Here is a 52,379-nt window from a genome sequence, read left to right as displayed (position 1 = left end):
ACCAGGTGGAGGGTGGGAGAAGCATTGGCGCCTGATTGAGCTAAAAAAAGAAATTACATTCTAGTCGCTCAAGGGCAGCCATCGCGAGCAAGCTCGCTCCCACCTTCGATCTGCTGAACGACACAGATTCAGTGTGGGAGCGAGCTTGCTCGCGATGGCCGTTGGCACGCTTGACCGGTCTGTTACAACTGCGCCGCCAACCGCGACCCCTGATTGATCGCCCGCTTGGCATCCAGCTCTGCCGCGACATCCGCGCCGCCGATCAGGTGCACGCTCTGCCCCGCCGCCGCCAGGCCTTCATGCAACTCGCGCAGCGGATCCTGCCCGGCGCAAATCACGATGTTGTCCACTGGCAGCACCTGAGCTTCGCCGGTTTCGCCGATGCGGATGTGCAGGCCTTCATCGTCGATCTTCAGGTATTCAACGCTGTTGAGCATCTGCACCTGTTTGTTCTTAAGGCCCGTGCGATGAATCCAGCCGGTGGTCTTGCCCAGGCCGTCGCCGACCTTGGACGTCTTGCGTTGCAGCAGGAACACCTCGCGGGCCGGCGCATGGGGCGCGGCCTTGATACCGGCGACACCGCCGCGCGCTTCAAGGTGTGTATCGATGCCCCATTCCTTCCAGAACGCGGCGCGATCCTGACTGGTGGCGACGCCTTCATGCACAAGGAACTCGGAAACGTCGAAACCGATACCACCGGCACCAATCACCGCGACGCGCTTGCCGACCGGTTTGCGCTCCAGGATCACGTCCAGGTAGCTCAGCACCTTGGCGTTTTCCACCCCTGGAATGGCCGGCACACGCGGCGCAATGCCGGTGGCCAGAATGATCTCGTCGTAGCCACCCTCGACCAGTCCGGCCACGTCGACGCGGGTGTTCAGGCACACCTCGACGTTGGTGGTCTGCAACTTGCGGTTGAAGTAGCGAATCGTTTCGTAGAACTCTTCCTTGCCCGGAACGCGCTTGGCAATGTTGAACTGCCCGCCGATTTCGCTGGCCGAATCGAACAGCGTCACCTGATGGCCACGCTCGGCGGCCACGGTCGCGGCGGACAGACCGGCAGGGCCGGCACCGACCACGGCGATTTTCTTCAGTTGCTGCACGGGCAGATAGTTGAGCTCGGTTTCGTGGCAGGCACGCGGGTTCACCAGGCAACTGGTCAGCTTGCCGCCGAACGTGTGGTCGAGGCAGGCCTGGTTGCAACCGATGCAGGTGTTGATTTCATCGGCACGACCTTCAGCGGCTTTGTTGACGAAATCCGGGTCGGCGAGAAATGGCCGTGCCATGGACACCATGTCGGCATCGCCCTCGGCCAGGATCTGCTCGGCGACTTCCGGGGTGTTGATACGGTTGGTGGTGATCAGCGGAATATTGACCGAACCCCGCAACTTGGCCGTGACCTTGCTGAACGCCGCGCGCGGCACTTTGGTGGCAATGGTCGGAATCCGCGCTTCGTGCCAGCCGATACCGGTGTTGATGATGGTCGCGCCGGCCTGCTCGATGGCCTTGGCCAGTTGAACGATCTCTTCCCAGGTGCTGCCGCCTTCAACCAGGTCGAGCATCGACAGACGGAAAATGATGATGAAGTTCGGGCCTACCGCTTCACGCACGCGACGAACGATCTCCACCGGCAGGCGCATGCGGTTTTCATAGCTGCCACCCCAGCGGTCGGTACGGTGGTTGGTGTGGGCGGCGAGGAACTGGTTAATGAAATAACCTTCGGAACCCATGATTTCCACGCCGTCGTACTCGGCGGTTTGCGCCAGTACCGAGCAGGTGACGAAATCGCTGATCTGCTTCTCGATGCCTTCCTCGTCCAGCTCCCTGGGCTTGAACGGGTTGATCGGTGCCTGGATCGCACTTGGCGCAACCTGTTTCGGGCTGTAGGCATAACGACCGGCATGGAGGATCTGCATGCAGATCTTGCCGCCCGCGTCATGCACGGCACGGGTGACGATACGGTGCTTGAGCGCCTCTTCTTCGGTTGTCAGCTTGGCCGCGCCGGAATACACGCCACCCTCGTCATTCGGGCCGATACCGCCGGTGACCATCAGGCCGACACCGCCACGGGCACGCTCGGCAAAGTACGCCGCCATGCGCTCGAAGCCACCCGGTTTCTCTTCAAGGCCAGTGTGCATCGACCCCATCAGGGTGCGATTGCGCAGCGTGGTGAACCCCAGGTCCAGCGGAGCCAACAGGTGCGGGTATTGAGCGGCGGTCATCGGTAACTCCACATCGAGCGATCACGGAAAGTGCGGGAGCTCTGCGGCCCCCATCAGTCATGTTCGACAGACTAAGAGTCGTGCCGCCATCCCTCAATGACCGTAAATTACAACTTATTGATCGAAATGAGCAGCGACATTGGGCTAACGGGAATGACTCAAAACAAAAACGACCTGCGGTCATGAGTTTTCACTTCGATTGGAATTATTTGCATTAAGAATGGAATCAGCCAGCCATAGCCAGCCGTGTCGCGGGAACGTTAAAAACCAGCATGGACGCCGTGTGTGAAATGTTTTATGTCGTGATGTCGGGCCATTGCCAGAGGAGTTTTCGCGGTGCGGCGCTGAATGGCGGCACTCTGAAGCACACCTCCAGCTGGGCTACACGCTTGGCCGTGGCCAGACCTGAACCGCAATTCATGTACGACGCACTTGTAGAAGCATTTGTTTTTTGGGTGACGCGAGCACGTAATCCGACAACACAAAACCAAAAAGTAAAAACAACACAACCTTTGACACGATATATTCCAGAAAAAACAATTTAAACTAACTGGAAGACAATATAACCACCCACTTATGGCGAAAAAACAGGAATTGTCTTACTCATACCCAGCAGAGGTATTAAATAGAAGAGCGGAACTCATCCGTTTTTCCCAGCTCAGCGTTGTGGATTTTAACTTTCCATTCACCTGCAACACCCTGCCGAGGTCCTGGGCAATCGACGAAAGGACCACAAGCCCATTTCCTTGTAGATATCGTATTGATGGTCTAGATATAACTACAAAATAAAACCCCCACACAATATCAGAATGACATCAAATAAGAGGGATCTTATGCACCTTGCGCTGCGTGCAGGAAAAAATGGACTTCTTCAAGTGGGGGCGTTGTCGCTTTTAAGTCTGGCAGTACAACAGGCGCAAGCGGCTTGTGTACTCACTCCCGGCCCCGGCGTCGATGCGTATGTCTGCGACAGTGGCAGCAGCCCTGTCGGCCTGACCGACCTGCTGGGCAACAACATCCTGACCCTCCCGATTGACGGCACCGGTACCATCAACGGCTACATTGTTACCGGGGCTGGCACCGACCTCGTCGACATGAACTCCGGACGAATCGTCGGCAGCGTCACTCAGAGTGATGGCGCCGATCGCTTCCGTATCAGTGCCGGTGCGGTCACGGGTGCGGTTTCCCAAGGCAATGGCATCGATGACTTTGTGATGAGTGGCGGGCAGATCCAGTCTCTGGCCCAAGGCGACGGCCGCGACACCTTCCTGATGACCGGCGGCACCATCGTCGGCGCCTTTGAAGATGGCGACGTGGCACAGCAAACCAGCGGCACCATCGGCCGCGTCGACATGAAACTGGACAACAACATCTATGACATGTCCGGCGGCTCGATCCTTGGCAACCTCGTCACCGGATTTGGTACCGACTGGATTATCGTCACCGGGGGTACGATTGGCGGCAATATCAGTGTCAGCGGCGGCGACGACCGCATCACTGTCAGCGGCGGCGTGATAAACGGCGAGATCCGCGCCAGCCTCGGCAACGACACCTTCAACTGGCTCAATGGCGGCCAGATCAAGTCCGCCGTGCTGATGGGTGATGGTAACGATACCGCGCTGCTCAGCGGCCTGACCGAAAGCCTGTTGAGCGCCACCCCATCGATCGACGGCGGCCTGGGCAATGATCAATTGACCTTCGACAACACCACTTCCAATACGGCCTCCCGCTACATCGGTTGGGAAGCCGTCAACCTCAACAACAATTCGCACTTCGACCTGGCTGGCGACTTTTTCCTCGGCGACAGCGCCAGTAATACCGGCACGGCTTCCATCGACAACACCAGCGTGCTGGCGGTGACCCAAGGCAGTATCCGACCCTACACCGCCGGCCAGCGGGCGACCCTCATCAACGCCGGCACCATCGACATGACCACCGGCAGCAACAGCGCCGCGGACTCGCTGACGGTGTACGGCAACTACGTCGGCAACAACGGCCAGCTGTGGCTGCAAACCGTGCTCGGCGACGACACTTCCGCCACTGACAAACTGGTGGTCTCCGACGGCAGCATCAGCGGCAATACCCAATTGGCGGTGACCAATCTCAGTGGCCTGGGCGGCCTGACGCAAAACAACGGGATCGAAGTGGTGCAGGCGCTCAACGGCGCAGTCAGCACTACCGATGCCTTTGCCCTGAAAGGCTCGGTTTCTGCCGGGGCCTATGAGTACTATCTGTTCAAGGGGGGTGTAACGGCAGGCTCGGAAAACAACTGGTACCTGCGCTCGTCAGTGGCAGCGGTACAACCGCCGGTGGTACCACCGCCGACACCGGTGCCGCAGGTAGTGGTGCCGGTACCACCGATTCCACCGACACCGCCGATGGTTGCGCCCGATGAACCGCCCGTGGAGCCGCCAACTTCAAGGCCCGTTGCTCCGGTCGAACCCACTGCACCTCCGCTCAACCAAATCCCGGCCGAAACCTCTCCGGAACCTGCTGTCAGTACCCCGCCATTACCGACAGCGGTGGCGGGTGCCGATCCTATTCCACTGTACCGCCTGGAGGTGCCCGTGTATTCGGTGGTGGTGCCAGCCGCGCAGTTGATGACTTTGCAAGCGTTGGGCACCTTCCACGACCGCCAGGGCGAACAAAGCCTGTTGAGCGAAACCGGTGCCGTCCCGGCCGGTTGGGGTCGTGCCTATGGCCGCGATTTCAACAAGAGCTGGACCGGCACCGTGTCCCCCAGCTTCGACGGTTCTACCAAGGGCTATCAAGTGGGCCATGACCTGTATGCCTCCGAAACCAGCGGCGGGCAGATCCAACGCTTCGGCCTGTTCGTCGGCCAGAGCCGCTTGCAGGGCGATGTCAAAGGTTTCGCCGAGGGCTTCCAGGACCGTCGTTCGGGGCGGGTCGAACTCGACGGCGACAACTTCGGCGCCTATTGGACCCTCACCGATCCAACCGTGGGCTGGTACGTTGACCTCGTGGCCATGGGCACGCGCCTGGATGGCGATAACAAATCCGACCGTGGGGTGAAGATGGACAGCAAGGGCCATGCATTGGCGTTGTCCGCCGAAGCCGGCTATCCGATTGCAATTTCCGAGCACTGGGTGGTGGAGCCACAGGTCCAGGTGATCAACCAGCAGATCGATATGGACAGCCAGAACGACGGTATTTCCAAGGTATCGTTCGACTCCCAGGACTACTGGACCGGTCGCCTCGGTGCACGCCTGAAAGGGCGCTACCTGGTACAGGACACGCCCATCGAGCCCTACGTCCGGGCGAACGCCTGGCGCACCTTTGGCGGCAGTGACACCGTGACCTATGATGACGTGGACCGGATCAAGAGTGATCACAAATCGTCCTCTGCCGATCTCGGAGTGGGTGTGGTGGCGCGGTTATCGTCAACGGTCAGCGTGTACCTGGCGGCGGATTACAACACCAATCTGGACACCAATGCCCTGGAAGGCGTGAGTGGCAATGCGGGGGTGAGGGTGAGTTGGTAAGCGAGGCCGCTCGTATGGTTATCACCCCCATTACGGCCGTTCTGTAATTAAAGAATGGTGCCCTGCAGACTGTATGAAAACCGATCAACAAGGGTGATGCTCAACGAAGATGCTCTGTATCGAAAGATAGGGAGCATCTGCATCCAGGAAGGAGTAGCGCCAGCATCGTCAGGAACCCGAACGCAATCAGCAACGGATAAGCCATCAACAGAATCAATAGCTGTTATACATCCCACAACTCGCGCAATAGCGAGCAGCTCTCATCCAGAGCAAACTCCAATTGCGAATTTCACGGTGATCCAGCCACCCTTTCAGGTAGACAGAAACTCAGGATTAACTGAAACAAACAGGATATCAAGCAAGTCAATCAATCAATCAATCAATCGTCAGCGAGTGGAACTGCACGGAGTCAAAGTACATCGAATGGCGAACATCTTGAAACGGCACATCCGCTAATTGTGGTCATGCTCAAAACCCGAAGTAAACAAATGCCATAGCTGCCGCCATACCCCATGCGACCAACGCCATTACCGTTGAATTGTGCGCTGACCAGGATTCGTCCAATCGCTGTAAGCCGAACTTCGAAAAGCCAGCCTCGTCATAACAGCAATGCATGATCGCCCGGTAGGTATATCGCAGGCCGGCCAACAGAAACAGGGTAATCAGACCAAGGACAAGTCCATGCCTGATAGTTGGTTTAACCCATTCCACAAGGTGATCCTGTTCGCAAGCAACGCTGTCGACTTCCACAAGGGTTATTTGCTGAAAGTCCGTCGAAGACCGCTTTTGGCCAATCTGGATCAGCGCCTGTTGCTCCAGATCCAGCGCCTGATACTTCCAGAGCGTTGATGACCCTTCTCGGCAGAACGTAAACGCAGCAGGACTTGAGATGGCGATAATACAAGCGTCGTTGATGTGCAGTTTTTTCAGCGTTTCCGTGGCTGACCTGGTGAAATCCAGGTCGAACACCGGATTAACCCCGGTAGCAGAAGCAGCGATCGAAACCAATAGACCGCTCAACAGGCAGATGGCTGAAGTGTTCAAGGCCGGGTTTCCTTTTTCATTGTTTCTTTGATTTCGCAGTTCGGTTCCAACCTGCTTTGATGAGTCCCAGTACGCTGCTGGCACCCCGATAGCTGATGGGCAATTGAATGGAAGGAGAAAGGGAGGGCATCCATTGCCCTCCCCTCCGCTGTCCACGCTCCCTGCGACAGTACTGACCAGGACCTCAAGTGGCCAGAATGAAGTCCGTCTGATCAACGGTCGCACTGCTGACACCCACTAGGCGGATGGAGTCCACCCCGATCCCAACCACTGTGTCCGCCCCGTCTGCCGTTATGGTCAGGCTGGGAGCGAACGTCGCGCTGGTGATCCCCAGCCCCGTGAGATTGAGCAAGTCCTGCTCTGCGGCCAAATTGGCTCCGAAGTTCAGGATCGTATCGTTGCCGAAACCCGCGGCAGCAAACACGAAAGTATCGTTGCCGAAGCCGCCACTCATCACGTCGTTACCGCCACCGCCGATGAGCACGTCGTTACCCGCACCACCCACGATATTATTGCCGAGCGCGTTGCCAGTGCCCGCGAAGTTGCCGCTGCCGCCGAAAAACAGATTTTCGACGTTGGCACCCAGGGTGTAGCTCGCGAGCGAGGTCCAGACGGTGTCGTTGCCGCCACCGACGTTCTCGCCTACCACGTCCCCGAGGTCGGTGACTTCGTAGACATCGTTGCCAGCACCGCCGGCCATCGTGTCGGCACCTGCGCCACCGATGAGGACGTCGTTACCCGCACCGCCCGCGAGCGTGTTGGCCAGCTCGTTGCCGGAGCCCGCAAAGTTGCCGCTGCCGCCGAAAAACATATTCTCGACGTTGGCACCCAGGCTGTAGCTCGCGAGCGAGGTCCAGACCGTGTCGCTGCCCGCACCGGCGAGCTCGATCACCACGTCCCCAAGGTCGGTGGCTTCGTAGATATCGCTGCCAGCACCGCCGGCCATCGTGTCGGCACCTGCGCCACCGATGAGGACGTCGTTACCAGCACCGCCCGCGATCGTATTGCCGAGCACGTTACCGGTGCCCGCGAAGTTGCCGCTGCCGCCGAAAAACAGATTCTCGACGTTGGCGCCCAGGGTGTAGCTCGCGAGCGAGGTCCAGACCGTGTCGTTGCCGGCACCGGCGAACTCGATCACCTGGTCCCCAAGGTCGGTGACTTCGTAGATATCGTTGCCGCCACCGCCGACCATCGTGTCGGCACCTCCGGCACCGATGAGGACGTCGTTACCCGCGCCACCCAGGATATTATTGCCGAGCACGTTACCGGTACCCGCGAAGTTGCCGCTGCCGCCGAAAAACAGACTCTCGACGTTGGCAGTCAGGGTGTAGCTCGCGAGCGAGGTCCAGACCTCGTCGCTGCCGCCACCGGCGAGCTCGGTCACCACGTCCCCAAAGTCGGTGACTTCGTAGACATCGTTGCCATCACCGCCGGCCATCGTGTCGGCACCGACGCCGCCGATGAGAACGTCATTGCCCGCGTCACCATTGAGGAGGTCGTTGCCGCCCAAGCCGTTCAGGATGTCGTTGCCAGCACCTCCGCTGGCAATGTCGTCGCCTGACGTGCCGGTCCATATGTCGACACCGGCAGTACCGACAAACACTTCACCGGCGGCCACCGGGGCCGTAGCGTCGGACGCAATGCTTTCGGCCACACCGAAGTCATCCACGTAACTGACCACCACGCGCACCTGATCGCCGACCTGAGCCAGGCCAAGCATGAACGTGCTGGCGGTGGCTCCGACGATGTCGACGAAGGTGACCCCGTTGGTCTCCTGCCACTGGAAGGTGAACTGCGCATTGCTGAGGCCATCGACGTCGATGATGGACGACGTGTCGGCGGTCAACACCTGGTCCGGAAACGCAAACCCGAGGATGGTCGGCCCTGCGGTCGGTGCGTTGTTCGCCGACGAGTCGACGATCTCCAGCGTACTGCTGCCATCCTGATACACCGCCCGAACGCGCAGGTTCAGACCGGCGACATCATCCGCCACCAGGTAGGTGGCGCCGGTTACCCGCGATGCCTCGCCGGCGGCGAGAACGGTGATGTCTTCAAAGATGCCCGAACCGGCAATGGTTTCGGCCTGCCAGTAGTAAGACACGGGACCGGTAACCGCGCCGGTCGGATTGGCCGCACTGACGCTGTTCGCGTCGCGTATCGACTGGCTGCTGACACGCAGCAGCTGGCCGGCGACAGGCGAATCGATACGCGCACCGGTGGTAGCATCGAGGATCGCCAGACGCCCCACAGGAGCGCTGTTCGAGACGGTGCCAACACCGGAGGCCTGCGCCTGGTCAGCGAACTGCAGGCGCTCGATGCCCGTCAGGCGATCGACGCCATCACGCCCTGCAACCAGGTCGGTCACAATGACAGTGTTGCCATCGACAGCGACGGTGTACTCCGACGCATTGCCTGAGTACAGCGCGGTGTCGAAGTTGTCAGTGCCGGTCAGGATCTCCCGCACGATGACCAGTTGGCCCGGGTTGTAAGTACCGTTCAACATCGCCTGGACCATCGGCTCCATGCTGTCGAACGTGGCGATTTCCGCGCCAGTGCCATCAGCGTTTGCCCGTACGCTGATGCGTACGTTCAGCCACTTGTCACCGTCGATGATGTCGTCACCACCGCGACCTTCGATGAGGTCGCTGCCGCTGCCACCGAGGATGATGTTGCCACCGTCGAAGAACGTAGCTCCAGCTGGCAGCAGCCCCGCCAGACCGTTGATCAGGCTGATGTTGGTCAGCACACTGCCAGTTGCACCCGCGGTGGGTAGCGATGTCGCATCTTCGTTATCACCGCGCAGGAAGTCACCATGGGACGAACCCGACAGACCTTCCATGATGTCGAAGCGCACCAGCGCCGAAGCTCCTGAACCCGGCATCGGTGGCACATCGAAGAAGCGGTCGGTGTAATCAACGCTCACACCTTGGGCCAGCCCCTTGAAGGTCGCCCAGTCATAGCCCGAGCCGCCGATATAGCGGTCACCGAAGCCGAGACTGCCGACCATGATGTCGTCACCGCCTTCGCCGTTGAACTTATCGTTCTCGTTACCGCCGACGAATACATCGTGGCCAATGACCGGGTCGTTGCCGAGCGGATCGAAGTTGTCGCCAGGCGCACCGTCCGAAGTGCCCTTCTCGATCCAGTCGTCGCCTTCGTTACCCATGTCCTGTTCGTTGGCCTTGCTGCCCAGGATGAAGTCGTTGCCCTGGCCACCAATGGCCTCGGAGGCGTCCTCACCGGTAATGATGAAGTCACTGCCGAACCCGCCAATGATCAGGTTGACGCCGTTGCCTCCGTGCAGCACGTCGTTGCCGTCGCCACCCTGGAGGTTATCGTCGCCGCCGGTGTCGGTGATGATGTCGTCGCCGTCGCCACCGCGCAGCTGGTCGTTGCCGTCACCGCCGTCGATACGATCGTTGCCATCATCACCCCAGACCGTGTCATCGCCTTCACTGGAGATGAGGATGTCTGCGTTGTCGGTGCCGCCCAGCACGATGTGCTCGTCACCCGTGTACCTGATGTAGTCGCTGTCCAGTCCTACGGTCAGCGGGTTGTCGCGGAACACCACCTGCTCGCCGTTCGGGCCGAGCGGATCGGCGGACAGCAGGCCTTCGTTGAATTGCCTGCCCTGGTCCACTTCCAGATAGAACCCCGGATCCGTGAACACCACGCCCGGCAAGTGCGTGATCGACGTGTTGGCCATGATCAGCTTGGCGAACGAGTTGCTTTCAAGTTCCGCATTCATCGACAGGCCAGCGGTACGCTCCAGGTAGTAGAAGCGGTCGCCGTCCTGCAGTTTTTCCAGCTGGTTTTCGAACACGAAGTTGAAGGTCGAGCCGAGCATGCCGCCGAACGGAGTTTTCTGTTCGGCCAGGCCGCCGATCCAGAGGTCGATGGCATCGACGCCCGTGACTGTCACACCCGTTACGTTGGCCCAGGTACCGGTGCTATTGAGGAAGTCCAGGCGGTCAGCCGGCGAACTCGCACCCTCATCGAATACCAGGGCCATGGCTGCAGCCCGTTTGCCTGCCAGCGTGCTCGCCTCCGTGATCGTGTCATGCGTGCCATAGGCTGCGATGAAGTTGATCAACGACTCCGGATGCTTGAGGTGCTGCACCAGATCGACCCAGCTGGTGTACGGCTTGAGTTGGGTATCACCGGTTTGGCTGTAGATGTCGCGGCGGATCGCATTGAGTGAGGGAATCCCCACATCGCGGCCACGGGCGATGTTGATCGCCGGCAGGTCGAGCGGCAGGCCGAGCAGGTTATTGCGCAGCGCCTCGGTGACGAACTCGTCGATTTCGTTACCGGCTTGCCGAGTCACCCCACGGATGATCGCACTGGTCGCATCCTCTGGCGACACGCCACTGGCGACGTACGCCAACGGGTTGAGGAACGCTGCGATCAAGCCCAGTTGCTGATCGGGATTAGCGTTGGCCGGATCGCCCACCACGTTGTAATTGATGTCGAAGCGATCGACGGTCTCGGTCAGCATCGAGTGGCCAAACCGGTACACGGTGTGAGCGAACTCGGCGACGATCGAGGCATCGAGGTCGACGTCATAGACCTGGGTCGGTGCGAAGAACAGGTCGATGTTGGGCTGGATGGTCCGGGCAAACTCCTCGAACACCAGATGCTGATACTGCATCTCGGTGCCGAACTTGGCCGCCTGGAACAAGCGCTCGCCATTCCACTGCAGCGCATCGAACTCGGCCTGGTTGGTTGGCAATGCGGTCACCGGCGTGAGCAGCCACTCGTTTAGGAAAGCCACGTCACCCGAATCGAGCACGGTGTCCTTGGTTTGCTGGACCAGGCGATTGTGCTCGGAGTGGAAGATCGCATGCACCGCGGTCAGGCCGATGTTTTCGTTGACCCGGCCGTCGCCGGCGATGTAGTGAGCGTCCAACAGTTCGTTGTCGTAGAAGCCCGCCGCAGGTGTATCACCAACGATATCGCCATCATCGGGCTGGAGTGCTGCGCCGGTCTGGCCGTCCACCGGAACGGCGTTGTGCGCGATGTCGTTGAGGAAGGCATGGCCGGTGCGCACCGCATTCGCGAGGCTTATCGGACTGGCCGGATTGCCTTCGACAAGGGTAGTGACGTCGTCGGCGTTGCCGGCAATGCCGTCCGGCCCGTTGTTGACTCGAATGACAACCTGCGGGAAGCCGCTCGGCCCCTTGATGAAATTGCCGTAGGCGTCGGTCGCCAGCAATGGCACGTTGTCGAAATCGGCGTCAGTGAGATCGATACCGAGAATGTCGCGTGCCTGCGCCTTGACCACCTTCCAGGTGGCCATGCCGCCGATCTCGAGGTCGTCGGTCGTGCCGAACACGCCATCGACGCCCAGATCACGATTGGTGATCAACTTGCCGGTGGCCACCGGATCGCCAGCTGCATTGAGCTCATAGGCACGCAGGAACACCTGGTGCGACGGGTGCGAGCTATAGGTCTGGTTCTGGTCCACGAACGGCGAGGTGGTGTTGGTGTGCTCATGGATGTCGTCGCCCGTGCCGAGAATGCCATCCGCCCCTGGCAGGTTGGTCGCGCGGCTCAGCACCATGAAATTGGCACTGCCGCCTGGCACAAACAACGGATCATCCTCTTTCAGCGGGATGAAGATGGTGCCCGAACCGCCTTTGGTGACCAGGTCCAGGCCATGATCGAAGAACTGCCCGAAGAAGGTCATCCAGGCGTTGAACGGCGCGGACAACCCCGCGTCCGCCGTGGTGTTCTCGAAAAAGTACACATCGTGATCATCACCAGTACCGAACTGACCATCCAGCCCGGGGCTGGCGACTATCCGTACGCCATCCTTCAGCACGTCGTCATTATCCGGCAAGCCGAAGTTGAGTACACCGTCCACGCCTGGGTCGAAAGCCGTGGCATAGGCCGCCGGGTTGTTCGACGTCTGGTCGACGATCAGGTTACTGATGGTGCGCGGCTGCGAGTCAAACACATTGCCGCTGTTCTGCGCATACGACGATCCAGGGATAGCCGGCGAGCCGGGGCCGAAGAAGTCGGCAGGAACACCTTCGGCCGGATTGAAGACCGGATCGGTCAAGCGCGGAAAGACGTTATCGGCGGCACCAAACTCGGTGTTGTTAATGCCGTTGAGGTTCATCAGGTTGTTATTTGACCCGTCGACCGTACGCAGGCCCAGCGGCGCGCGGATATTCGGGATCAGCGAGAGGATGTCCTGACCGTCCGCATCAGCCTCGGCAATCTTGATCTGGTCAAGAATGAAGTTGAGGTCGGAGCGGACCATGTGAAGGCCGGCACCACCCGCGGTGGCATCGACTACAGGTACCTGCGGTGTTGGCGTGACCGGTGCACCGGCAACGATGGCAGCCGTCGGCGTGGAGAACAAGATCTCCGTGGTGCCGTGACCGTCCTGATAGATCGCCTTGACCCGCAACGACAACCCGGCGAGGTCAGGTGATACCTTGAACGCGGTACCATCGGCGCTTTGGAACGCCAGGTCGCCAGCCGGCAACAGAATGATGTCCTCAAATACGCCAGTGCCTGGATCGGCCTCGAACTGCCAGATGTAGGACACCGAGGAGTTGGTGATCAACCCCTGCGGATTACCCGCCGCGATGTTGTCGTCATCTCTCACCCCGGCCACGCTGACAGTCAGTAAATCGCCCACGGTGATCGCGCCGCCGTTGCCATCCGCGATAGTCGGACTGCCATCCGGTTGGGCATTCTCCCCCTCCACCAGCACTAGCTGGTTATCGGCGAATTGCAGGCGTTCGATATGCAGCAGGGTATCGGTGCCGTCGCGACCCGCGACGCTATCTATCACTGTATAAACATCGTCCGCCAAATCCTCCGTGCCGCGGTCGTCAACAATAACCGTATACTCGTCCTGAATCCCGGAGTAGATGGCGGTGTCGAAGGCCGCCCCGCCCGTCGAGGTGCCGGGCATGACTTCCCGCACAGCTTTGAGCTGACCCGGGTTATAGGTGCGATCCAGCATGAACGGGATCATATCGACCATGCTGTCGAAGGAGGCGATTTCGGGGCCGGTATGGTTGACATCACCAGGGGCATACACGGCAATCCGGACGTTGATCCATTTGTCGCCATCGATCAGGTCATCGCCACCGCGCCCCTCGATCAGGTCGCTGCCATCACCGCCGAGGATGATGTTGCCAGTAGCAAAGCCGGTGGTTGGCAAACCGGCGTCGGCCAGGAACTGGTCCAGTCCGCGGATCAACGCGACATTGGTCAGCGCACTGCCCGTGGTACCACCGTGGTTGATGATAGTGTCGGCATCGACATTATCACCCCTGAGCACATCGCCGAAACTCGAACCGGACAAGCCCTCGACTTCGGCAAAACGGTCGAGAATCGAGGCTGGCGAGGCTCCGACCGGATTGAATATGCCGGCGTTCTGGTTTGGCGTGTTGCCGTGTGGCTGCGCCAGCGCGGCCATGCTCAGGTCAGCGGTCACGCCGACCCTGTCATTTTTGTAGGTCACCCAGTCGAAACCGGACATGCCCTCCATCTTGTCCTGGGCATCGCTGCCGACAAAGATGTCATCGCCACCCTCGCCGATCATTTCGTCGAAACCGCCACCACCAATAAAGATGTCGTTGCCAATCACATCGTCATTGAGCAGTGGTGAGAAGTTATCGCCAGGTGCACCGTCCTGGGTGCCCTTCTCGATCCAGTCGTCACCTTCGTTGCCGGTAGGTGGCAGGTTGGTCTTGGCACCCAGGATGAAGTCGTCACCCTGACCGCCGAAGGTGATACTGATGTCTTCGGTGGTAATGATGAAGTCCTGGCCATCGCCACCCAGGATCAGGTTGCCGCCAACCAGCATGCTGCCGGCCACGATCACATCGTTACCGGCATTACCTTCCAGACGGTTGTCACCGAACGAGTCGCTGATGATGTCATCGCCATCGCCACCCAGTACCGCATCGTTCCCGGCACCGCCTTCGAGGCGGTCGTTGCCGGCGTCGCCGTAAAGGGTGTCATCGCCTTCACCGGAAATGATGATGTCATTGCCGGCGGTGCCGCCCATGACGATATGGTCTTCACCGGTGTACTGCAGATAATTGGTGTCCGGACCCACGGTGTCCGGGTTGTCGCGAATCACCAGCGGCACGACTTCCACGCCGTTGATCATGATGCCGCCGGTCGGATCGGCGCGGCCACCCACGCCAAGGCCGGTGAACTGAGTGGTCGGATCCACCTCGAGGGTGAACGTCGGCGTCAGGAACACGGTGTTCGACAGGTGGGTGACATCGCTGTTGAGCATGATCAGCTTGGCAAAGGAGTTGTTCTCCAACTCGGCGCCGAAGTCCAGGCCCGCGGTACGCGCCAGGTAGTAGAAGCGGTCGCCGTTCTGCAACGCCTCCATCTGGGTTTCAAACACGAAGTTGAACGTCGATCCAAGCATGCCGCCGAACGGCATCTTCTGTTCGGCCAGGCCCCCGACCCAGAAGTCGATGTCGTCGACGCCGGTAGTGGTGACGCCATTGACCATGGCGTAGATGCCCGAACTGTTAAGGAATGCCACGCGATCCGCTAAATTGGCAGTAAAGGTACGCTCATTGGCCGTGCCGGCATTGATCACCGCGCTGCCGCCAAACACCAGGGCAGCAGCGACCGCACGCATCTCGAGCATCGTATCCACATCGGCTGCCGTCAATGCCCCGTGGGTACCGAAGGCCGCGATGAAGTTGACCAACGACTCGGGGTGCTTGAGGTGTTCCGCCAGGTCAGCCCAACTGATGTACGGCCTGAGTTGGCTGTCGCCGGTTGAGGCGTAGAACTCACGGCGCGCCTCATTCAAGGTGGGGATGCCCGTGTCGCGACCACGTGCCAGGTTCAGGGCCGGTAAATCGAGCGGCAGGCCGAGCAGGTTGTTGCGCAACGCTTCGGTGACGAACTCATCGATCTCGTTGCCGACCTGGCGGGTCACACCGCGAATGATCGCCCCTGCCGCTTCGTCCGCAGTCGCCCCGCTGCCGGCGAACGCCAGCGGGTTGAGGAAGGCCGCGATCAGACCCAGTTGCGAGCCCGGGTCGGCCGGATTGAGGAGCGGATTGAACTCGGGGTCGAAGCGATCGACGGTCTCGGTCAACATCGAGTGACCGAAGCGGTACACCACGTGGGCGAACTCGGCGAGGATTGCCGGGTTGATCGAGGTGTCATACCCGCTGGGCGCAAGGAATTCGTCGACCTGCGGCTGAATGGTCCGCGCGAACTCCTCGAACACCAGGTGCTGGTACTGCATCTCGGTGCCGAACTTGGCGGCCTGGAACAGGCGTTCGCCGTCCCACACCAGCGCCGCGATCCCGGCGGGTGTAGTCGGTATCGCAGTCACGTCGTCCACCAGCCACTCATTGAGGAAGGCCAGATCGCCAGCGGCAATGATGGTGTCCTTCGATTGCTGAACCAGACGGTTGTGCTCGGAGTGGAACACATGGTGCACGGTGGTCAGGCCGATGTTTTCGTTTACCCGGCCATCGCCGGCGATGTAATGCGCATCCAGCAACTCGTTGTCGTAGGTGCCGGCCAATTGCGGGCCGCCAATGTCGGAGTCCGTGTCAGCCGTCAGCCCAGCGGTCGGATTGGCATTGTGGGCGATGTCGTCAAGGAAGCCATGCCCGGTGCTCATGGCGTTGGCCAGACTGATCGGAGCAGCCCGGTTACCTTCGACCAGTTGAGTGACGTCATCAGTTGTCCCGGCGATGCCGTCAGCACCGTTACCGATGCGAATCAACACCTGCGGCATGCCGCTCGGCCCGCGGATGAAGTTGCCATAGTCATCGGTTAGCAGCAGCGGCACGCTGTGCACATCGGCGTCAGTCAGGTCAATGCCGAGCATGTCACGGGCCTGCGCCTTGACCACTGCCCAGGTCGCCATACCGCCACCTTCGCCGCCAGTAATCAAGCGTCCCGTTGCAACAGGATCACCTGCCGCGTTGAGAACGTACTCGCGCAGGAACACCTGATGCGACGGGTGCGAACTGTAGGTCTGGCTCTGGTCGACGAACGGCGAGGTGGTGTTGGTCTGGCCATCATCGGTCGTGCCCACTACTCCGTCCGCGCCGGCGGTACGCACCGCACGTGGCAGCACCATGAAGTTGGTCGGGCTGCCCGGTACGAACAACGGATCGTCCGGCTGCAGCCGAATAATTACGAAGTCGGTAGCGCTCTTGGTGACCAGGTCAAGACCGTGGTCGAAGAACTGGCCGAAGAAGGTCATCCACGAGTTGAAGCTGGCGGTCAGGCCGACGTCCGGCGACACGTTGGGCATGAAGAACACTGGCTTGTCATCGGTCGTGCCGAATACGCCATCCAGCCCGGGGCTGATCACCGGGGCGGCACCGCCATTCGCCGCCACCGCTGCCGGGTTGTTGGCGGTCTGGTCGACGATCAGGTTACTGATAATCCGTGGTTGCGGGTCGATCACCGTCCCTGTTCCGGCGTACTCCGCCGATAGAAAGGAAGGATCGACCAGTCGCGGGAAGGCATTGTCCGCGGCGCCAAACTCACTCTGGCCGGTGACCAGGTTATTAAAACTGCCATCGACGGTACGCAGGCCGAATGGCACCTGAGTGTTGGGAAGCAAATCAATGAGGCTGGCGCCGTCGGCGTTCGCTTCCGCGATAAAGATTTGCTTGAGGATGAACTCCAGGTCCGACTTGCTGAAATTGGCCATTTTGGATTGCCCTCGATCTATTAGGGTAAAGGCACGGGACGAGAAAACCCTCCCGCGCCAAGTCAAGTGCTGGCTTGCGCAGTTTGTTGGTCATGTTTTTTTGCGAGCGCTGGCGTTACCCGGGACCCGGGATACGCGCCTGGAATTCGCGATATGAATTGCTCGCCGGGCGATCAGGCAGAGCGGATTCGAGCCCTGGGCGGGTCATGGAATCTGGAAGTGAAGGCGAACGTCCTGGACAGCCCCTTCACTCTGCAAAACAACGAAATGATCGACATGGTTCTGCTCCTCTCCGGGAAATCACCGCGCCTTGCGTTGCCAAAGCGATGGCAAGCTTCAGGCGGGCGGGCCCCCCGATAACTAAGACTAAAGTTCCATAACAAATTTTTGTCAATATTACGTCGCTAAAACAGACGACTGGTGTTTGGGCCTCACAACTAGCTGTTTTTAAAAGACATATAGTCTGTTTAGTACAAGTATAGAGCGAAATGTTATTTCGATTTGCTTCTCCGCCACCTACGCTGCTGCATAAGGGAGCAACGCAGCGATTTCGGAAGACCCGCCATCCATAGAGCGACCAGCCTGCGTGTCCATAAGCTGTTGACGGGACTACATTTACTGTTAGCTGTTGCGCCCCAAGGGCAATCGGCTTTTCGCAGTGGGAGGATCAAAATGCCCAAGCAGTCGAGCATCCATTCCGAACTGACCGACGCGCTCTTTCGTCTGCGCCGCAGTTTTTACTTGCTGGCAGGGTTCAGCGGCGTCATAAACGTCATGATGTTGACGCCAGCTATTTATATGCTGCAGGTCTATGATCGAGCCTTGGTCAGTCGCAACGTCACGACGCTGACAATGCTGACTGTTCGCTTTCTTCGATGTACCCTGGACGCCTATCTACCTGCTGGTCGCCTATTTGATTCACCCAATACTCGGACTGATCACGCTGATCGGCTCGCTGATTCTGGTGACCCTGGCCTGGCTCACTGAAAAAGCGACGCAGAAGCCGCTGGCCGAAGCCAACCAGGCCGCCCTCTCCTCCGGCCAGTACGCCAACAACAACCTGCGCAACGCCGAGGTCATCGAGGCCATGGGCATGCTGCCGTCGATCAGCAAGCGCTGGTACCAAAGCCATTTGCGCATTCTGGAAATGCAAACCCTGGCCTCCGATCGTGCTGCCTTGATCAGCAGCACCGGGCGCTTCGTGCGGATCACTTTGCTCGTTATGCCTTCAATCGGGCGGCGGAGGTGGTCAAGAGCTTTGACGATCTCAGTGAAATCCATCAAGAGCTGGAGACAGCACGCGCGCAGCAGAAATCGCTCAAGCCAATCGCGGAATGCTGGGAGGCCGGCGCGGAAAGTCTTGCAGCATCTCGTTGAGCCGGCCCCAGGCCGAGCGGCAGCCGAGCAATTGCTTCCACGACGCGATGACCTGTTCCACCGGACCCAGTGCGCGGCCGGTGAGGATCGAGCAGGCAATCATCCCCGGGGTGATCTTGCCTTCAAGCACCAGTAGCGCTCCGGCGCCGAGGATCAGCGACTAATTCCCACACCGAAAGCATTCATGAGGCAATTGAGTGGAAGGAGAAAGGGAGGGCATCCATTGCCCTCCCCTCCGCTGTCCACGCTCCCTGCGACAGTACTGACCAGGACCTCAAGTGGCCAGGATGAAGTCCGTCTGATCAACGGCCGCGCTGTTGACACCCACAAGGCGGATGGAGTCCGCTCCGATCCCAACCACCGTGTCTGCCCCGTCAGCCGTTATGGTCAGGCTGGGAGCGAACGTCGCGCTGCTGATCCCCATCGGCGTGAGATCGATCAAGTCCTGCCCTGCGGCCGGAGTGGCTCCGAAGTTCAGGATCGTATCGTTGCCGAAACCCGCGGCACCAAACACGAACGTATCGTTTCCGGCCACACCGCCACTCATCACATCGTTACCGCCAGCGCCGACGATGAAGTCGTTACCTGCACCACCCACGATCGTGTTGGCCAGCCCGTTGCCAGTGCCCACAAAGTTGCCACTGCCGCCGAAAAACAGATTCTCGACGCTGGCATCCAGGGTGTAGCTCGCGAGCGAGGTCCAGACCGTGTCGTTGCCGGCACCGACGTTCTCGCCTACCACGTCCCCGAGGTCGGTGACTTCGTAGATATCGCTGCCGGCACCGCCGACCATCGTGTCGGCACCGCCATTACCGATGAGGATGTCGTTACCCGCACCGCCCACGAGCGTGTTGGCCAGATCGTTGCCGGTACCCGCAAAGTTGCCGCTGCCGGCGAAAAACAGATTCTCGACGTTGGCACTCAGGGTGTAGCTCGCGAGCGAGGTCCAGACCGTGTCGCTGCCGGCACCGGCGAGCTCGACCGCCTGGTCCCCAAGGTCGGTGACTTCATAGATATCGCTGCCGCCACCGCCGGCCATCGTGTCGACACCTGCGCCACCGATGAGGACGTCGTTACCCGCACCGCCCGCCATCTCGTTGTTGAGCACGTTGCCGGTGCCCGCGAAGTTGCCGCTGCCGCCGAAAAACAGATTCTCGACGTTGGTACCCAGGCTGTAGCTCGCGAGCGAGGTCCAGACCGTGTCGTTGCCGTCACCGAGGTTCTCGCCTACCACGTCCCCAAGGTCGGTGACTTCGTAGATATCGTTGCCACCACCGCCGGCCATCGTGTCGGCACCTCCGGCACCGATGAGGATGTCGTTACCCGCACCGCCCACGATCGTGTTGTCGAGCACGTTGCCGCTGCCCGCGAAGTTGCCGCTGCCGCCGAAAAACAGATTGTCGACGTTGGCACTCAGGGTGTAGCTCGCGAGCGAAGTCCAGACCTCGTCGATGCCGCCACCGGCGAGCTCGGTCACCACGTCCCCAGCGTCGGTGACTTCGTAGATATCGTTGCCAATACCGCCGGCCATCGTGTCGGCACCGACGCCGCCGATGAGAACGTCATTGCCCGCGTCACCATTGAGGATGTCGTTGCCGCCCAAGCCGTTCAGGATGTCGTTGCCATCACCTCCGCTGGCCACGTCGTCGCCTGCCGTGCCGATGAAAATGTCGACACCGGCGGTACCGACAAACACATCACCGACCACTGTCGTTGGCGCGGAGAAGACCCGCTCCAGCGTGCCGAGGCCATCGGTGAAACTCGCGACAACGCGAAGGCTCAATCCGACCTGCGCCGGGGTCGGCGTGAAGGTCGAGCCCGTCGCGCCTGCAATGTCCGTGAAGGACACGCCGATACCCCCTACTTGCCACTGATGCGTGACCACCCCAACTCCGTTGGCGTCGGTGAACGCATCCGTAGCGGTCAAGGCCGAGCCTTCCGTCGGGGTCGTATCGCTGATCAGCACCGTGCCAACCGGCAGGACGTTGACGGGGCTGCCGCCGAGCGGTGCAGTTGGCGCGGTCTGCGCCGAGAATATGCTTTCCAGCACGCCGTGGCCGTCCTGATAGATGGCCCTGACGCGCAGCGCCAGCCCCAGCTCAGCCGCGGTCACCGTGAAGGTCGAGCCGGTGGCGGTTCCTAGCCCCCCTCCGAGCGCAATACCAATGTCGTCGAAGATACCGGTGCCTGGGTTCGTTTCAACCTGCCATACGAAGGCGATGGGACCGGGGATCGCACCGCCTACAGTGACATTGTCCGCATCGCTGACGGTGTCGGCCAACACCGTCAACACTTGGCCAACGGCCGGCGTGCCATCGCTGATCCTCAGCAAGCCCACCGGCTCGGCATTCAAGCCCGCCACCAGGACCCGCGACTGATCGGCGAACTGCAGCCGCTCGATACTGCTGAGCCTGTCAGTGCCGTCCCGACCGACGACGCTGTCGGCCACGGTGATCGTGCCGTCGGCGTTCTCGATGACGGTGTAGTCGGCCAGAAGGCCGGTGTACAGGGCCGTGTCGAAGGCGGGGGCATCCGTCAGGATCTCACGGACGGCGACGAGTTGGCCGGGGTTGTAGGTGCCGCTGAGCATGAGCGGCTCCAACTGGACCATGCTGTCGAACGTTGCGATCTCCGGACCTGTGCCATCAATGTTCTGCCGCACACTGATACGTACGTTGAGCCACTTGTCACCGTCGACCAGGTCATCGCCACCACCACCTTCGATGATGTCGCTGCCGCCGCCGCCGAGGACGATGTTGCCGGCGCCGAACTGATCGTCTGCCGTGCCCACAATGCCATCCGGGCCGGCTGCTGCGGTGCCGACGAACGAGCGCAGGCCGCTGACCAGGTCGAAGTTGGTGAGCACGCTGCCCTGAGCACCGGCAGCCGCGATCACGGTGGCATCGGCATCATCGCCACGCAGGATGTCGCTGAAGTGCGATCCCGTCAGACCTTCCACCAGTTGGAACCGAGCCACGGTTGCGGCCAACTCCGGCAGTGGCGGCGCGATAGCGATCTCGGCGAGGCTCAGGTCGACGGACACGCCGAACGGGTCGTCCTTGAAGCCGGCCCAGTCGTAACCGGAGCCACCCAGGTAGCGGTCCCCCGCGCCGCCGTTGCCGAACATGATATCGTCGCCACCTTCAGCCATGAATCTGTCGGGCGCGCCGGTGCCTATGAAGATGTCGTTACCGCGTATCAAGTCGAGCCCGTTCGGGTCGAAATTGTCGCCGGGAGCACCATCGGCGGTTCCCCTCTCGATCCAGTCGTCACCTTCGTTACCCATCAGTTGTTCGTCGGCGAGACTGCCCATGATGAAGTCGTCGCCCGCGCCGCCGAAGACCTCCGAGGAGTCCTCGCCGGTGACGATGAAGTCCTTGCCGAAGCCGCCAAGGTTCAGATTCACGCCGCTGCCACTGTGGATGACGTCGTTGCCGTCGCCGCCATGAATGGTGTCGTCGCCGCCCATGTCGGTGATGATGTCATCGCCGTCGCCCCCGACCATGAAGTCGTTGCCGTAGCCACCTTCGAGGCGGTCATTGGCACCGTCGCCATAGAGCGTGTCGTCGCCGTCGCCGGAAACGAGAATGTCATTGACGGCCGAGCCACCGAGCACCACATGGTCTTCGCCGGTGTACTGCAGGTAGTTGGTATCAGGGCCGACCGTCGCAGGGTTGTCCCGAATGACCAGCGGCGTGAGGAGGATGCCGCCGACAGGATCGGTATTACCGGGCAGGTCGTCGATGGTGCCCACGATGCCGTCCGGACCGGCAATCACACTCTCGTTGAACTGCCTGGCCGGGTCGACCTCCAGGGTAAAGGCCGGAGTCAAGAACATGACAGCTGGGAGGTGGGTCGCATCGGTGTTGGCCATCACCAGTCTCGCGAACGAGTTGTTCTCCAACTCGGTGACGAAGTTCAGCCCCGCATTGCGTTCCAGGTAGTAGAAGCGGTCGGCGTTCTGCAGCTTCTCCATCTGGGTCTCGAACACGAAGTTGAAGGTCGAGCCGAGCATGCCGCCAAACGGCATTTTTTCCTCGGCGAGGCCGCCGATCCAGAGGTCGATGTTGTCCAGACCGGTAATGGTGACGCCGGTCGGGCCACTCGCCCAGGCGCCGGTGCTATTGAGGAAGTCCAGCCGGTCCGCCGGCTCGCCGGCGCCGCCCAACACCAGGAGCGAGGCCGCGGCGCGCTTCCCGTCGAGCGTGGTGGCGCTGGTAATGGAAGCGTGCGTGCCATAGGCGGCGATGAAGTTGATCAGCGATTCCGGGTGCTTCAGGTGTTGCACCAAATCGGCCCAGCTGATGTAGGGCTTCAGGTTGCTGTCGCCGGTCGCGGTGTAGAACTCACGACGCGCCTCGTTCAGGGTCGGAATCCCGGTATCACGGCCGCGCGCGATGTTGATGGCGGGCAGGTCGAGCGGCAGGCCCAGCAAGTTGTTGCGCACCGCTTCAGTGACGAACTCATCGATCTCGTTGCCGACCTGGCGCGTCAAGCCGCGGACGATGGCACCGGCCGCCTGCTCCGGGGTCGGGCCGCTGGCCGCAAACGCCAGCGGATTGAGGAAGGCCTGAATCAGGCCGATCTCGCTCGAGGCGAAGTTGGGGTCCAGCCGGTCAATGGTCTCGGTCAGCATCGAGTGGCCGAGGCGGTAGACCGCGTGCGCGAACTCGGCGACGATCGCCGGGTCGATCTCGGTTTGATAATTCTGGTGTTCGCCAAGGAAGGGATCGATGTTCGGCTGAATGGTACGCGCGAACTCTTCGAACACCAGGTGCTGGTACTGCATCTCGGTACCGAATCTCGCCGCCTGGAACAGGCGCTCTCCGTTCCAGTGCAAGGCAGCGATCTCAGCCGCGGTTGTTGGCAACACCAACAATTGGGCATCAGGCATCAGCCACTGGTTCAGGAAGTTGACATCGTTGGAGGCGATGGCCACATCCTTGGTGTGCTGGACCAGACGGTTGTGCTCCGAGTGGAAAATCGCGTGGACGGTGGTCAGGCCGATGTTCTCGTTGACCCGGCCGTCACCGGCGATGTAGTGCGCGTCGAGCAGTTCGTTGTCGTAGAAGCCTGCGGCTACCGGTCCGCCGGCAACGAGGTCGGCATCGGCCGTCAGTGGCGCACCGGTCTGGCTGTCCACCGGAACGGCGCTGTGGGCGATATCGATGAGGAACTGGTGGCCGGTGCGCACGGCATTGACCAGGCTGATCGGCGCAGCAGGATTACCCTCGACGAGAACATCATCGGCGGTATCAGCAATACCATCCGGGCCCCTCATCATGACCATCGGGAAGCCGTTCGGGCCCTTGATGAAATTGCCGTAGGCGTCGGTGGCGAGCAGCGGCACGTTGTCGAAGTCGGCATCGGTAAGATTAATGCCAAGCAGATCGCGCGCCTGCGCCTTCACCACTTTCCAGGTGGCCATCCCACCGATTTCGACGTCGTCCGCAGTGCCGAACAGGCCATCGGCGCCCAGGTCACGATTGGTGATCAGCCTGCCGGTCGCCACCGGATCGCCGGCGGCATTGAACTCGTAGGCGCGCAGGAACACCTGGTGCGAAGGGTGCGAGGTATAGGTCTGGTTCTGGTCGACGAACGGCGTGGTGGTGTTTGAAGCCTCGTGGATGTCGTCGGCGGTGCCGAGGATGCCATCAGGCCCTGGCAGGTTGGTGGCCCGCGTCAGCACCATGAAGTTGGTCGGGCTGCCCGGAACGAACAGCGGATCGTCCGGCTGCAACGGGATGAACACCGTGCCGCTGCCGCCCTTGGTCACCAGGTCGAGGCCGTGGTCGAAGAACTGACCGAAGAAGGTCATCCACGGGTTGAACGGCGCGGACAGACCCACGTCCGGCGACTGGTTAGGCATGAAAAAGGTCTGGAAGGTCGTGCCGTCGGTACGGGTTCCAGTAATGACCTGCGCACCGTCCTTCAAGACATCGTCAACCGTGCCGAGGATGCCATCCAGACCGGGATCGAACGCGGCCGCGACCGCTGCCGGGTTGTTGGCGGTGTTGTCGGCGATCAGATTGCTGATGGTCCGTGGCTGCGAGTCAGTCACCAGGCCGCTGGTCTGAGCGTAAGAGGTTCCCGCTTCCGCCGTATCGAACTGCGCCGGAACCAGTCGCGGGAAGAGCGTGTCGGCTGCACCGAACTCGGTCTGACCCGCCACCAGGTTGTTGAGCGACCCGTCGACCGTGCGCAGGCCCAAAGGCAACCGTGCATTCGGCAGCAAGCCGAGGAGATCCTCACCGGCTGCATTCCTTTCCGAGATCAGAATCTGGTCGAGAATGAACTGCAGATCGGCCCGGATATAGTGCACACCCGTGCTGGCGACCGGAGTCTCGGCCGGCAGCGGGGCTGCCGCTGGCGGAGCAACGCCGGCTACGACCGCTGCGGTTGGAGCAGAGAACGCAGTCTCAAGCACACCATTTTGATCCTTGTAGACGGCCCTGACGCGCAATTCCAGCCCGGCGAGATCCGGGGTCACCCTGAAGGTCGGCCCGGTTACGTGCGCCAATGCTGCGCCCCCGTCCGCAAGACGGGTGATGTCCTGAAAGACGCCCGTACCCGGGACTGCTTCGAACTGCCAGTAGAAGGCGATCGGTCCGGTGATGGCACCGCCGGCGTTGTCGGCATCGGTCACGTCGGCAGCCGATACCCTCAGCAGTTGACCCGTGGTCGGCGTAGCGTCCGGGGTGTTGCTGGCAGCGTCAAGGATGGTCAGCAAGCCCAGCGGGTCGTTGTTGAGCCCGACCCCGCCAGGCAGGGTGAGCGACTGATCGTTGAACTGCAGCCGCTCGATATTGGTCAGGCGGTCGGTGCCGTCGCGACCGACGACGCTGTCGACCACGGTGGTCACGCCGCCCACAGTGGTGACGGTATAGTCGAGCTGGTTGCCAGTGAACAAGGCCGTATCGAAGGCGGGGGCATCCGTCAGGATCTCGCGGACGATGACCAACTGACCGGGGTTGTAGGTGCCATTGAGCATGAACGGGATCATGGACTCCATGCTGTCGAAGGTGGCAATCTCCGGCCCGGTTCCGTCAAGGTTCTGGCGCACGCTGATGCGCACATTCAGCCACATGTCGCCGTCGATCAGGTCGTCACCGCCGCGGCCTTCGATGATGTCGCTGCCACCGCCGCCGAGGAGGATGTTGCCCGCGCCGAACTGATCGTCTGCCGTGCCCACGATACCGTCCGGGCCGGCTGCAGCCGCGCCAAGAAACGCCCGCAGACCGTTGACGAGGTCAATATTGGTGAGCACGCTGCCTGGGACACCGGCAGCGGCGATCGCGAGCGCGTCGGCATCATCGCCGGTCAGCATGTCGCTGAACGCCGACCCCGACAGTCCTTCCACCTCGGGGAACTTGGTATGCACGCCTGCAACCGAAGGCGACAGGGCCGATTGTTCGAAGGCGATGCGGGTCATGTCCACAGTCACGCCGAAACGATCATCCTTGTAGGTGGCCCAGTCGAAACCGGACATGCCCAACATCTTGTCCGGGCCCTCACTGCCGATGAAGATGTCATCGCCGCCTTCACCGATCATTTCATCGAAGCCGCCGTCACCGCTGAAGACGTCGTTGCCGCCGGTCAACTCTTCCAGCAAAGCCAGTGGCAGGTTACCGGCGAAATTGTCGCCGGGGGAGCCGTCCTGGGTCCCGACCTCGATCCAGTCGTCGCCATCGCCGCCCATCATTTGTCCGTTCAGCCGGCTGCCGAGCATGAAGTCATCGCCGGCGCCGCCGAAGACCTCCGAAAAGTCCTCGCCGGTGACGATGAAATCGTTGCCGGCGCCGCCGAGGATGATATTGATGCCGTTGCCGCCGTGGATGACGTCGTTGCCGGCCCCGCCGTGGATGACGTCGTCGCCGCCCATGTCGGTGATGATGTCATCGCCATCGCCACCCTCAATCTCGTCATTGCCGTAGCCGCCTTCGAGGCGATCATTACCGGCGTCGCCCCAGAGCGTGTCGTCGCCGGCGCCAGAGACAAGAATGTCATTGCCGGCGGTACCGCCGAGCACGACATGGTCTTCGCCGGTGTACTGCAGGTAGTTGGTATCGGGACCGACCGTCGCGGGGTTGTCGCGAATGACAAGCGGTGTGATCTCGACCCCGTTGATCATCATGCCGCCAGTGGGATCGGCACGGCCATCGACGCCGAGCCCCGTGTGCTGCAGGGTCGGATCGACCTCGAGCGTCCAGGTCGGGGTCGAGAAGATTAGGCCCGGGAGATGGGTCGCGTCGGTGTTGAGCATCACCATCTTGGCGAACGAGTTGTTCTCGAGCTCGCTCAGGAAGTTGAGTCCCTGGGTGCGGTGCAGGTAGTAGAGCCGGTCGCCGTTTTGCAGCTTCTCGAGCTGGTCCTCGAAGACGAAGTTGAAAGTCGAGCCGAGCATGCCGCCGAACGGCATTTTTTCCTCGGCCAGGCCGCCGATCCAGAAGTCGATGTCATCAACGCCGGAGATGGTGAAGTCGTCTGCGGTGTTCGGAATACCGTCCGCCCCGGCGTTGTTCGCCCAGACACCGGTGCTGTGGAGGAAGTCCAGGCGATCCACCGGCTCACCGACGCCGCCCAACACCAGGAGCGTGGCCGCTGCGCGTTTCGCGTCGAGCGTGGTGGCGCTGGTAATGGAGGCGTGCGTGCCGTAGGCGGCGATGAAGTTGATCAGCGATTCCGGGTGCTTCAGGTGTTGCACCAAATCGACCCAGCTGGTGTAGGGCTTCAGCTGGCTGTCGCCGGTGCCGGCGTAGAATTCACGGCGCGCCGCGTTCAAGGACGGGATGCCGGTATCGCGGCCGCGCGCGATGTTGAGGGCGGGCAGGTCGAGCGGCAGGCCCAGCAAGTTATTGCGCACCGCTTCGGTGACGAACTCATCGATCTCATTGCCGACCTGGCGCGTCAAGCCGCGGACGATGGCGCCGGCCGCCTGCTCCGGGGTCGGGCCGCTGGTCGCAAACGCCAGCGGGTTGAGGAAGGCCTGAATCAGGCCGATCTCGCTGGAGACGAAGTTGGGGTCCAGCCGGTCAATGGTCTCGGTCAGCATCGAGTGGCCGAAGCGAAAGACCGTGTGCGCGAACTCGGCGACGATCGACGGATTGATTGTGTCATCGAAGTCAAGGAAGGCATCGACCTGCGGTTGAATGGTGCGCGCGAACTCTTCGAACACCAGGTGCTGATACTGCATCTCGGTGCCGAATTTCGCCGCCTGGAACAGGCGCTCACCGTTCCAGTTCAAGGTCGACAGATCAGCAGGAACAGCCGTGACGGGCGTCAGCAGCCACTGGTTCAGGAACGTCAGGTCGCCGGCGGCCGCTGAGGCGAGGACCGTGTCCTTGGTCTGCTGGACCAGCCGGTTGTGCTCCGAGTGGAAGATGGAGTGGACGGTGGTCAGGCCGATGTTCTCGTTGACCCGGCCGTCGCCGGCGATGTAGTGCGCGTCGAGCAGCTCGTTGTCGTAGAAGCCTGCGGCCACCGGGCCGCCGGCAACGAGGTCGGCATCGGCCGACAGTGGCGCACCGGTCTGGCTGTCCACCGGGCTGGCATTGTGCGCGATGTCGATGAGGAACTGGTGACCGGTGCGGATCGCCAGCGATGCATCGATCGGCGCCAGCGGATTGCCCTCGAGCAAGCCGGTCGCGGTCACGATCTGCGCAAAGCCGTTCGCCCCCCGAATGAAGTTGCCGTACGCGTCGGTCGCCAACAGCGGCAGGTCGAGGACGTCGAGATCGTCGAGATCGATGCCAAGCATGTCGCGCGCCTGCGCCTTCACCACTTTCCAGGTGGCCATGCCGCCGATTTCGACGTCGTCGGCAGTGCCGAACAGGCCATCGGCGCCCAGGTCACGATTGGTGATCAGCTTGCCGGTCGCCACCGGCTTGCCGGCGGCATCGAGTTCATAGGCACGCAGGAACACCTGATGCGAGGGATGCGAGCTGTAGGTCTGGTTCTGATCGACGAATGGCGTGGTGGTGTTTGAAGCCTCGTGGATGTCGTCGGCGGTGCCCAGGATGCCATCGGGCCCGGGCAGGTTGGTGGCCCGCGTCAACACCATGAAGTTGGTCGGGCTGCCCGGGACGAACAGCGGATCGTCCGGCTGCAGCGGGATGAACACCGTGCCGCTGCCGCCCTTGGTCACCAGATCGAGGCCATGATCGAAGAACTGACCGAAGAACGTCATCCAGGGATTGAACGGTGCAGACAGACCCACGTCCGGCGACTGGTTAGGAATGAAAAAGGTCTGGAAGATCGTGCCGTCGGTACGGGTTCCAGTAACGACCTGCGCACCGTCCTTCAAGACATCGTCAACCGTGCCGAGGATGCCATCCAGACCGGGATCGAACGTGGCCGCGACCGCCGCCGGGTTGTTGGCGGTATTGTCGACGATCAGGTTGCTGATGGTGCGTGGCTGCGAGTCGATCACCAGGCCGCTGGTCTGGGTGTAAGAGGTGCCCGCCTCAGCCGGGCGGAAGACTGGAGTGGTCATGCGCGGGAAAATGTTGTCGGCTGCGCCGAACTCGCTCTGACCGAATCTCAGGTTGTTAAACGTCCCGTCGACCGTGCGCAGACCGAAAGCAAATTCCGGGTTCGGTATCAGGCTGGCGAGCGACTGGCCAGCAGTATCCGCTTCCGCGATGAAAATCTGCTGGAGAATGAACTCCAGGTCCGACTTGTTGAAATTGGCCATTTTGGATTGCCCTCGATCTGTCTGGGTAAAGGCACGGGACGAGAAAATCCTCCCGCGCCCAGTCAAGTGCTGGCTTGCGCAGCTTGTTAGTCATGTTTTTTTGCGAGAGCTCTGGCGTTAGCCCGGACCCGGGATACGCGCCTGGAATTCGCGTAGTGAATTGCTCGCCGGTCGATCAGGCAGAGCGGATACGAGCCATGGGCGGGCCATGGAATCTGGAAGTGAAGGCGAACGTCCTGGACAGCCCCATCCCTCTGAAAAAGCACGAAATGAGCGACATGATTCTGCTCCTCTCGGGAGAACCACCGCGCCTTGCGTTGCCAAAGCGATGGCAAGCTTCAGGCGGGCGCCCCCCCCGATAACTAAAACTAAAGTTCCATAGCAGATCTTTGTCAATATTACGTCGCTAAAACAGACGACTGGTGTTTTTTCCTCACAACTAGCTGTTTTTAAAAGACATATAGGCGGTTGAGTGCAGGTATAGAGCGAAATGTTATTTCGATTTGTTTCTCCGCCACCTACGCTGCTGCATAAGGGAGCAACGCAGCGATTTCGGAAGACTCGCCATCCATAGAGCGACCAGCCTGCGTGTCCACTAGCTGTTTACGGAACTACATTTACCGTTAGCTGTTGCGCCACAAGGGCAACCGGCTTTTCGAAGTGGGAGGACCAACATGCCCAAGCAGTCGAGCATCCGTTCAGAACTGGCCGACGCGCTCTTTCGCCTGCGCCGCAGTTTTTATTCGCTGGCTGCGTTCAGCGGTGTCATAAACGTCATGATGTTGACGCCAGCTATTTATATGCTGCAGGTTTACGATCGAGCCCTGGTCAGTCGCAACGTCACGACGCTGACGATGCTGACTGTCCTGGTAGTAGGTCTGTTCTTGCTGATGTCCACGCTGGAAATGGTCCGCACCCGCGTACTGATCCGGGTCGGCAACTGCCTCGACATGGACCTCAACCGACGCATTTTCACTGCTGCATTCGAGCGCAACCTGAACCGCGCCGGAGGTAACCCGGCCCAGGCCCTGCAAGACCTCGCGCAGGTTCGTCAATTCGTCACCGGCAACTCCCTGTTCGCTTTCTTCGATGCACCCTGGACGCCTATCTACCTGCTGGTCGCCTATTTGATTCACCCGATACTCGGACTGATCACGCTGATCGGCTCGCTGATTCTGGTAGCCCTGGCCTGGCTCACTGAAAAGGCGACGCAGAAGCCGCTGGCCGAAGCCAATCAGGCCGCCCTCTCCTCCGGCCAGTACGCCAACAACAACCTGCGCAACGCCGAGGTCATCGAGGCCATGGGCATGCTGCCGTCGATCAGCAAGCGCTGGTACCAAAGCCATTTGCGCATTCTGGAAATGCAAACCCTGGCCTCCGATCGTGCCGCCTTGATCAGCAGCACCGGGCGCTTCGTGCGGATCACTTTGCAGTCGCTGATCCTCGGCGCCGGCGCGCTGCTGGCGATCGAAGGCAAGATCACCCCGGGGATGATGATTGCCTGCTCGATCCTCACCGGCCGCGCACTGGGTCCGGTGGAACAGGTCATCGCGTCGTGGAAGCAATTGCTCGGCTGCCGTTCGGCCTGGGGCCGGCTCAACGAGATGCTGCAAGACTTTCCGCGCCGGCCACCGAGCATGTCGCTGCAGCGGCCAATGGGCATGCTGGCGGTGGAGAATGTGTATGCCGGTGCCCCGGGGACCACCAACACGATTCTGCGCGGTGTGAGCTTCAGCCTTGTCCCCGGCGAAAGCCTTGGCATTATCGGTCCGTCCGCCTCGGGCAAATCCACCCTCGCCCGCCTGCTGGTTGGCGTCTGGCCGACGCAGGCCGGCAAGGTGCGCCTGGACGGCGCGGACATCTTCAACTGGAACAAGGGCGAACTTGGCCCCTGGCTCGGCTACCTGCCACAGGACGTGGAGCTGTTCGAGGGCACCATCGCCGACAACATTGCGCGCTTTGGCGAAGTGGACAGCGAAGCGGTCATCCGCGCCGCCAAGATCACTGGCGTGCACGAGATGATCCTGCGTTTTCCGCAGGGTTATGACACCCGCCTGGGCACCGATGGCAGCCCGCTATCCGGCGGCCAGAAGCAGCGCATCGCCTTGGCCCGCGCGCTGTATGGCGAGCCCAATCTGATCGTGCTGGACGAACCGAACGCCAACCTCGACGACGTCGGCGAAAAGGCCTTGGTCGATGCTCTGGCCGAACTCAAGGGCCGTGGCGCCACCGTCATTCTGATTTCTCACCGTCCCAACGTACTCTGTGCCGTCGATAAGGTGCTGATGCTGCGCGACGGCGGCGTGCAGATGCTAGGTACGCGCGATGAGGTATTCGCAGCGCTGCGCAAGGCCAGTGTGATCCCTGCAGGCGCATCAACTCCGCTGGCCTCCGTCAAAGCACGGGAGTGACCGATCATGCAAATGAGCCAACATACCGAGATGATTACTGCCGATCCCAGGAGCGTGGTAGACCTGGACGTCGGCAAACCCGCGCGGTGGGGCGTGTGGCTGGTGCTTGCCGGCTTCGGCGGCTTCCTCCTGTGGTCCTGGCTGGCGCCACTGGATGCCGGCGTGGTAGCGACAGGCACGGTCAAGGTCACCAGCAATCGCAAAGCCGTGCAGCATCTGAGCGGCGGTACCGTGGAGGCCATTCTCGTTCGCGAAGGCGATCTGGTGACAAAAGGCCAGGAGGTGGTCCGCCTCGATTCACTGCGTGCCGCTGCCGAACAGGGGGCGGTCAGCGCCCAGTACATCGTCAGCAAGACGGTGGAAAACCGTCTGGAAGCGGAACGTGACGACCGCGATGTGGTGAACTTCGATCCTGAACTGCTCAAGCGATTCAAGGATGACCACCGCCTCGAAGCCGCCATGGACCTGCAACAGCGCCTGCTCGACACCCGGCGCGCCGGTCTCGCTGGCGAAATCAGCATCCTGCAGGAGAACCTGGCGGCGTCGGCAGTGCAGCTCAAGGGCCTGCAGCAGGTCTATAGCGCCCGCGCCTCTCAGATCAGTTTCCTCAACCAGGAACTGCAAGGCACCCGCGTGCTGACGGCCGAAGGCTATGTGCCGCGCAACCGCCTGCTTGAGCTGGAGCGCAGCAACGCCGACCTCGCCGCCGGCCAGGCCGAGAACCTCAACAACATCGCCCGGGTGCGTAGCCAGACCACCGAAATCAAGCTGCGCATCCTGCAGCGCCAGCACGATTACCTGAAGGAAGTCGAGTCGCAGCTGACGGAAACCGCCAAGGAAAACACTACCCTGGCCGACCGCTTGCGCGCCCTCGACTACGAAGTGACCCACACGGTGATTCGTTCGCCGATCGACGGCATGGTCCAGGCCCTGAGCATCGCAACCGTCGGCGGGATCATTCAGCCCGGCTTCAAGATCATGGAAATCGTTCCGGTCAACGAACCGTTGCAGGTCGACGCGATGATTCCCGTGCAGGCCATCGACAAGATGTTCCCCGGCCTGCCCGTGGACATTTCCTTCCCGGCTTTCAACCATGCCCAGACGCCAAACATCCCCGGCCGCGTGATGACCATCTCCGCCGACCGTCTGATGGACGAGGAAAGCAAGCAGCCGTTCTATCTGGCCCAAGTGGAAGTCACCCCCGATGGCATGAGCCTGCTTGGCACCAATCACATTCGCCCCGGTATGCCCGCCAGCGTCACCATTAAGACCGGCGAACGCAATATGTTGAGCTATCTTCTTAAACCAATGCTCGAACGTGTGGACAGCTCATTCAAGGAACAATGAAATGGACCGTCATTGCCTGCTCTTCTGCCTGCTGGGGTTGGCCTTGCCGGCCGACGCCATGGACCTCAAGCAAGCCTGGGATCTGTTGCAGTTCCAGGGCCCTATCTACCAGGCCGCCGTGCATGAAAAAAAGGCCGGCGGGGAAAACCGCGCTATCGGCAAGGCCGGCCTGCTACCGCAGATCAATGCCTCGGCCTACGACAACAAGGTCAACGGCACACAACGCCAGAGCGGTATCGAAAGAGATCTCGACTACGACTCCAAGGGCGCTAACGTGCGCCTGCGCCAACCACTGTTCAACAAACAGAAAATGGCCGAATACCGCCAGGGTCAGCAGCGTGCCGACTACAGCAACGCAGTATTCGATGCCAAGAGCCAGGACGCCGCGGTGCGCTTGGCCGAAAGCTATTTCGATGTGCTCCTGGCCAGCGAAACCATCACCCTGGCCAAGTCCAAGCTGAACGCCTTCGACGAACAACTCGCCTCGGCGAAACGGCGCCTGGAACTGGGGGCCGGCACCGTCACCGACGTCGACGAGTCGACCGCTCGCCGCGACCTCGCCGAAGCCGAACTGATCGAAGCGCAAGACAACCTGATCAACGCGCGCCGCAAGCTCGAGGAATACATCGGTGAAACCCCCGAATCGCTGACCACCTTGCGTCCGAATTTCGATACACCACCGCTGCAGCCGAGCAACCTGCAGGAGTGGTTGGTCAAAGCCCAGACCGACAGCCCCCTGCTCCATGCGCGCCGCTATAGCCGCAACCTCGCCGAGGAAGAAGTGAAGCGCGCCAGGGCCGGCCACTGGCCAACCCTGGATTTCGTTGCCGGCTACACCGCGGGTGAGAGCCAATCACTCTCCGAGCTGAATCAACGCAACCGCTACAGTTCGGTCGGACTGGAAGTCAATTTCCCGCTGTTCAGCGGTGGCGGCGTCAGCGCGCTGACACGCCAGGCCAGTGCCAATAGCGACAAGGCCTCGGATGAACTGGACGCCGCACGACAGGAAGTCATCACTGGAACCACCCGTGAGTATCAAGGCATCCTGAGCGGCGCCAAACGCATTCGCGCGCTGGAGAAGGCCGTAGCGTCCAACGAACGCTCACTGGCATCGTCACGCAAGGGTTTCAAGGAGGGCGGCACCAGCACCAACTCGGACGTTCTCAATGCCGAAGAACTGCTCTTCGTCGCACGCCACGATCTGTTCGAGGCCAAGTTGCGCTATTTGATGTCGCGCCTGCGCCTGGCCTCTTCGGTGGGCAGCCTGGGCGACGACGATATCGACCAGATCAACAACTACCTCGGCCCGGAACTGCTGGTCACCAACTGACGCTCACCTGCCGGTCGGTCAAGCCGAATGATGGCAGACCGGCGCCCCTCCTCCCAAGATCCCCATCCAGCCATTCATGGCCGCGTCGCGGCGCAGAAAGGCAGCCGCCAGCGAAAAAAACAGCCAACGCTTGAAATTTGCCCACTAAGGCCTTGATTCCCTTTATGCTCGAACCGGTTCCAGGCTGTAAACTGTTTCCCCATGCGCAAACTTTTGTACCTGACATTTTCCATGGCGTTGCTCGCCGCCCTCACGACCTACGCGATGTGGGCCGCAGACCGGCCGGTGGGTCATTACCTTTCGGATCTGCGGATCAACCTGGCTGTCGACCAGGGCACGCCTGCGGACCGTGGCAATCTGTTGGGCATTCAGCCCGAACTGTTTCCCACCGATTATCAAAGCCCCGAGCGTTTGCACCGCAAGCTCGCGGCCTATCTGCAAGCAGCCCGGGACCAGGGTCTGTTGAACGGCAAGACCGTCGTCGTGTTGCCGGAGCACGTCGGTACCTGGCTGATGGTCAGCGGCGAGAAGGATGAGCTGTATCAGGCCAGCACCCTCAAGGAGGCCATGAACTGGCTGGCGGTGAGCAATCCCCTGAAGTTCGCCAAGGCGTTGATCAGCGCCGAGGGTGGCAACCGTCTGGACGATGCCCACCTGCGCATGAAAGCCAAGGCGATGGCCAGAGACTACCAGGCATTGTTCGGAGGGCTGGCCAGGGAATTCCACGTGACGCTGGTGGCGGGTTCCATCGTACTGCCCGAACCGAGCATCATCGACGGCACCTTGAGAATCGGCCGCGGCGCGCTGTACAACAGCAGCGTGGTGTTCAACAGCGAGGGCCTGCCGATCGGCCAGCCCCAGCGCCAGATACACCCGTTCTTCGCAGAACAGAACGGGATCAAGGCGAACGGCGAGCACTCGCTCAATGTCGTTGATACCCCCGCCGGAAGGCTGGGCGTATTGATCGGTCACGACAGCTGGTACCCGGAAAACTACCTCAAGCTCAACGACCAAAGCGTACAACTGGTCGCGGTACCGGCCTTTGTTGCCGGCCGTGGCACCTGGGATCAACCGTGGCGTGGCTACAGGGGCTCGTCAGCGCCGACATCGGTCATCTTGAAGCCTGGAGAAGTCAGTGAAGGCCAGGCCTGGCAGCGCCTGAATCTCACGACCCGGACACCTGCCAGTCAAGCCGTCGCTGGCATGAGTGTGTTCCTGCGGGGTCAGTTCTGGGATCAGGGCAGCGCCGGACACAGTTTCCTCAGCAGCAACGGCCAGCATTTTGCCGACGGCAATGCCCATGGTGCGCGTTTGCTGAACCTCTGGTTGTAGCCATGAAGCCGCAGCCGATGCGCCTGGGCGATCTGTCGGTGGGCTTTGTTCATAGCCTGGCCGATGCCGTGCGCAGTCATGGCGTCGATCCTCAACCACTGCTCGATCAATACGGCCTAGATGCCGGACGCCTGAGCGAAGCCGGTGCCCGACTGTCGATACCGCGCTACATGCGCCTGGGCCACAGCGCCATTCAACTGACCGGCAACCCGGCCCTTGGTTTGCGCATGGGCCAGCTCAGTCGCCTGAGTCAGGCTGGCCTTGCTGGCGTCACTGCGGCCCAGGCGCCGACGGTACGTGAAGCCGCCCGCTGCCTGATTCGATTCGAAGCCTTGTATGGCTCCAATTATCGGGGTCAATCAAGCTTTCACGAAGACGCCCAGGGCGCCTGGCTGCGCTTCTATTCGATCAGCCCCTATAACGCCTACAACCGCTTTGTGGTGGATTCGATCATCGCCGGCTGGTTGCAGCAATTGTCCAGTGTCAGCCCTGCCCCGCTGCGCGCCGAACGCATCGAGATCGAATTCGAGGAGCCCGGTTACCGCACGGCCTATGACGTGTTGGGTGACTGTCCGATTCAGTTTGGCGGCGAGCGCAATCAACTGCGCTTGAGCCTGGAAAGTCTCGCCCAGCGCAACCCCGAGCATTGCCCGAGTACTTGGCGGCATTTGCTGCAACTGTGTGAGCGAGAACTGGAACAACTGACACGCACCCGCAGCCTGCGCGAACGCATCATCGCGCTACTGGGACCCTTGCTCAATGGTGGCCGGGAACCCGACCTGCAAGAGGTGGCGGCACGCCTGAAGCTGCCCACCTGGACCCTGCGCCGCAAGCTCGCCGAAGAAGGCACGCAGTTTCGTGCAATTCTCAACGACACCCGTCGCGACCTGGCCATGACCTACATACGCGACACCGAACTGGCGTTCGGAGAGATCGCCTACCTGCTGGGTTTTGCCTCAGCCGAAGCGTTTCAACGCGCATACAAACGCTGGAACGGACAGACCCCCGGCGAATTTCGCCGCAGTCATCGCCAATCCGCCTGATGCCTACAACTCGGTAGCGTCTTCCGCCGGCTCCAGTGGGTCCAGTTCGAAAGCCTGGTACTCGAGTAGCTCTTCTTGATAATCGTCCATTTTTGAATCCCCCAACCCATACTGAAAAACGTCTGAATAAATGACCAATTCCCAGAGCATAAAGTGCCCGCGTGAAAGAAAAATGACGCGGACACGACACTCTGTCGCTACTGAATAAAACGTAGCAGCTGGTCAGGAATTTATCATCGGATTTTTTCGCGGGAGGCCACAGAACAGTGGTCTTGGTTGACGAGGGTCAATCTTTTGGCTGGCCACGGGATCGGGTCATCCGACCCGATCCCGTGACGTCTCGATCACTGACCTGAGGCAGGCATCGCCGGGATGGGTTCGCTCGGCGCAGGCAAGTCACTCGGGTTCGACGGTGGCGTGACGATTTCCTGGAACGATGCAGGCTCTACACGCTCGATCGGCGTGATCGGCGCCGCTTCAGGAGGCGGGGCAACCGGCTCGGAAGCCGCTGGAGCCGCCTCAATGGATGCAGGTGCAGGTGCAGGCGCCGGTGCAGCAGGCTCTACAGCGGGAGCTGCTGCCGGGGCAGGTGCCAGTGGTGCCGGCGCTGCCTGGGCTTCAGGCATGCCCAGGTCCGTTTTCGGCTTTTCGGGGATGTGCGCAGCCTTTTTCGCTTCCGGCGGCAGGAACAGTTCGACCAGTGCGAAGAAACGCTCGTAGAACTTGGCAGACGATACGGTTTCGCTGGCGACCTTGACCATCGAGTCATCGGAGGAGCCGATCGGCATCGACACCGAGCCCAACACACCCACACCGAGACTGGCGGAGTTGTTGGTCTTCTTCAGCGCATAACGATCCTGCAGGGCGTTGGCGAATACGGTCGCGTGGTGCCCTTCGCTGCCGTCATCGGTACAGACCACGCTGAAGCTGATCTCCATGTGGTTCTCGCCGGTCTGCTGGAAGCTCTTGTGACCGCTGACCAGCTTCGAATCGTTACTGGTGATGATGTAACCCTGGCTGAGCAAGGCACGACGAGCGGCTTCACAGCTCTGGGTATCGGTGACCGGATAGTTTCGGGAAAAGGTACCGGAGTCGTCGAAATTCTCATGCTCATAGATGGCGGTCTTGTTCGATGAACAACCGGCCGCAGTAGCAAGCACGGCTGCCAGCCCGACAACCCGCATGGGAAGTGATTTAAACATTGAACATCCTGAGGAAAACGGTTCGGGGCATATTGTGCAACAGATCGATGCTTAGCGGAGCATCGATCGTGTCTTAAAACGGTTACAGGCTGATTGACCCCGGTTTTGCGCAAAAGTCACCGCGGCAAGTGACGTACGGCCAAACAAAAAGACCCCGGCCTTCCGGCCGGGGTCTTTTGTGCAGCGCTAAACCTGATCAGGCATCAGTAACGCTTGATTTCCGCCTGGCTTTCCAGCTGCTTGCGGTAAGCCGCGAAGTCTTGCTGGCCAATGCGCGAAGCGAGGTAGCGACGATACTGTGCTTTCTCTTCTTCGGTCGGCGCCGCTGCTTCGTTCACGCCATTGAGGCGCACGATCATCAGGTTGCCATCACCCAGCGTCACGCTGGTGAAGGTCGGCTTGTCCTTGGACGCAGGCTTCGCCATGCGGAACAGCGCTTGCAGCACCGCAGGGTCGACCCCTTCCTGAGCACGAGTCGCCGCTTCCGTGACTTTCCAGGCCTGGCCGTCGACCGCCTGATCCAGCGGGGTCTTGCCATCGCGCAGGCTGGCAATCAGGGCGTCAGCCTTGGTCTTGGCATCGGCGCTGGCGTGTTCCTTGGCCAATTGCACACGGATCGCAGCAGAGACGCTTTCCAGCGGCAATTGCGAAGGCTTCAGGTGCTCCTTGGCACGCAACACGACCACGGTTTCCGGATCGAGCTCGATGGCAGTGCTGTTCGCACCCTCATCCAGGACCTCCGGGCTGAACGCGGCAGTGATCACGGCACGGTTGGCTGCAATACCCTCACCACCTTCACGGCCGAACGGCTTGGACGTGTGGACGTTCAGTTTCAGGTCTTGTGCCGGTTGCGCCAGGTCCGACGCTTCGAATGAAGCGTCTTCCAGTTGCTTGGTCGCCTCGACAAAACGCTGTTCGACCTGCTGGGCCTTCAATTCGCGGGTCAGCTTGTCTTTCAGGCTGGCGAATGTCGGAACTTCAGGCGCTTCCACGCCCAACAGCTTGATCAGGTGGAACCCAAAATCGGTGCGAACCGGCGCGGAAACCTGGTCCTTGGCCAACGAATACAGGGCTTTCTCGAACGCCGGGTCGTAGACGCCAGGACCGGCATAACCCAGGTCACCGCCGTTGTTCGCCGAACCCGGATCCTGGGAGAATTCCTTGGCCAGCGCCTCGAATTTCTCGCCCTTGGCCAGACGAGCCTGGATCTCTTCGATCTTCGCCTTGGCTTGCGCCTCGGTGGTCTTGTCATTCACTTCAATCAGAATGTGCGCCGCCTGGCGTTGCTCGGACAGGTTCGCGATTTCTTTCTGATAGGCCGCCTGCAGGTCTTCGTCATTGACGCTGACCTGATCGAAGAAGGAAGCCTTCTTCAGCTCGAGGTAATCGATGACCACCTGATCCGGCGTCATGAATTCCTTGGCGTGCTCGTCGTAGTAGGCCTTGACCTCATCGTCGGTCAGCTTCACCGCTGCCGGGTCGGCCTTGATGTTCAGCGAGGCGAAATCGCGGGTCTGTTTTTCCAGACGGGCAAACGCCAGTACCTGTGCATCGGTCACGAAACCGCTACCGGCGAGACCGGCACGCAGCTGACCAATCAGCATTTCCTGAGCCAGCATCTGGCGGAATTGCATGCGGGTATAGCCGAGTTGGCGAATCACCTGGTCGAAACGCTCGGAGCTGAACTTGCCATCCACCTGAAACTCAGGCGTTTGCAGGATGACCTGATCCAGAGCCGCTTCGGAAAAGGCGAATTTCGAGTTTTCTGCGCCTTGCAGCAGCAGTTTGCGATCGATCAGGCCCTTGAGAGCCGACTCGCGCAGCATTTTTTCATCGAGCAAGGAAGCATCGAAATCCTTGCCCAGCTGTTGCATGAGCTGACGGCGTTGCATATCGACCGCCTGGCTCAGTTCGTTCTGGCTGATTTCTTCGCCATTGACCTTCGCCGCTTCATTCGTGTTCGTCGTGGCCTGAAAAATGGCGTCGAAACCGGTCAAAGCCATCAGTGCAACGATGACCCCGATAATAGTCTTGGCAATCCAGCCTTGTGAATTGTCCCTGATATTCTGCAGCATGCGTCCCCCAGAAACGGTTGAACTTCAAAAATTAGGCAACCGTGGAGCGTGGGTAGAATCCGGATAGAAGAAAGGCGCATCCGAGGATGCGCCTTCTCGTAACTGGCGGAGCGGATCGAGGGGCTCGAACTGGCGACCCTCGGTGTCTTGAACCGGCGACCTGCAGTCAGGACTGCCGCTCCGCTGCCAAGTCAGGCATGACCCCGACCCGGATGGGTAAAAACCTGAATCGAACTTAGTTGACAGCTTCTTTCAGTGCTTTACCGGCTTTGAAACCTGGTTTTTTGGCTGCTGCGATTTCCAGCGTCTTACCGGTCTGTGGGTTACGACCAATGCGAGCCGGACGATCAGTTACGGAGAAGGTACCGAAACCAACCAGAACAACAGAGTCGCCAGCCTTGAGAGCGCCAGTGACGGATTCGATTACAGCGTCCAGCGCACGGCCAGCAGCAGCTTTCGGGATATCAGCGGATGCAGCGATAGCATCAATCAGTTCCGACTTGTTCACTCTAAGTCCCCTTATATCTATTTGAGTATGATTCTAAGTTTTTTTGGTGAAAGCAAAAACGAGTGCTGAATGGCCTACAGACACTTAAGAGCCGCTTTATAACAAGGGCTCTAAAAAGCTGTCAAGAAAGCCCCCCAGGCAAATACGTACTAATGCGTGCTAATTCTTTCCTTAGAATCTGCGTCGCGTTTCTCATCCTTCGCGACTATCTCCGGAGCCACGTCCGGCAAGGGCTCCGGCGCGTATTGCAACGCAATTTGCAGGACCTCGTCAATCCATTTAACCGGTTTAATCTGTAGATCCTGCTTGATATTGTCCGGAATCTCTTTGAGATCGCGCACATTCTCTTCAGGAATGATCACAGTCTTGATTCCGCCACGGTGGGCAGCCAACAGTTTTTCTTTCAAGCCGCCAATGGCCAAGACCTGGCCACGCAACGTGATCTCGCCGGTCATGGCGACATCCGCGCGTACCGGAATGCCGGTCAATGCCGATACCAGGGCCGTGCACATGCCTACACCGGCGCTAGGGCCATCCTTTGGAGTCGCCCCTTCCGGCATATGGATGTGTGTGTCGCGCTTCTCATGGAAGTCCAGAGGGATCCCCAGGCTCTTCGCCCTGCTGCGGACAACGGTCAAGGCCGCGGTGATCGATTCGACCATCACGTCACCCAGGGAACCGGTCTTGATCAACTGGCCCTTGCCCGGTACGACGGCCGCTTCGATGGTCAGCAGTTCGCCGCCCACCTGAGTCCACGCCAACCCGGTCACCTGGCCAATCTGATCCTGCTGCTCGGCCAGGCCGTAGCGGAATTTACGCACGCCCAGGAAGTGCTCCAGCATGTCTGCGGTGACTTTCACCGAGAAGCGTTTCTCCAGCGCATGTTCCTTGACGGCCTTGCGGCAGACCTTGGCAATCTGGCGCTCCAGCCCACGCACACCGGCTTCACGGGTGTAGTAGCGGATGATGTCGCGGATCGCTTCTGCGTCGAACTCCAGCTCGCCTTTCTTCAGGCCGTTGGCCGTAATCTGCTTTGGCGAAAGGTATTTGACGGCGATGTTGATCTTCTCGTCTTCGGTGTAGCCCGGCAGACGGATCACTTCCATCCGGTCCAGCAACGCCGGCGGGATGTTCATCGAGTTCGAAGTGCACAGGAACATCACATCGGACAGGTCGTAATCGACTTCCAGATAGTGATCGTTGAAGTTGTGGTTCTGCTCGGGATCGAGCACCTCCAGCAACGCCGATGCCGGATCGCCACGCATGTCGCTGCCCATCTTGTCGATTTCATCGAGCAGGAACAGCGGGTTGCGGACACCCACTTTTGTCATCTTTTGAATCAATCTTCCTGGCATCGAACCGATGTAAGTACGGCGATGGCCACGAATTTCCGCCTCGTCACGCACGCCACCGAGGGCCATGCGCACGAATTTGCGGTTGGTGGCGTGAGCAATCGACTCCGCCAGGGACGTTTTACCCACCCCGGGAGGACCGACCAGGCACAGCACCGGACCACGAATTTTCTTCACGCGCTTTTGCACGGCGAGGTATTCGAGGATGCGTTCCTTGACCTCTTCGAGGCCATAGTGGTCGGCATCCAGAATGTCTTCTGCACGCGCCAGGTCCAGGCGCACCTTGCTCTGGGCCTTCCACGGCACTTGAACCAGCCAGTCGATGTACGAACGCACCACGGTCGCTTCCGCGGACATCGGCGACATCTGCTTGAGCTTGTTCAGCTCGGCCGTCGCCTTGGCCAGCGCGTCTTTCGGCAGACCGGCGGCATCGATACGCTTTTTCAGCTCTTCGACTTCGTTGTGGCCTTCGTCACTGTCGCCGAGCTCTTTCTGAATGGCCTTCATCTGCTCATTCAGGTAGTACTCGCGCTGACTGCGCTCCATTTGTTTCTTGACGCGACCGCGAATGCGTTTTTCGACCTGCAGCAGATCGATCTCGGCATCCAGCAACGCCAGAACGTGCTCGACCCGGGCCGACAAATCGATGATTTCGAGGATTTCCTGCTTCTGTTCGATCTTCAGCGCCATGTGCGCGGCCATGGTGTCCACCAGGCGGCCTGGCTCATCGATGCTGTTGAGCGACGACAGGACTTCAGCCGGGACTTTCTTGCCCAACTGCACGTATTGCTCGAACTGGGACAGCAAGCTGCGGACGAACACTTCCGACTCGCGCTCTGGCGCTTCAACTTCGTCGATCAGGGAGACTTCGGCACGGCAGTGACCGTCCACTTCGCTGAAGCGCTCGACAGCGCCCCGCTGCTCGCCTTCGACCAGAACCTTGACCGTTCCGTCAGGCAGCTTGAGCAGCTGCAGAACGGTGGCAATCGTACCAACGCGATACAGGGCATCTTCACCGGGATCGTCGTCAGCCGGGTTTCTCTGGGCCAGCAGAAGGATCTGCTTGTCACCCGTCATCGCAGCCTCGAGGGCTTCGATGGATTTCTCGCGCCCCACGAACAGCGGGATAACCATGTGCGGATAAACCACGACATCACGCAATGGCAGGAGAGGCAATTCGATGGTTGTCTTCATGATTTCGCCTCTACGGCGGCCATAAGGCCGTAAACAGATGGAAGTAAGCTTGAAACCAAGATGGGGGCTGCCCAGGAAAAAAACAAGCGGATAAAAGAACCACTTGAAAGATTGCAGCATACGGAAGCTGCCGCGACGGGCCGAATACGCCTTCAAAGACCGCCTTCGCTGGCAAGCCGGCTCCTGCAGGCCAGATCCCGAAATAGCAAAGGGGCCCGAAGGCCCCTTCTTTATTCAAGCTGCGTGACGCTTATGCGTCTGGCGCAGCCTTGGCGGTCGGCTCACTGTTTTCATAGATATACAGTGGCTTGGACTTGCCTTCTATCACGCTTTCATCGATCACTACTTTGCTCACCTCCGATTGCGAGGGGATTTCATACATAGTGTCGAGCAATACACCTTCGAGAATCGAACGCAGGCCACGGGCACCGGTTTTACGCTCCAGGGCACGCTTGGCGACCGATTTCAGAGCGTCGGTCCGGAATTCCAGATCCACGCCCTCCATCTCGAACAGCTTGGCATACTGCTTGGTCAGAGCATTTTTCGGCTCGGTGAGGATCTGCATCAATGCAGCCTCGTCGAGCTCGTCCAGCGTGGCAAGTACCGGCAGACGACCGACGAATTCCGGGATCAGACCGAACTTGACCAGATCGTCAGGCTCGACTTCACGCAGGGACTCACCGACTTTCTTGCCTTCTTCCTTGCTGCGCACTTCTGCGTTGAAACCGATGCCACCCTTGGTGGAACGGTTTTGAATGACCTTCTCAAGACCAGAGAACGCGCCACCGCAGATGAACAGGATGTTACGGGTGTCGACCTGCAGGAATTCCTGCTGCGGATGCTTGCGACCACCCTGAGGCGGAACGGAAGCGACCGTGCCTTCGATCAACTTGAGCAGGGCCTGCTGCACGCCTTCACCGGAAACGTCCCGGGTGATCGACGGGTTGTCAGACTTGCGCGAAATCTTGTCGATTTCATCGATGTAGACAATGCCCATCTGGGCCTTTTCCACGTCGTAATCGCATTTCTGCAGCAGCTTCTGAATGATGTTCTCGACATCTTCACCCACGTAACCCGCCTCGGTGAGGGTAGTTGCGTCGGCGATGGTGAACGGAACGTTCAGCAAGCGGGCCAGTGTTTCGGCAAGCAGGGTCTTACCCGAGCCTGTCGGGCCGATCAGCAGGATGTTGCTCTTGCCGAGTTCGACGTCGTCATTCTTTTTGTCACGCTGATTCAGGCGCTTGTAGTGGTTGTACACCGCTACGGCCAGAACCTTTTTCGCACGCTCCTGACCAATCACATACTGATCAAGGATGCCGCTGATTTCTTTAGGCGAAGGCAATTTATGCGCGCTGCTTTCGGCCTGTGCTTCCTGCACCTCCTCGCGGATGATGTCGTTGCACAGGTCGACGCACTCGTCGCAGATAAAGACCGAGGGGCCGGCAATCAATTTGCGTACTTCATGCTGGCTTTTGCCACAGAAGGAGCAATAGAGCAGCTTGCCGTTGTCCTCGCCGTTGCGGGTGTCAGTCATTCGTTCGATCCAAATCCGATAGGCTTGCAACACAAGATGAAGGCTATTGCGGGCTTTTTCAAGCCCGCCGGTGATCGGACCCGCCGACCAACCTTATTTTGAGCTGCTTATTTTAAGCGGGGCGCTGGGTGATCACTTCATCGATCAAGCCGTACTCACGCGCGGCGTCTGCACTCATGAAGTTGTCGCGATTGGTATCGCGCTCGATTTCTTCGAGAGTGCGCCCGCTGTGCTTGGCCATCAGCGTGTTGAGACGCTCACGAATGAAGAGGATTTCCTTGGCATGGATTTCGATATCCGACGCCTGACCCTGGAAACCGCCCAGTGGCTGGTGAATCATCACACGCGAGTTCGGCAGGCAATAACGCTTGCCAGGTGCACCGGCCGTCAGCAGGAACGCGCCCATGCTGCACGCCTGACCGATACAGGTGGTCGACACGTTGGGTTTGATGAACTGCATGGTGTCGTAGATCGACATGCCCGCCGTCACCGAACCGCCCGGGGAGTTGATATAGAGATGGATGTCCTTGTCCGGGTTTTCCGCTTCAAGGAACAGCAGTTGCGCACAGATCAGGTTGGCCATGTAGTCCTCTACGGGGCCCACCAGAAAGATCACCCGCTCCTTGAGGAGACGCGAGTAGATGTCGTAGGCGCGCTCGCCACGAGCGGACTGCTCGACAACCATCGGGACCAGGCCGCCGGCGGCCTGGATATCAGAGTTCTGCTGAATATACGAATTACGGAACATGCTCTGCAGTCACTCCCAAATAGTTATGTCTTGAATACGCATAAGCCAGCTCGAAGGCTGGCTTATGGTGTTTGCTTCTTACCGCAAAAGTGATCAGTCGGCTTGTGGTGCTTCTACCGGCTTGACTGCTTCTTCGTAAGAGACCGATTTGTCGGTCACGCTAGCTTTCTGCAGAACAGTATCCACAACTTGCTCTTCCAGCACAACCGAGCGAACTTCGTTCAGCTGCTGGTCGTTCTTGTAGTACCAGGACACAACTTGCTCAGGCTCCTGGTAGGCCGAAGCCATTTCCTGAATCATCTCGCGAACGCGGGTTTCGTCAGGCTTGAGGTCGAATTGCTTGACCACTTCAGCCACGATCAGACCCAGTACTACGCGGCGCTTGGCTTGCTCTTCGAACAGCTCGGCCGGCAGTTGGTCAGGCTTGATGTTGCCGCCGAACTGCTGAACAGCCTGCACGCGCAGACGGTCAACTTCGTTGGACAGCAGAGCCTTTGGCACTTCGATCGGGTTGGTGGCCAGCAGACCGTCCATTACCTGATTCTTGACCTTGGATTTGATCGCCTGACGCAGTTCACGCTCCATGTTCTTGCGAACTTCGGCGCGGAAGCCTTCCAGACCGGTTTCCTTGATGCCGAATTGAGCGAAGAATTCTTCGGTCAGTTCTGGCAGCTTTGGCTCGGAAACGGTGTTGACGGTCACGGTGAACTCGGCGGTTTTGCCAGCCAGGTCCAGGTTCTGATAGTCCTCTGGGAAAGTCAGGTTCAGAACGCGTTCTTCACCGGCTTTTGCGCCAACCAGGCCATCTTCGAAACCAGGGATCATGCGGCCGGAACCCAGAACCAGCTGGGTACCCTTGGCGGAACCGCCAGCGAACACTTCACCGTCGACCTTGCCGACGAAATCGATGTTCAGCTGGTCTTCGTTTTGAGCAGCGCGATCGGCCACTTCGAAACGGGTGTTCTGCTTGCGCAGGATGTCCAGCATCTTGTCCAGATCGGCATCAGACACGTCAGCGCTCAGGCGCTCTACGGTGATACCTTCGAAACCGGCAACGGTGAACTCAGGGAACACTTCGAATACGGCTACGTATTCCAGGTCCTTGCCCGCTTCCAGGGATTTTGGCTCGATCGAAGGCTGACCAGCCGGGTTCAGCTTCTGCTCAACCACAGCTTCGTAGAAGGAAGACTGGATCACGTCGCCTACAGCTTCCTGGCGAGCGTCAGCACCGAAACGGCGCTTGATTTCGCTCATTGGCACTTTGCCTGGACGGAAGCCAGCAATTTTGGCCTTTTGGGCGGTCTGCTGCAGACGCTTGTTGACCTGGCTCTCGATGCGCTCAGCCGGCACGGTGACGCTCATGCGGCGCTCAAGAGCAGTAGTATTTTCAACAGAAACTTGCATGGATATTCCTCGTTGCACAGACGTTAGCCGGCCGTTTCCGACCCCAGAATCAAGGGCATGCATTCTAGTGGGTCAAACTCAAGAAGTCACCCTACTGAAAACGGGTAAAAACGCAGCAGGCAATTTATAGGTGCGAATGCACGAATGCACCTCGCCCCGATGGCAAATACAACCAATCACGCCAGGGCTCTGCGCCAACCTTTCCCTATATAGAGAAGGTCGCCAATCATCTCCCTGACAGCCGATCTCGCAAGCAAGGCCGGCGGGCAGGACAGCATCATCGAGAAACATAAATACGACGAAACGCCCGCCCCTGCGACCCGGAACCTGCGGCCGCCGAAACAAAAAAGGCGCCAGACTTTTCAATCTGGCGCCTTTCGAAATATGGGGTGGACGATGGGGATCGAACCCACGACAACGGGAGTCACAATCCCGTGCTCTACCAACTGAGCTACGCCCACCATATTGCCTGTTAAAGAAGCCAAACAACTTCTTTATCAAGCTCCAGCCAGGCCAATTGCCTGAATGAAGCTTTATTTGGTGCGGATGAAGAGACTCGAACTCTTACGCCTCGCGGCGCTGGAACCTAAATCCAGTGTGTCTACCAATTCCACCACATCCGCGGATGAAGCCTTTAAAGCAAAGGCGCCAGACTGTTAATCTGGCGCCTTTCGAAATATGGGGTGGACGATGGGGATCGAACCCACGACAACGGGAGTCACAATCCCGTGCTCTACCAACTGAGCTACGCCCACCATATCGCGCTACTTGTGCCAAAGCTGCCTAATGGCGCACCCGGCAGGACTCGAACCTGCGACCATCCGCTTAGAAGGCGGATGCTCTATCCAGCTGAGCTACGGGCGCCTTGTTAGCTGTAACCTTGGAGGACTACAAACTAAGTGCTTTCCAGTCTTGCAGAATCGTAATCCTGCTCAACCTTCCTAACCAGTGCTAGGCTGTGCCCGACAAGTGCGACGAATAGTATAGAGCCCCCCGAAGGTCGTCAAATCCTTTTTAAAAAAAATTCATTTAATTAAAGGAGTTAGGGGAATTTGCAGACCAAGCGCCTTTGCCCTCACCGCATGACATGCGAGAATGCGTTCTCTTTTTTTCCCCTCTCGATGGTTAATCACGCGCAATGACTGCACAACTTATCGACGGCAAATCGATCGCCGCCAGCCTGCGCCAGCAGATCGCCCAACGTGTCACCGAGCGTCGCCAGCAAGGCCTGCGCACGCCCGGCCTTGCGGTGATCCTGGTCGGCAGCGATCCTGCCTCTCAGGTTTATGTCTCGCACAAGCGTAAAGACTGTGAAGAGGTCGGCTTTCTATCTCAAGCCTATGACCTGCCTTCCGAAACCACTCAAGAAGCGCTGACCGAGCTGATCGATCGCCTGAACGACGACCCTGCAATCGACGGCGTCCTGCTTCAACTTCCGCTTCCCGAACACCTGGACGCCTCCAGGCTGCTGGAGCGCATTCGTCCGGATAAAGACGTCGACGGTTTCCATCCTTATAACGTCGGTCGCCTGGCCCAGCGCATTCCACTGCTGCGCCCATGCACCCCCAAAGGCATCATGACCCTGCTGGAAAGCACCGGTGTCGACCTTTACGGGATGGATGCCGTGGTTGTCGGCGCGTCCAATATCGTTGGCCGCCCGATGGCGATGGAATTGCTGTTGGCCGGCTGCACCGTGACGGTCACCCACCGCTTTACCAAGGACCTGGCCGGCCATGTCGGCCGTGCGGATCTGGTCGTCGTCGCCGCCGGCAAGCCGGGCCTGGTCAAGGGCGAATGGATCAAGGAAGGCGCGATCGTGATCGATGTCGGCATCAACCGCCAGGACGACGGCAAGCTCGTCGGTGACGTGATCTACGAAACCGCCCTGCCCCGCGCCGGCTGGATCACCCCGGTACCGGGCGGCGTAGGCCCGATGACCCGTGCCTGCCTGCTGGAAAACACCCTGTACGCCGCCGAAACCCTGCACAGCTGAGTTTCAACGCGCACGCTGTCAGCGTGACAAGGAACCCCGCCCTGGCGGGGTTTTTTTTGCCTGCGAGTAACACCGACCGCCCGCCGGAAAATGACTTTTTTTTCATGTTTCTCAGGACTTTCACCTGTTACTTGAACAACCATCGACAGTTATTCAGCCATACTCCAGAATGACGCGCTTTTCAGGAAACAGTCCGTTACAGAACGGCTTATCAACACTTTATGAGTCTGCCAGCGTGAATATCCGTCTTTCCATCCTGAGCCTATTTTTTGCAGTTGCAGGGACTTTCATCACGCCCTTCGCCAGCGCTGGCGAAACCACCGCAGCACCGCGAGATACGAAGACACTCAAGCTCGCTTCCGGCAGCTCCTTGCTGCTGGACATGCAGACCAACAAAGTCATCTACGCCAGCAATCCTGACGTGGTAGTGCCGATCGCTTCCGTCAGCAAGTTGATGACTGGCCTGGTCGTGGTCGAGTCTCGGCAGAACATGGACGAATACATCAACATCAACATTAGCGACACACCGGAAATGAAAGGTGTGTACTCCCGGGTCAAGCTCAAGAGCGAACTGCCGCGCCGGGAAATGCTGCTGATTGCCCTGATGTCATCTGAAAACCGAGCCGCCGCAAGCCTGGCCCACCACTATCCGGGTGGCTATGCCGCGTTCATTGCTGCAATGAACGCCAAGGCCCGGGCCTTGGGCATGACCAATACCCATTTCGTCGAGCCGACCGGTCTCTCCCCGCGCAACGTTTCGACCGCTCGCGATTTAAGCAAACTGTTGATCGCCGCGCACAAGTACCCGCTGCTGACCGAGCTGAGTACAACCAAGGAAAAGACCGTTTCGTTTCGCAAACCGAACTACAGCCTGGGTTTCCGCAACACCGACCATTTGGTCCGCAAGCCGGATTGGGACATCCAGCTGACAAAAACCGGCTTCACCAACGAAGCCGGTCACTGCCTGGTGCTGGTGACCCGGATGGCTAACCGCCCGGTGGCCTTGGTGATCCTTGACGCCTATGGCAAGTACACCCACTTTGCCGATGCCACGCGCATGCGTAATTGGGTAGAGAGCGGAAAGAGCGCGGACGTGCCTTCCGTAGCCTTGCAGTACAAGGCAGACAAGAACCTCAAGCAGCGGCAGAGCGGCGTGGTAGAAGCGTCGAAGTAACCTTGCTGCAAACGCATGAAAAAGCCCCGGACATCCGGGGCTTTTTTTCGTCGCAAAGTTAGTCGTTAGGCAGCGGCATCTGGTCGTCATCCGGGATACCGTCGCCGGTACTTGGATCTCTCCAACCCTTCGGCTTTTCAGTGGGCGCCACCGTTGGCCGTGCCAGGGGATCCCTCAACGGGCTGTCGGGATCCATCACCGGATCGGTGCTTTGCTCGGGGGTTGTGGGGACAGTTTCCGGACGTTTGTCGTCGAAACTGGAATCGGTAGACATACACACCTCCATTGGACCTAAGGCTTCAGATCACCCAGTGGATCGTAGGGCTTGGCCGGAGCCTTGGGGTTGTCACCCGGTTTCACGTCCCTCGGTGCCTTGGCGGGCCCGATCGGGTCGACCTGAGGATCGGCAAGGTCCGGGGAGTCGGGATCGAAACCCAGCTCATTGCCAGACGAATGCTCGGATGAGTGTGGACCGACCGGCGTAGTTGAATGAGCCATGGGCGCCTCCTGTATCAAGGCCCGGAAAGATCCGGGCCTTTGCAGGTTAGAGGCTGGCATCGGGCGCTGGTGCCCGGAGGGTGACGAACGGACTTACTGTGCGGCCAAGGCTTTTTTAGCTTTTGCTGCCGCCGGCTCCTGGCCCGCCTGAGCCAGATCATTGGCTGCCTTGAGCCAGCGTTGCTGATCGACCTGGGCGGGAATCTGTGTCGGACTCTGGATCAACACTGCCCAACCGCCGGCATCCTTGAACGCCGATTCAAAAGAACCGAAGCTCATCAACGTCCGCTGACTCATGCCTGCGCGCAGCAGCACGGTCTGCTTCTGACGGTTGTACCCGGTGAGAATCGCATAACGCGGTTCGGCCCACATCGCCGAGCCTTCGGTGAAGCGCACCATCACCGGATAACCGGCCGCGACCTGGGTCAACAAGGCTGGCAAGGTCGCGTCAAGGGGATAGACCACCATCCCGTATTCACGCGCGAGGTTCACCATGTTCTGTTGCAACTGGGCTTCGGCGCCCGGTAAATGCAGCGGTTTGTCGAGCAAACCCGGCGTAATCACGATGTTCTGCTGGGACAGCATGCTGGCCAGCACCTGCGGTCCGCTTTGATTGGCCACACCCTTGTAGAAGCGGCCACTGAGTTCGACCCGCTCCGGCAGACGCTTGATCTCAGGTGCAACACTCCCGGCGCAACCCGCCAGCGCCACCACACATCCCGCCATCAGCGCCGCCGACAGCATTCGAGAAAATACCCGCACCATCATCACTCTCTTGTTCAGGCGCCAGGCAACAATATTCCCGGCAAGGCCGTTGATCATAGGACGCCGCGCGACAGCGGTATAGCCTTAACCGGCAGTTGTTTGCATTCGATAGAGCGAACTGGTTGGTGACTGCCGACTTTCGGTCAATAGCCTGAAATACAGCAACGGCTAGACTGTTCCTTGAAGAGACGACAGCGAAGCGTGAGTGCCCATTGAAGGGCAAAGAGGAGGCACCGATGAGCCTGACCATGATCATTGTAATGTTGGTTTGCGGCTGGCTGGCGGTAGCCGCCGCCATGCTGTGGGGCGTGCTGCGCATTACTCGCCGCCACCATCACCCTGTCCAGCCGGCGCCTGCGCAAGAAGCGGACAAGGCACCGAGCCAGCACGCCAACGCTCACTGACACCACCTTTATCCGAGACCAACAAAAACGGCCGCCTGCACTCCTTCGAGTTCAGGCGGCCGTTTCTTTTAGCGGCGGTCAGACTTCAGTGGCAACCCGCTTCTGCCTGGAGCGACGGGACATCATGTTCAACACCTCGATCGCAGCCGAGAATGCCATGGCCGCATAGACGTAGCCTTTCGGTACATGGGCGCCAAAGCCTTCGGCAATCAGCGTCATGCCGATCATGATCAGGAAGCCCAGGGCCAGCATCACCACTGTCGGGTTGTCGTTGATGAACTTGGCCAGCGGATCAGCCGCCAGCAACATCACCAGTACCGACACCACCACCGCGATGACCATGATCGGCAAATGCTCGGTCATGCCGACAGCGGTAATGATGCTGTCGATGGAGAACACCATATCCAGCATCAGGATCTGACCGATCGCGGCAGCGAAGCCCAGGGTCACGGTCGAGGTCGCCGACTTCGGATCTTCCGGTGCCGGGTCCATGCTGTGATGGATCTCGGTGGTCGCCTTCCACAACAGGAACAGGCCACCGG

At 60.0% G+C, this 52,379-nt stretch carries 25 protein-coding genes, 4 tRNA genes and 2 pseudogenes; 11 read left to right on the top strand and 20 right to left on the bottom strand.

The features are described from left to right. Positions 1-182: 182 nt before the first annotated feature. Complete coding sequence (locus tag KGA98_RS23585) at positions 183-2,222, bottom strand: FAD-dependent oxidoreductase (protein ID WP_090456692.1); 2,040 nt, start codon at positions 2,220-2,222, stop codon at positions 183-185. A gap of 272 nt (positions 2,223-2,494) precedes the next feature. Between KGA98_RS23585 and KGA98_RS23580 the strand changes: the two genes are divergently transcribed. Both KGA98_RS23580 and KGA98_RS23575 read left to right on the top strand, forming a co-directional pair. Continuing rightward, positions 2,495-2,767, top strand: a complete 273-nt coding sequence (locus KGA98_RS23580) for a hypothetical protein (protein WP_223504077.1) — start codon at positions 2,495-2,497, stop codon at positions 2,765-2,767. Positions 2,768-3,055: 288 nt separating this feature from the next. After that, positions 3,056-5,725: an autotransporter outer membrane beta-barrel domain-containing protein gene (locus KGA98_RS23575; protein ID WP_223504075.1), complete on the top strand. Its 2,670-nt coding sequence runs from the start codon at positions 3,056-3,058 to the stop codon at positions 5,723-5,725. Between the two features lie 468 nt (positions 5,726-6,193). Here KGA98_RS23575 and KGA98_RS23570 read toward each other — a convergent pair whose 3' ends face one another. Both KGA98_RS23570 and KGA98_RS23565 read right to left on the bottom strand, forming a co-directional pair. Beyond that, positions 6,194-6,769, bottom strand: a complete 576-nt coding sequence (locus tag KGA98_RS23570; RefSeq protein WP_223504073.1) for a hypothetical protein — start codon at positions 6,767-6,769, stop codon at positions 6,194-6,196. 184 nt (positions 6,770-6,953) lie between these two features. Then, positions 6,954-17,453, bottom strand: coding sequence for a peroxidase family protein (locus KGA98_RS23565; RefSeq protein ID WP_223504071.1), 10,500 nt, complete (start codon positions 17,451-17,453; stop codon positions 6,954-6,956). A 672-nt stretch (positions 17,454-18,125) separates the two neighbouring features. Here KGA98_RS23565 and KGA98_RS23560 point away from each other — a divergent pair. Beyond that, positions 18,126-18,669, top strand: a pseudogene (locus KGA98_RS23560) (hypothetical protein); the annotation flags it as partial. Positions 18,670-18,786: 117 nt separating this feature from the next. Here KGA98_RS23560 and KGA98_RS23555 read toward each other — a convergent pair. After that, positions 18,787-18,990: pseudogene (locus tag KGA98_RS23555) on the bottom strand (type I secretion system permease/ATPase); the annotation flags it as partial. A 114-nt stretch (positions 18,991-19,104) separates the two neighbouring features. After that, the gene (locus KGA98_RS23550; RefSeq protein ID WP_223504069.1) at positions 19,105-29,523 is read right to left on the bottom strand and encodes a peroxidase family protein; all 10,419 of its coding nucleotides are present in this window, start codon (positions 29,521-29,523) and stop codon (positions 19,105-19,107) included. 674 nt (positions 29,524-30,197) lie between these two features. Here KGA98_RS23550 and KGA98_RS23545 point away from each other — a divergent pair. The 5 genes from KGA98_RS23545 (at position 30,198) to KGA98_RS23525 (ending at position 36,986) form a co-directional block, all read left to right on the top strand. Next, positions 30,198-31,934, top strand: a complete 1,737-nt coding sequence (locus tag KGA98_RS23545) for a type I secretion system permease/ATPase (RefSeq protein ID WP_150812576.1) — start codon at positions 30,198-30,200, stop codon at positions 31,932-31,934. A 6-nt stretch (positions 31,935-31,940) separates the two neighbouring features. Next, positions 31,941-33,281, top strand: coding sequence for an HlyD family type I secretion periplasmic adaptor subunit (locus KGA98_RS23540; RefSeq protein WP_223504067.1), 1,341 nt, complete (start codon positions 31,941-31,943; stop codon positions 33,279-33,281). A gap of 1 nt (position 33,282) precedes the next feature. Further along, on the top strand, positions 33,283-34,611 hold the full coding sequence (locus KGA98_RS23535; RefSeq protein ID WP_223504065.1) for a TolC family outer membrane protein: 1,329 nt from the start codon (positions 33,283-33,285) through the stop codon (positions 34,609-34,611). Between the two features lie 201 nt (positions 34,612-34,812). Next, positions 34,813-35,943, top strand: coding sequence for a carbon-nitrogen hydrolase family protein (locus tag KGA98_RS23530; RefSeq protein ID WP_223504063.1), 1,131 nt, complete (start codon positions 34,813-34,815; stop codon positions 35,941-35,943). Positions 35,944-35,945: 2 nt separating this feature from the next. Next, complete coding sequence (locus KGA98_RS23525; RefSeq protein WP_223504061.1) at positions 35,946-36,986, top strand: AraC family transcriptional regulator; 1,041 nt, start codon at positions 35,946-35,948, stop codon at positions 36,984-36,986. 344 nt (positions 36,987-37,330) lie between these two features. On the opposite strand, the gene KGA98_RS23520 is transcribed toward KGA98_RS23525, so the two are convergent. From KGA98_RS23520 to KGA98_RS23470, 11 genes are all read right to left on the bottom strand, one after another. After that, positions 37,331-38,188: a DUF2242 domain-containing protein gene (locus KGA98_RS23520; RefSeq protein WP_223504059.1), complete on the bottom strand. Its 858-nt coding sequence runs from the start codon at positions 38,186-38,188 to the stop codon at positions 37,331-37,333. A gap of 203 nt (positions 38,189-38,391) precedes the next feature. After that, on the bottom strand, positions 38,392-40,263 hold the full coding sequence (locus tag KGA98_RS23515; protein WP_223504057.1) for a SurA N-terminal domain-containing protein: 1,872 nt from the start codon (positions 40,261-40,263) through the stop codon (positions 38,392-38,394). Positions 40,264-40,498: 235 nt separating this feature from the next. Continuing rightward, entirely contained in the window at positions 40,499-40,771 is a 273-nt protein-coding gene (locus tag KGA98_RS23510) for an HU family DNA-binding protein (protein ID WP_002552737.1), read from the bottom strand. A 149-nt stretch (positions 40,772-40,920) separates the two neighbouring features. Beyond that, positions 40,921-43,317 (bottom strand): endopeptidase La, encoded by a 2,397-nt coding sequence (gene lon, locus KGA98_RS23505; protein WP_056722330.1) that lies wholly within the window; start codon positions 43,315-43,317, stop codon positions 40,921-40,923. A 250-nt stretch (positions 43,318-43,567) separates the two neighbouring features. Next, the gene (gene clpX, locus KGA98_RS23500; protein WP_008048848.1) at positions 43,568-44,851 is read right to left on the bottom strand and encodes an ATP-dependent Clp protease ATP-binding subunit ClpX; all 1,284 of its coding nucleotides are present in this window, start codon (positions 44,849-44,851) and stop codon (positions 43,568-43,570) included. A gap of 112 nt (positions 44,852-44,963) precedes the next feature. Further along, positions 44,964-45,599 (bottom strand): ATP-dependent Clp endopeptidase proteolytic subunit ClpP, encoded by a 636-nt coding sequence (gene clpP, locus KGA98_RS23495; protein WP_090456702.1) that lies wholly within the window; start codon positions 45,597-45,599, stop codon positions 44,964-44,966. A gap of 93 nt (positions 45,600-45,692) precedes the next feature. Further along, on the bottom strand, positions 45,693-47,003 hold the full coding sequence (gene tig / locus KGA98_RS23490; protein WP_057714092.1) for a trigger factor: 1,311 nt from the start codon (positions 47,001-47,003) through the stop codon (positions 45,693-45,695). A gap of 385 nt (positions 47,004-47,388) precedes the next feature. After that, a tRNA-His gene (locus tag KGA98_RS23485) sits at positions 47,389-47,464 on the bottom strand. A gap of 77 nt (positions 47,465-47,541) precedes the next feature. Beyond that, a tRNA-Leu gene (locus KGA98_RS23480) sits at positions 47,542-47,626 on the bottom strand. A gap of 56 nt (positions 47,627-47,682) precedes the next feature. After that, positions 47,683-47,758 (bottom strand) — tRNA-His (locus KGA98_RS23475). 32 nt (positions 47,759-47,790) lie between these two features. After that, positions 47,791-47,867: transfer RNA gene (locus KGA98_RS23470), tRNA-Arg, on the bottom strand. A 274-nt stretch (positions 47,868-48,141) separates the two neighbouring features. On the opposite strand from KGA98_RS23470, the gene folD reads away from it, so the two are divergent. Beyond that, positions 48,142-48,996, top strand: a complete 855-nt coding sequence (gene folD / locus KGA98_RS23465; protein WP_046043051.1) for a bifunctional methylenetetrahydrofolate dehydrogenase/methenyltetrahydrofolate cyclohydrolase FolD — start codon at positions 48,142-48,144, stop codon at positions 48,994-48,996. 235 nt (positions 48,997-49,231) lie between these two features. Next, positions 49,232-50,170, top strand: a complete 939-nt coding sequence (pbpG, locus tag KGA98_RS23460; protein WP_150812572.1) for a D-alanyl-D-alanine endopeptidase — start codon at positions 49,232-49,234, stop codon at positions 50,168-50,170. A 58-nt stretch (positions 50,171-50,228) separates the two neighbouring features. Here the strand turns inward: pbpG and KGA98_RS23455 are convergent, their stop codons facing one another. The 3 genes from KGA98_RS23455 to KGA98_RS23445 all read right to left on the bottom strand — a co-directional run bounded on the left by KGA98_RS23455 (position 50,229) and on the right by KGA98_RS23445 (position 51,490). After that, on the bottom strand, positions 50,229-50,444 hold the full coding sequence (locus KGA98_RS23455) for a hypothetical protein (RefSeq protein ID WP_057714090.1): 216 nt from the start codon (positions 50,442-50,444) through the stop codon (positions 50,229-50,231). A 17-nt stretch (positions 50,445-50,461) separates the two neighbouring features. After that, on the bottom strand, positions 50,462-50,668 hold the full coding sequence (locus KGA98_RS23450) for a DUF6021 family protein (protein WP_057714089.1): 207 nt from the start codon (positions 50,666-50,668) through the stop codon (positions 50,462-50,464). Positions 50,669-50,761: 93 nt separating this feature from the next. After that, positions 50,762-51,490 (bottom strand): peptidase C39 family protein, encoded by a 729-nt coding sequence (locus KGA98_RS23445; RefSeq protein WP_223504055.1) that lies wholly within the window; start codon positions 51,488-51,490, stop codon positions 50,762-50,764. 179 nt (positions 51,491-51,669) lie between these two features. On the opposite strand from KGA98_RS23445, the gene KGA98_RS23440 reads away from it, so the two are divergent. Further along, positions 51,670-51,837 carry a hypothetical protein gene (locus KGA98_RS23440; protein WP_167362872.1) on the top strand — a complete coding sequence of 56 codons (168 nt, stop codon included), beginning with the start codon at positions 51,670-51,672 and terminating at the stop codon, positions 51,835-51,837. A 78-nt stretch (positions 51,838-51,915) separates the two neighbouring features. Here the strand turns inward: KGA98_RS23440 and KGA98_RS23435 are convergent. Beyond that, on the bottom strand, positions 51,916-52,379 hold a 464-nt coding region (locus KGA98_RS23435; RefSeq protein ID WP_223504053.1), incomplete at its 5' end, for a TerC family protein.

The organism is Pseudomonas sp. BF-R-24, assembly GCF_019947335.1.
In the GTDB taxonomy this organism is placed as follows: Bacteria; Pseudomonadota; Gammaproteobacteria; order Pseudomonadales; family Pseudomonadaceae; genus Aquipseudomonas; species Aquipseudomonas jessenii.
Note: the sequence above shows the minus strand (reverse complement) of the source record. Positions and strands in the feature narration are given on the sequence as shown.

What these genes read in the sequence shown, in the direction of transcription:
- KGA98_RS23585 (WP_090456692.1), bottom strand. Translation starts at nt 2,222, where the DNA reads ATGACCGCCGCTCAATACCCGCACCTGTTGGCTCCGCTGGACCTGGGG.
- KGA98_RS23580 (WP_223504077.1), top strand. Translation starts at nt 2,495, where the DNA reads ATGGACGCCGTGTGTGAAATGTTTTATGTCGTGATGTCGGGCCATTGC.
- KGA98_RS23575 (WP_223504075.1), top strand. Translation starts at nt 3,056, where the DNA reads ATGCACCTTGCGCTGCGTGCAGGAAAAAATGGACTTCTTCAAGTGGGG.
- KGA98_RS23565 (WP_223504071.1), bottom strand. Translation starts at nt 17,453, where the DNA reads ATGGCCAATTTCAGCAAGTCGGACCTGGAGTTCATCCTCAAGCAAATC.
- KGA98_RS23550 (WP_223504069.1), bottom strand. Translation starts at nt 29,523, where the DNA reads ATGGCCAATTTCAACAAGTCGGACCTGGAGTTCATTCTCCAGCAGATT.
- KGA98_RS23545 (WP_150812576.1), top strand. Translation starts at nt 30,198, where the DNA reads ATGCCCAAGCAGTCGAGCATCCGTTCAGAACTGGCCGACGCGCTCTTT.
- KGA98_RS23540 (WP_223504067.1), top strand. Translation starts at nt 31,941, where the DNA reads ATGCAAATGAGCCAACATACCGAGATGATTACTGCCGATCCCAGGAGC.
- KGA98_RS23535 (WP_223504065.1), top strand. Translation starts at nt 33,283, where the DNA reads ATGGACCGTCATTGCCTGCTCTTCTGCCTGCTGGGGTTGGCCTTGCCG.
- KGA98_RS23530 (WP_223504063.1), top strand. Translation starts at nt 34,813, where the DNA reads ATGCGCAAACTTTTGTACCTGACATTTTCCATGGCGTTGCTCGCCGCC.
- KGA98_RS23525 (WP_223504061.1), top strand. Translation starts at nt 35,946, where the DNA reads ATGAAGCCGCAGCCGATGCGCCTGGGCGATCTGTCGGTGGGCTTTGTT.
- KGA98_RS23520 (WP_223504059.1), bottom strand. Translation starts at nt 38,188, where the DNA reads ATGTTTAAATCACTTCCCATGCGGGTTGTCGGGCTGGCAGCCGTGCTT.
- KGA98_RS23515 (WP_223504057.1), bottom strand. Translation starts at nt 40,263, where the DNA reads ATGCTGCAGAATATCAGGGACAATTCACAAGGCTGGATTGCCAAGACT.
- lon (WP_056722330.1), bottom strand. Translation starts at nt 43,317, where the DNA reads ATGAAGACAACCATCGAATTGCCTCTCCTGCCATTGCGTGATGTCGTG.
- clpX (WP_008048848.1), bottom strand. Translation starts at nt 44,851, where the DNA reads ATGACTGACACCCGCAACGGCGAGGACAACGGCAAGCTGCTCTATTGC.
- clpP (WP_090456702.1), bottom strand. Translation starts at nt 45,599, where the DNA reads ATGTTCCGTAATTCGTATATTCAGCAGAACTCTGATATCCAGGCCGCC.
- tig (WP_057714092.1), bottom strand. Translation starts at nt 47,003, where the DNA reads ATGCAAGTTTCTGTTGAAAATACTACTGCTCTTGAGCGCCGCATGAGC.
- folD (WP_046043051.1), top strand. Translation starts at nt 48,142, where the DNA reads ATGACTGCACAACTTATCGACGGCAAATCGATCGCCGCCAGCCTGCGC.
- KGA98_RS23455 (WP_057714090.1), bottom strand. Translation starts at nt 50,444, where the DNA reads ATGTCTACCGATTCCAGTTTCGACGACAAACGTCCGGAAACTGTCCCC.
- KGA98_RS23450 (WP_057714089.1), bottom strand. Translation starts at nt 50,668, where the DNA reads ATGGCTCATTCAACTACGCCGGTCGGTCCACACTCATCCGAGCATTCG.
- KGA98_RS23445 (WP_223504055.1), bottom strand. Translation starts at nt 51,490, where the DNA reads ATGATCAACGGCCTTGCCGGGAATATTGTTGCCTGGCGCCTGAACAAG.
- KGA98_RS23440 (WP_167362872.1), top strand. Translation starts at nt 51,670, where the DNA reads ATGAGCCTGACCATGATCATTGTAATGTTGGTTTGCGGCTGGCTGGCG.